The 56,852-nt window shown below is 60.7% G+C and carries 52 protein-coding genes (1 of these 52 running past the window's edge); 32 read left to right on the forward strand and 20 right to left on the reverse strand.

What is annotated here, in order from left to right:
• The coding region (locus ACSBQV_RS16215) for an amino acid adenylation domain-containing protein (RefSeq protein WP_434991467.1) at positions 1 to 6,418 on the forward strand (6,418 nt) is incomplete at its 5' end.
• An 87-nt stretch (positions 6,419 to 6,505) separates the two neighbouring features.
• Here ACSBQV_RS16215 and ACSBQV_RS16220 read toward each other — a convergent pair.
• From ACSBQV_RS16220 to lpxO, 3 genes are all read right to left on the reverse strand, one after another.
• Positions 6,506 to 7,204, reverse strand: a complete 699-nt coding sequence (locus tag ACSBQV_RS16220) for a CTP synthase C-terminal region-related (seleno)protein (RefSeq protein WP_422125193.1) — start codon at positions 7,202 to 7,204, stop codon at positions 6,506 to 6,508.
• Between the two features lie 115 nt (positions 7,205 to 7,319).
• Positions 7,320 to 8,240 (reverse strand): kdo(2)-lipid IV(A) palmitoleoyltransferase, encoded by a 921-nt coding sequence (lpxP, locus tag ACSBQV_RS16225; protein ID WP_033651230.1) that lies wholly within the window; start codon positions 8,238 to 8,240, stop codon positions 7,320 to 7,322.
• Between the two features lie 300 nt (positions 8,241 to 8,540).
• Positions 8,541 to 9,446, reverse strand: a complete 906-nt coding sequence (lpxO, locus tag ACSBQV_RS16230) for a lipid A hydroxylase LpxO (protein WP_099784388.1) — start codon at positions 9,444 to 9,446, stop codon at positions 8,541 to 8,543.
• A 248-nt stretch (positions 9,447 to 9,694) separates the two neighbouring features.
• Here lpxO and ACSBQV_RS16235 point away from each other — a divergent pair, with 248 nt between their 5' ends.
• The gene (locus tag ACSBQV_RS16235) at positions 9,695 to 10,036 is read left to right on the forward strand and encodes a hypothetical protein (RefSeq protein ID WP_016930249.1); all 342 of its coding nucleotides are present in this window, start codon (positions 9,695 to 9,697) and stop codon (positions 10,034 to 10,036) included.
• 129 nt (positions 10,037 to 10,165) lie between these two features.
• Here the strand turns inward: ACSBQV_RS16235 and fis are convergent, their stop codons facing one another.
• From fis to acuI, 11 genes are all read right to left on the reverse strand, one after another.
• Positions 10,166 to 10,462: a DNA-binding transcriptional regulator Fis gene (fis, locus tag ACSBQV_RS16240; protein WP_000462905.1), complete on the reverse strand. Its 297-nt coding sequence runs from the start codon at positions 10,460 to 10,462 to the stop codon at positions 10,166 to 10,168.
• Positions 10,444 to 11,448, reverse strand: a complete 1,005-nt coding sequence (gene dusB, locus ACSBQV_RS16245; RefSeq protein WP_033644443.1) for a tRNA dihydrouridine synthase DusB — start codon at positions 11,446 to 11,448, stop codon at positions 10,444 to 10,446. The genes fis and dusB overlap by 19 nt, the downstream gene beginning before the upstream one ends.
• A gap of 393 nt (positions 11,449 to 11,841) precedes the next feature.
• Complete coding sequence (gene prmA / locus ACSBQV_RS16250) at positions 11,842 to 12,723, reverse strand: 50S ribosomal protein L11 methyltransferase (protein WP_033644444.1); 882 nt, start codon at positions 12,721 to 12,723, stop codon at positions 11,842 to 11,844.
• 11 nt (positions 12,724 to 12,734) lie between these two features.
• Entirely contained in the window at positions 12,735 to 14,180 is a 1,446-nt protein-coding gene (gene panF, locus ACSBQV_RS16255; protein WP_099784386.1) for a sodium/pantothenate symporter, read from the reverse strand.
• Entirely contained in the window at positions 14,170 to 14,412 is a 243-nt protein-coding gene (locus ACSBQV_RS16260) for a YhdT family protein (RefSeq protein WP_033644445.1), read from the reverse strand. Before ACSBQV_RS16260 ends, panF begins: the two co-directional genes overlap by 11 nt.
• A gap of 151 nt (positions 14,413 to 14,563) precedes the next feature.
• Positions 14,564 to 15,913, reverse strand: a complete 1,350-nt coding sequence (gene accC, locus ACSBQV_RS16265; RefSeq protein WP_033651233.1) for an acetyl-CoA carboxylase biotin carboxylase subunit — start codon at positions 15,911 to 15,913, stop codon at positions 14,564 to 14,566.
• A gap of 12 nt (positions 15,914 to 15,925) precedes the next feature.
• Positions 15,926 to 16,393, reverse strand: coding sequence for an acetyl-CoA carboxylase biotin carboxyl carrier protein (accB, locus tag ACSBQV_RS16270; RefSeq protein WP_033636178.1), 468 nt, complete (start codon positions 16,391 to 16,393; stop codon positions 15,926 to 15,928).
• Between the two features lie 32 nt (positions 16,394 to 16,425).
• Positions 16,426 to 16,878 carry a type II 3-dehydroquinate dehydratase gene (gene aroQ, locus ACSBQV_RS16275; protein ID WP_004936891.1) on the reverse strand — a complete coding sequence of 151 codons (453 nt, stop codon included), beginning with the start codon at positions 16,876 to 16,878 and terminating at the stop codon, positions 16,426 to 16,428.
• A gap of 287 nt (positions 16,879 to 17,165) precedes the next feature.
• Entirely contained in the window at positions 17,166 to 17,765 is a 600-nt protein-coding gene (gene msrQ / locus ACSBQV_RS16280; RefSeq protein WP_099784384.1) for a protein-methionine-sulfoxide reductase heme-binding subunit MsrQ, read from the reverse strand.
• Positions 17,766 to 18,767, reverse strand: coding sequence for a protein-methionine-sulfoxide reductase catalytic subunit MsrP (gene msrP, locus ACSBQV_RS16285; protein ID WP_099784382.1), 1,002 nt, complete (start codon positions 18,765 to 18,767; stop codon positions 17,766 to 17,768).
• Positions 18,768 to 18,923: 156 nt separating this feature from the next.
• Entirely contained in the window at positions 18,924 to 19,901 is a 978-nt protein-coding gene (gene acuI / locus ACSBQV_RS16290) for an acrylyl-CoA reductase (NADPH) (RefSeq protein WP_033644448.1), read from the reverse strand.
• 204 nt (positions 19,902 to 20,105) lie between these two features.
• Between acuI and csrD the strand changes: the two genes are divergently transcribed.
• The 10 genes from csrD (at position 20,106) to ACSBQV_RS16340 (ending at position 34,325) form a co-directional block, all read left to right on the forward strand.
• Entirely contained in the window at positions 20,106 to 22,040 is a 1,935-nt protein-coding gene (gene csrD / locus ACSBQV_RS16295; protein WP_033644450.1) for an RNase E specificity factor CsrD, read from the forward strand.
• A gap of 412 nt (positions 22,041 to 22,452) precedes the next feature.
• Positions 22,453 to 23,496, forward strand: coding sequence for a rod shape-determining protein MreB (gene mreB, locus ACSBQV_RS16300; protein WP_003855260.1), 1,044 nt, complete (start codon positions 22,453 to 22,455; stop codon positions 23,494 to 23,496).
• Positions 23,497 to 23,590: 94 nt separating this feature from the next.
• The gene (gene mreC, locus ACSBQV_RS16305; protein ID WP_033644451.1) at positions 23,591 to 24,616 is read left to right on the forward strand and encodes a rod shape-determining protein MreC; all 1,026 of its coding nucleotides are present in this window, start codon (positions 23,591 to 23,593) and stop codon (positions 24,614 to 24,616) included.
• A complete protein-coding gene (gene mreD / locus ACSBQV_RS16310) occupies positions 24,613 to 25,101 on the forward strand; it encodes a rod shape-determining protein MreD (RefSeq protein ID WP_004936918.1) in 489 nt (162 codons plus the stop codon). Before mreC ends, mreD begins: the two co-directional genes overlap by 4 nt.
• Before the next feature lie 10 nt (positions 25,102 to 25,111).
• The gene (locus ACSBQV_RS16315) at positions 25,112 to 25,696 is read left to right on the forward strand and encodes a Maf family protein (RefSeq protein WP_033644452.1); all 585 of its coding nucleotides are present in this window, start codon (positions 25,112 to 25,114) and stop codon (positions 25,694 to 25,696) included.
• Positions 25,697 to 25,734: 38 nt separating this feature from the next.
• A complete protein-coding gene (gene rng, locus ACSBQV_RS16320) occupies positions 25,735 to 27,204 on the forward strand; it encodes a ribonuclease G (protein ID WP_019453170.1) in 1,470 nt (489 codons plus the stop codon).
• A gap of 88 nt (positions 27,205 to 27,292) precedes the next feature.
• Positions 27,293 to 31,099 (forward strand): AsmA2 domain-containing protein YhdP, encoded by a 3,807-nt coding sequence (gene yhdP, locus ACSBQV_RS16325; RefSeq protein ID WP_434991468.1) that lies wholly within the window; start codon positions 27,293 to 27,295, stop codon positions 31,097 to 31,099.
• Positions 31,096 to 31,956 (forward strand): deaminated glutathione amidase, encoded by an 861-nt coding sequence (gene nit1 / locus ACSBQV_RS16330; RefSeq protein ID WP_033644455.1) that lies wholly within the window; start codon positions 31,096 to 31,098, stop codon positions 31,954 to 31,956. The genes yhdP and nit1 overlap by 4 nt, the downstream gene beginning before the upstream one ends.
• A gap of 7 nt (positions 31,957 to 31,963) precedes the next feature.
• Positions 31,964 to 33,409, forward strand: coding sequence for a metalloprotease TldD (gene tldD, locus ACSBQV_RS16335; protein WP_033651236.1), 1,446 nt, complete (start codon positions 31,964 to 31,966; stop codon positions 33,407 to 33,409).
• 151 nt (positions 33,410 to 33,560) lie between these two features.
• Complete coding sequence (locus ACSBQV_RS16340; RefSeq protein ID WP_099784429.1) at positions 33,561 to 34,325, forward strand: CDP-diacylglycerol diphosphatase; 765 nt, start codon at positions 33,561 to 33,563, stop codon at positions 34,323 to 34,325.
• Between the two features lie 60 nt (positions 34,326 to 34,385).
• Here ACSBQV_RS16340 and ACSBQV_RS16345 read toward each other — a convergent pair whose 3' ends face one another.
• Complete coding sequence (locus tag ACSBQV_RS16345; protein ID WP_099784378.1) at positions 34,386 to 36,068, reverse strand: PglL family O-oligosaccharyltransferase; 1,683 nt, start codon at positions 36,066 to 36,068, stop codon at positions 34,386 to 34,388.
• A gap of 695 nt (positions 36,069 to 36,763) precedes the next feature.
• Positions 36,764 to 37,705, reverse strand: coding sequence for a nucleoside hydrolase (locus tag ACSBQV_RS16350; protein ID WP_047026566.1), 942 nt, complete (start codon positions 37,703 to 37,705; stop codon positions 36,764 to 36,766).
• Between the two features lie 207 nt (positions 37,706 to 37,912).
• On the opposite strand from ACSBQV_RS16350, the gene ACSBQV_RS16355 reads away from it, so the two are divergent.
• Positions 37,913 to 38,188 carry a zinc ribbon domain-containing protein gene (locus ACSBQV_RS16355; RefSeq protein ID WP_042785447.1) on the forward strand — a complete coding sequence of 92 codons (276 nt, stop codon included), beginning with the start codon at positions 37,913 to 37,915 and terminating at the stop codon, positions 38,186 to 38,188.
• Positions 38,185 to 38,529 (forward strand): hypothetical protein, encoded by a 345-nt coding sequence (locus ACSBQV_RS16360; RefSeq protein ID WP_099817987.1) that lies wholly within the window; start codon positions 38,185 to 38,187, stop codon positions 38,527 to 38,529. Before ACSBQV_RS16355 ends, ACSBQV_RS16360 begins: the two co-directional genes overlap by 4 nt.
• Here the strand turns inward: ACSBQV_RS16360 and aaeR are convergent.
• Positions 38,520 to 39,431: an HTH-type transcriptional activator AaeR gene (aaeR, locus tag ACSBQV_RS16365; RefSeq protein WP_004936950.1), complete on the reverse strand. Its 912-nt coding sequence runs from the start codon at positions 39,429 to 39,431 to the stop codon at positions 38,520 to 38,522. The two genes, ACSBQV_RS16360 and aaeR, sit on opposite strands and share 10 nt — an antisense overlap.
• 314 nt (positions 39,432 to 39,745) lie before the next feature.
• On the opposite strand from aaeR, the gene aaeX reads away from it, so the two are divergent.
• The 5 genes from aaeX (at position 39,746) to ACSBQV_RS16390 (ending at position 43,911) form a co-directional block, all read left to right on the forward strand.
• Positions 39,746 to 39,949: a p-hydroxybenzoic acid efflux pump operon protein AaeX gene (gene aaeX / locus ACSBQV_RS16370; protein ID WP_004936952.1), complete on the forward strand. Its 204-nt coding sequence runs from the start codon at positions 39,746 to 39,748 to the stop codon at positions 39,947 to 39,949.
• Positions 39,950 to 39,956: 7 nt separating this feature from the next.
• A complete protein-coding gene (gene aaeA, locus ACSBQV_RS16375; RefSeq protein ID WP_033644462.1) occupies positions 39,957 to 40,892 on the forward strand; it encodes a p-hydroxybenzoic acid efflux pump subunit AaeA in 936 nt (311 codons plus the stop codon).
• Complete coding sequence (gene aaeB / locus ACSBQV_RS16380) at positions 40,892 to 42,859, forward strand: p-hydroxybenzoic acid efflux pump subunit AaeB (protein WP_099783905.1); 1,968 nt, start codon at positions 40,892 to 40,894, stop codon at positions 42,857 to 42,859. The genes aaeA and aaeB overlap by 1 nt, the downstream gene beginning before the upstream one ends.
• A 279-nt stretch (positions 42,860 to 43,138) precedes the next feature.
• Positions 43,139 to 43,606: a ribonuclease gene (locus ACSBQV_RS16385; RefSeq protein ID WP_099783907.1), complete on the forward strand. Its 468-nt coding sequence runs from the start codon at positions 43,139 to 43,141 to the stop codon at positions 43,604 to 43,606.
• A 5-nt stretch (positions 43,607 to 43,611) separates the two neighbouring features.
• Positions 43,612 to 43,911: a barstar family protein gene (locus ACSBQV_RS16390; protein WP_033644909.1), complete on the forward strand. Its 300-nt coding sequence runs from the start codon at positions 43,612 to 43,614 to the stop codon at positions 43,909 to 43,911.
• Between the two features lie 30 nt (positions 43,912 to 43,941).
• On the opposite strand, the gene yjgA is transcribed toward ACSBQV_RS16390, so the two are convergent.
• Complete coding sequence (gene yjgA / locus ACSBQV_RS16395) at positions 43,942 to 44,490, reverse strand: ribosome biogenesis factor YjgA (RefSeq protein WP_004936968.1); 549 nt, start codon at positions 44,488 to 44,490, stop codon at positions 43,942 to 43,944.
• A 179-nt stretch (positions 44,491 to 44,669) separates the two neighbouring features.
• Here yjgA and pmbA point away from each other — a divergent pair, with 179 nt between their 5' ends.
• Together pmbA and cybC are read left to right on the forward strand one after the other, a co-directional pair.
• Positions 44,670 to 46,010, forward strand: coding sequence for a metalloprotease PmbA (gene pmbA, locus ACSBQV_RS16400; RefSeq protein WP_042785444.1), 1,341 nt, complete (start codon positions 44,670 to 44,672; stop codon positions 46,008 to 46,010).
• Positions 46,011 to 46,148: 138 nt separating this feature from the next.
• Positions 46,149 to 46,535: a cytochrome b562 gene (cybC, locus tag ACSBQV_RS16405; RefSeq protein ID WP_033644470.1), complete on the forward strand. Its 387-nt coding sequence runs from the start codon at positions 46,149 to 46,151 to the stop codon at positions 46,533 to 46,535.
• A gap of 4 nt (positions 46,536 to 46,539) precedes the next feature.
• On the opposite strand, the gene ACSBQV_RS16410 is transcribed toward cybC, so the two are convergent.
• The gene (locus ACSBQV_RS16410) at positions 46,540 to 47,322 is read right to left on the reverse strand and encodes an AraC family transcriptional regulator (RefSeq protein ID WP_099783909.1); all 783 of its coding nucleotides are present in this window, start codon (positions 47,320 to 47,322) and stop codon (positions 46,540 to 46,542) included.
• Between the two features lie 282 nt (positions 47,323 to 47,604).
• On the opposite strand from ACSBQV_RS16410, the gene ACSBQV_RS16415 reads away from it, so the two are divergent.
• From ACSBQV_RS16415 to ACSBQV_RS16425, 3 genes are read left to right on the forward strand one after another with little or no spacing between them, the layout of a single operon-like run.
• On the forward strand, positions 47,605 to 49,059 hold the full coding sequence (locus ACSBQV_RS16415) for an FAD/NAD(P)-binding protein (protein ID WP_099783911.1): 1,455 nt from the start codon (positions 47,605 to 47,607) through the stop codon (positions 49,057 to 49,059).
• Positions 49,056 to 49,937: a formyltransferase family protein gene (locus ACSBQV_RS16420; RefSeq protein ID WP_099783913.1), complete on the forward strand. Its 882-nt coding sequence runs from the start codon at positions 49,056 to 49,058 to the stop codon at positions 49,935 to 49,937. The genes ACSBQV_RS16415 and ACSBQV_RS16420 overlap by 4 nt, the downstream gene beginning before the upstream one ends.
• Positions 49,930 to 50,718: a sulfite exporter TauE/SafE family protein gene (locus ACSBQV_RS16425; protein WP_099783915.1), complete on the forward strand. Its 789-nt coding sequence runs from the start codon at positions 49,930 to 49,932 to the stop codon at positions 50,716 to 50,718. The genes ACSBQV_RS16420 and ACSBQV_RS16425 overlap by 8 nt, the downstream gene beginning before the upstream one ends.
• Positions 50,719 to 50,755: 37 nt before the next feature.
• Here ACSBQV_RS16425 and rnk read toward each other — a convergent pair whose 3' ends face one another.
• Complete coding sequence (rnk, locus tag ACSBQV_RS16430; RefSeq protein ID WP_004936993.1) at positions 50,756 to 51,166, reverse strand: nucleoside diphosphate kinase regulator; 411 nt, start codon at positions 51,164 to 51,166, stop codon at positions 50,756 to 50,758.
• A gap of 444 nt (positions 51,167 to 51,610) precedes the next feature.
• Here rnk and ACSBQV_RS16435 point away from each other — a divergent pair, with 444 nt between their 5' ends.
• The 8 genes from ACSBQV_RS16435 to dagF all read left to right on the forward strand — a co-directional run.
• Positions 51,611 to 51,937, forward strand: coding sequence for a glycine dehydrogenase (locus tag ACSBQV_RS16435; protein WP_089192640.1), 327 nt, complete (start codon positions 51,611 to 51,613; stop codon positions 51,935 to 51,937).
• Positions 51,938 to 51,973: 36 nt separating this feature from the next.
• Positions 51,974 to 52,339: a glycine-rich SFCGS family protein gene (locus ACSBQV_RS16440; RefSeq protein ID WP_004937000.1), complete on the forward strand. Its 366-nt coding sequence runs from the start codon at positions 51,974 to 51,976 to the stop codon at positions 52,337 to 52,339.
• Entirely contained in the window at positions 52,339 to 52,635 is a 297-nt protein-coding gene (locus ACSBQV_RS16445) for a DUF4312 family protein (protein WP_004937003.1), read from the forward strand. The genes ACSBQV_RS16440 and ACSBQV_RS16445 overlap by 1 nt, the downstream gene beginning before the upstream one ends.
• A gap of 30 nt (positions 52,636 to 52,665) precedes the next feature.
• A complete protein-coding gene (locus ACSBQV_RS16450; protein WP_004937006.1) occupies positions 52,666 to 53,442 on the forward strand; it encodes a DUF4311 domain-containing protein in 777 nt (258 codons plus the stop codon).
• A gap of 11 nt (positions 53,443 to 53,453) precedes the next feature.
• Positions 53,454 to 54,104: a DUF4310 family protein gene (locus ACSBQV_RS16455; RefSeq protein WP_004937013.1), complete on the forward strand. Its 651-nt coding sequence runs from the start codon at positions 53,454 to 53,456 to the stop codon at positions 54,102 to 54,104.
• A gap of 63 nt (positions 54,105 to 54,167) precedes the next feature.
• Positions 54,168 to 55,307 carry an amidohydrolase/deacetylase family metallohydrolase gene (locus ACSBQV_RS16460; protein ID WP_099783917.1) on the forward strand — a complete coding sequence of 380 codons (1,140 nt, stop codon included), beginning with the start codon at positions 54,168 to 54,170 and terminating at the stop codon, positions 55,305 to 55,307.
• Entirely contained in the window at positions 55,291 to 56,409 is a 1,119-nt protein-coding gene (locus ACSBQV_RS16465; protein WP_042785440.1) for a DgaE family pyridoxal phosphate-dependent ammonia lyase, read from the forward strand. Before ACSBQV_RS16460 ends, ACSBQV_RS16465 begins: the two co-directional genes overlap by 17 nt.
• Positions 56,406 to 56,852 carry the 5' portion of a 2-dehydro-3-deoxy-phosphogluconate aldolase gene (gene dagF / locus ACSBQV_RS16470; RefSeq protein WP_099783919.1) on the forward strand. 294 nt of this gene lie beyond the right edge of the window, so the window shows 447 of its 741 coding nt (coding positions 1-447); the start codon lies at positions 56,406 to 56,408; its stop codon lies off the right edge, out of view. Before ACSBQV_RS16465 ends, dagF begins: the two co-directional genes overlap by 4 nt.

Here is a 56,852-nt window from a genome sequence, read left to right on the forward strand (position 1 = left end):
GGTGCTGGCGGCCTGGAGCCTGGTGCTGGCGCGCATGGCCGGACAGCAGGAGCTGGTGATCGGCACGCCGGAGGCCAACCGCGGCCGGCTGGAAACCGAATCGCTGGTCGGTTTCTTCGTCAGCACGCTGGCGCTGCGCATCGATCTTCGCGACGATCCGGATCTGCCGACGCTGCTCGAACGGGTCCGCCACACGGTGCTGGCGGCGCAGGAAAACCGCGATCTGCCGTTTGAGCAGGTGGTGGAGCTGGTCAACCCGCCGCGCCATCTGGGCTATACCCCGCTGTTCCAGGTGATGCTGGCCTGGCAGGACGGCTCGGTGCGCAATATTCCGCTGCCTGGACTGCAGGCCGAGAGCGCCGAGTTGGGCTATCGGATCGCCAAGTATGATTTGACGCTCGATCTGGCCGATACCGGCGAAGGCATCAGCGGCACGCTGAACTTCGCCACGGCGTTGTTCGATCGCGCCACCGCCGAGCGTTACGGCGCCTATCTGGTGCAGGTGCTGCGGGCGATGGCGACAAACGCTTCGCAGTCTGCTTCGCATATCGATCTGCTGCCGGCCGCTGAGCGCGAACTGCTGTTGTATGGCTGGAACCGAACCGCGGAAGCTTATCCGGCGCAGAACCCTGTTCACGTCCAGTTTGAACAGTGGGCGCGGCGCACGCCGGATGCCATCGCGTTGGTAAACGAGGCGGACAGCCTTAGCTACGCGCAATTAAACACCCGCGCTAACCAACTGGCGCACCAACTTATCGGACAGGGCGTACGCCCCGGCGACCGCGTGGCCACGTCGCTCGAACGCAGTTTCTCTCTGGTCATCGCCCAGTTGGCGATCCTCAAGGCGGGCGCCGCTTATGTGCCGCTCGATCCGCACCTGCCTGTTGCGCGGCAGGCGTGGATCATCGGCGACAGCGGAACGACGTTGATCCTGTGCGATCGCGATCTCGATCGCGAGATAGCCGGCGAGATCGAATGCCTGCGTATCGATCGTCTGCGGCAGGATCCGACCCACGATCCGGCGGTGGCTCGCGCCGGCGACGCACCGGCTTACATCATGTATACCTCGGGCTCGACAGGCACGCCTAAAGGCGTGATGGTGACGCATCAAGGCATCCTCCGACTGGCGATTAACAATCGGTTTGCGGCGTTCGAACGCGGCGATCGCTTTGCTTTCGCCGCTAACCCGGCATTCGACGCCAGCACGTTGGAAATGTGGGGCGCGTTGCTCAATGGCGCCAGTCTGGCGATCATTGCGCCGGAGGTATTGACGGATGCCGATGCGTTGGCGGCGGCGCTGGTGCGGCAAGAGATTAACGTCTTGTTCCTGACCACGTCGTTGTTTAACCAATATGTCCATAGCATCGCCGCGACGTTGGCGCAGTTGAAATATCTGATCAGCGGCGGTGAAGCCGCGGATCCGCACGCCTTTGCTCGTATGCTGAAAGAGGCGGGGCCGGTGCGTCTGGTCAATGCCTATGGGCCGACGGAAGGCACCGTTATCGCCACTGCGGCGATAGTTGAACAAGTGGGGCCATGGCAACGCCTGCCGATCGGCAGGCCGATCGGCAATACGCACATTTATCTGCTGGATGAGCATTTGCAGCCGGTGCCGCTCGGGGCCACCGGTGAGCTCTATATCGGCGGTGCCGGCGTGGCATTGGGTTATCTCAATCGCGCCGAACTGACGGCAGAACGGTTCCTGGCGGATCCCTTCAATCCCGGAGATCGGATCTATCGTACCGGCGACCTGGCGCGCTACCTGGCGGACGGCAATATCGACTATCAAGGCCGTAACGATCGGCAGGTGAAAATTCGCGGCTTCCGCATCGAATGCGGTGAAATCGAGGCGCGAGTGGCTGGTCATCCGGCGGTGCGCGAAGCGGTGGTGGATGTCCTAGGCGAAGCGAACAATAAACGGCTGGTGGCGTGGGTGGTGCCGGAGGCTGAAGCGGACCGCCAGACGTTGGCGGTGACGCTGCGGCAGTATCTGGCGGGCATGTTGCCGGAGTTTATGCTGCCGACGGCCTGGGTTGCGCTGGATACGCTGCCGCTGACGCCGAACGGCAAGTTGGATCGGCGCGCGCTGCCTGAGCCGCAAGAGGACGCCTACGTGCGTGAGGTTTACGCCGAACCGGAAGGCGAGCTGGAAACGCTGCTGGCGGGGATCTGGCGCGAGTTGCTGGGCATTGAGCGTGTAGGACGTCACGATAACTTCTTCGAACTGGGTGGCCATTCGTTGCTGGCGGTCAAACTGATGGCGCAGCTGCGCCGTGTGGGGTTGAGCGCTGGGGTGCAAACGCTGTTCACCGCGCCGACGCTGTCGACGTTGGCGCAGACATTGGTCACGCAGCAAGAGGTGAGCGTGCCGGCCAACGGTATCCAACCGGGCTGCGCTTCCATTACGCCGGAGATGTTGCCGCTGGCGGCGCTGAGCCAGCCGGAGATCGACGCGGTGGTGGCGCAGGTGCCGGGCGGTGTGGCCAATGTACAGGACATCTACGCTTTGTCGCCGCTGCAGGAGGGGATTTTGTTCCACCATCTGCTGGCGGAACAGGGCGATCCGTACCAGCTGTCCGCGGTGCTGCGTTTCGACAGCCGTGCGCGCCTGGATGCCTGGCTGGCGGCAATGCAGCAGGTGATCGACCGCCATGACATTCTGCGCACCGCGTTCATCACCCAGGGCGTGTCTTCGCCGGTGCAGGTGGTGTGGCGCAAGGCCGAGTTGTCGCTGCAAGAACTGCGGCTCGATCCGGCGCAGGGCGATATCGGTTCGCGGCTGACGGCGTTGTTTGATCCGCGCCGCGTACGGCCAGACCTGACGCGCGCTCCGTTACTGAGCTTTGTCGCTGCACGGGAAGAGGAGGACAGTTGGTGTGTGCTCCAGCAGTGGCATCACCTGATCGGCGACCACTCGACCCTGGCGGTGATGCAGGAGGAAATCAATCTGATCCTGGCCGGACGCGGAGACGAATTGGCCAAGGCGCCGCCGTTCCGCAACGCGGTGGCGCAGGCGCGGCTCGGCGTCAGCAACGCTGAACACGAGCAGTTCTTCCGCACTCTGCTGGCGGATATCGATGAACCGTCGCTGCCGTTCGGCCTGAGCGATGTGCATGGCGAAGGGCGAGATATCTCGACGGCGCACCTGGCATTGCCGCATGCGCTCAATCAGCAGCTGCGGCGGCAGGCGCGACGGATGGGCGTCAGCCTGGCCAGTCTGTGCCATCTGGCCTGGGCGCAGGTGCTGGCGCGCGCCACCGGCCGCGATGAGGTGGTGTTCGGCACCGTGTTGCTGGGCCGCATGCAGGCCGGAGACGGGGCGGAACGGGCGCTCGGACTGTTTATCAACACCTTGCCGCTACGGCTGGATGTCAATGAGGTTGGCGCAGAATCGGCGGCGTTGCAGGCGCATATCCTGCTGAGCGGACTGCTGGCCCATGAGCATGCGCCGCTGGCCTTGGCGCAGCGCTGCAGCGGCGTCGCCGCGGGCACGCCGCTGTTCAGCGCCCTGCTGAACTATCGGCATAACAGCGGCGAGGAGACCGCCTTGCCGGCCGGCGTGACGCTGTTGGATAGCCAGGAACGCACCAACTATCCGTTCGTGTTGTCGGTCGAGGACGGCGGCGATTCGTTGGGCCTGACGGCGCAGGTCAGACAGCCGATTGAAGCGCTGCGCGTGTGCGGTTACATGGCGCAGGCGTTGAGCGCCTTGGCGCAGGCGCTGGAAGAGGCGCCGCAGACACCGATCTGCGAACTGGACGTGATGCCGGATGAGGAGTATGCGCTGCAGCTGTGCAGCTGGAATCATACGACGGAACCTTACCCGGCGGATACCTGCGTGCACGAACTGTTTGAACAACAGGCACAGTTGACGCCACAGGCCGTCGCCGTGATCCAGGGGGAGCGGAAGCTCAGTTACGCGCAGTTGAATGCGCGCGCTAACCGGTTGGCGCACCGGCTGATTGAGCGCGGCGTACAACCGGGAGATCGGGTCGCGGTGCGGCTGACGCGCAGCATCGAACTGGTTTGCGCCCAACTGGCGATCGTCAAGGCCGGTGCGGCGTATGTGCCCCTCGATCCGCAACTGCCGACCGCGCGTCAGGCGTGGATCGTCAATGACAGCGGCGCGTGTCTGATGCTGGCAGAGACCGCCGGCAATGAGGGCATTACGCAGCTGCCGGTCGAGGATTGCGAAGGCAATGACGGTAATCCGGCGTTGCGATTGTCGAGCGGCACGACGGCCTACATCATGTATACCTCCGGTTCGACCGGTACGCCGAAAGGGGTCATGACGCCGCACCAGGGCATTACTCGTTTGGTGCGCAACAATCGCTACGCCGCCTTTGACGCTGAAGACCGGGTTGCCTTTGCCGCCAACCCGGCGTTTGACGCCAGCACGATGGAGGTGTGGGCGGCCCTGCTGAACGGCGGTGCGCTGGTGGTGATAGCGCCGGAGGTCATGATGGAAGCCGAACGTCTGGCGGCCGAACTGCAGCGTCATCGCATCACCACGCTGTTCTTGACCACCGCGTTGTTCAATCAGTATGTGCACAGCATCAGCGGCGCGCTGGCGCAGCTGAAATATCTGATCAGCGGGGGGGAGAAAGAGGATCCGGGCGCTTATGCGCGGTTGCTGCAAGAACAAGGGCCGGTGCAACTGATCCATGCCTATGGGCCGACGGAGACCACGACCTTTGCGACCACGGCGCGTATCGAGCGGGCCGAAGGGGAGGCGCGTTTGCCGATTGGTAAACCGATCGGCAATACCCGCGCGTACTTGTTGGACGCCCGTGGGCGCCCGGTGCCGATGGGGGCGATAGGAGAACTGCACATCGGCGGCGTGGGGGTGGCGTTGGGATACCTGAACCGGCCGGAACTGACGGCGCAGCGTTTCCTGAGCGATCCGTTCAACCCGGTCGGCGGCGGCCGCATGTATCGTACCGGCGATCTGGCGCGTTATCTGCCGGACGGCTGTCTTGAATACCAAGGGCGGTGCGACCAGCAGGTCAAGTTGCGCGGGTTCCGCATCGAACCGGGCGAGATCGAGGTGCAGCTGGCAGCGAGCCCGTGGGTGCGGGAAGCGGTGGTGCAGGTTTGTTCGACGGAGCACCACCCGCGCCTGGTCGCCTGGATCGTACCGGCGGCCGAGGGGGAACGCAGCGCGCTGCAAGGGCAGTTGCGGGCCTATTTGAGCGAACGGTTGCCGGAGTACATGGTGCCGTCGGCTTATGTCTGGCTGGATGCGCTGCCGTTGACCGCCAACGGTAAGTTGGATCGGCGCGCCTTGCCGGAGCCGGAGTGTGCGGCAGTCGGCGCTCGGGAGTATGCGGCGCCTCAGGGTGAGACCGAAACGACGCTGGCGCGGGCATGGTGCGAGCTGCTCGAGATTGGCCAGATAGGACGCCACGACAATTTCTTCGAGCTCGGCGGCCATTCACTGCTGGCGGTGCGTCTCTCCAGCCAACTGCGTCAGCAAGGCATCACCTTGCCGGTACAGGCGATCTTCAACCATCCGATCTTGGCCGAATTGGCCGAACGGATCGATCGTCGCACCGCCGAGGCTCCGCTGTGCAAAGCGGTGCCGGCTCGCAGCAGCGGCAGCCGACCGCCGCTGTTCTTCGTCCCGACCGGCTTTGGCGATCACTCTTATGTATTTGAATTGGCCAAGGAGATCGATGAAAGCTTCCCTGTTTACGCTGTGCCGTGGCCGGCGGTGGAGGAGAAGCCGGCGACCATGAGCGACATGGCCGCCAGCGCCGTGGCGTTGATTCGCGAAGTGCAGCCGCAGGGACCCTACCATCTGGCGGGGTACTCTTCCGGCGGGGTGTTGGCCTATGCCATCGCCGAGCAACTGCAATCGAGCGGGGAAGCGGTCGCTTTCCTGGGGCTGATTGACACGTTGCGGCCGGTGGAGGCGATGCACAGCCCGGTCCAGCTGTTGCTGAACTGGGTGGAATCCACGCAGGAGAGGCCGGATCCGCAGTTCTGTCAGCAGTTGGCCGAGCTGCCGTTACCGGAGGCGATAGCGGCCGTGCAACGCGCCGGGATCAAGACTCAGCGTGCGGAAGTGGCCGACGAGGCGGCCCTCTGGCAACAGCGACACCATTACGCCAAGCTGGTGGAAGCGACTCAGGTGCAGCCTGCATCGCTCAAGATCCATCTGTTCAAGGCGAAGCAGGAGCAGGTTTCCGCCAATTCGCAGAACGAGCAGTTCCAGGCGTACTGGCAGAAGATCAAGCAGGCGGGATATTGCCGCGAAGACGCTTCCGCGCTGGGATGGGATAGGCTGTTGCCGCCGGCGACCGTCCGCGTCAGCCAGGTCAACGGCGACCATGTGTCGATGATGGAGCATCCGGTTCACCGGCGTGAGCTGGGCCAGCACTTCAATCTGGCGTTGCGCGATCTCGGACAGGCGTAAGTCGGCGGGATAGACGATCAGAAAGCCCTCGCAAGAGGGCTTTTTTTATCCGGTGACAACGCCCCGATGGCGCCGATGAACCTTTGTTTACCCGTTGGCGGCGGCTTTGACGAGTTCCACCACCAGCGGTGAAAGCTCGCCGCGCAGCGCGGCGCGTTCCGACTGGAAAAGCGTGGCGGCGTAAAAACGCCGGCCCGGCAGTTCGATGGCGCGTACGTCGCCTTCGGTGTCGTGGCCGCTGATGATCAGCGGGAAACGCTGCAGATCGGCGACGAAGTCCGGATTCACGCCGAAGTTGCAGTGGTAGCCTTCATGGGCGTTCAGGCTGCCGTAGGCCTGCGCGACGCGGGTGTCAGGCTGAAAAACGATGTCGCCGGTTTTTTCCACCAGCGAGCAGCTCAATGGGGCGATCACCAGCCGGCCACCGCTGTCGGTTTCCGCATGACCGGCGTCGTGCCAGCCCATCACATTGCGGGCGTATTCGACGATGGCGTATTGAAAACCGCCGCAGGAGCCGAGGAACGGCACGTCGTTTTCCCGCGCATGACGGATCGCCATAAACGCGCCGTCGTCGTGACGATACGGGCTGCCCGGCACCACCCAGATGGCGTCGAAATCTTGCAGCGCGTCGGGGGAGGTCAGGGTTTCGGTCGGGAGCCACTGGGGCTGAACGTCGATGTCGAGGTGGGCGGCGGTGAGCTGGAGTGCCACGGGGATAGCCTGGTGGGCCACGGCTTGCGGGTTGTAATCACCGACCAGAGCAATGCGGACTTGAGCTTTCATCATTTCCTTTCCTGTGCGGGTAAAAAAGGAGATTACAGGAAAGCGGGAGCCCGAGCCGCAGATTTTTTAAACGCGGCGCACAAAAAAGCCCGGCGTTGGCCGGGCTGAAAAAAGAGGGTCAGTACAGCGAGGGCGCGCCAGCCGGTCGGGTTTTGAAACGGCGGTGCAGCCACATGTATTGCTCCGGCGCCCGCATGATCTCTTTCTCGATCACTTTGTTCATGTAAGCCGCCGCCGCCTGTTCGTCGCTCAGCGGATAGTCTTCCAGGGCCGGTTGGATCAGCAGGTCGTAGCCGCGGCCGCCTTCGCGGCGGATCAGCACCACCGGCACCAGCGCCGGGTTGGCCATGCGCGCCAGCATGAAGGTGCCGCTGGTGGTGGCGGCCTTATCGACGGCGAACAGCGGCGCGAATACGCTGCCGCGCGGGCCATAGTCCTGATCCGGCGCGAACCACACCGCCTCGCCGCGCTTGAGCGCATGCACCATGCCGCGCAAATCCTTGCGATCGATCATCGCCTTGTTGGAACGCATGCGGCCTTTGGTCTGCGCCCATTCCATCGCCTTGTTGTTATGCGGACGGTACATCGCCATCATCGGCTGACACAGGCCCATCGCCCGGCCGCCCAGCTCCAGCGACATAAAATGCACGCCGATCACCAGCACGCCGCGATCGTCGCGCTGCGCCATTTTGAGGTGGTTGATGCCGGAGACGTTGAACCAGCGCTTGACGCGTTTATCTGACCAGAACCAGGCCATGCCGGTTTCCAGCAGGCCCATGCCGAGGGATTCGAAATTGCCCACCACTTTGCGCTCGCGCTGCGCTTCGTCCATCTCGGGGAAGCACAGCTCGAGGTTGCGACGGGTGATGGTGACGCGGCGCTTGAGAAAACGCATCGAGGTGCGTCCCATCCACACCCCCAGACGGTAGAGCAGCGGATAGGGGAGCTGTACCAGCAGGAACAGCAGAGCGAGGCCGAACCAGGTTAGCCAGTAGCGCGGGTGCAGCAAGGCCAGTTGAAATGCTTTGGCTGATTTCATAGAAACTCGTTTTATACGTTAAAAGGGGCAGCAAGCTGTAACGCATAAAGGTTCCACTCGATAGCGATACGACTACTCAGACACCCGGGTACGGCCAGGGTTTAGTCGGAATTCCATAATTGACTAAACATTTACATTCGAAGGGCGGTTTGCGCTGCTATCAGGCTTCGGAGGGATAGCTGTTGGCCAGCGGAGGCGGCTCTAGGAATGCTTATGCTAACACAGGGTACGGGGTGCGGCGGAAGAGGGGCATGCGAATATTCTCATTCGCGTTGCCCCTGAGTTGAGGATTGGCGCGTTTTACAGGCTGGGAATGATAATCGCGGCGAAGATCGCGGCGATCACCAGCCATTTCAGCAGGTAGTAACCGCGGCGGTTGCGCGCTTTCAGGCGTTGGCCGGCATCGCGCACCGCGTTGACGTATTTGAAGATGCGGTTGATGCCGCCGGTGCGGTCCTGATCGTCGTTCGGCGAACTGGCCGCCGACATCAGCGTAGCGCCGACCCAGTGGTTGACCGCCTGCGCCCAGCGCCATTTCATTGGCCGCTCGACGTCGCAAAACAGAATGATGCGCGTCTGATCGGTGGCGTTCTGCGCCCAGTGCACGTAGGTCTCGTCGAAGATCACCGCCTCGCCGTCGCGCCAGCTGTGCTGCTCGCCGTCTACTTCGATGAAGCAGCGATCGTCGTTGGGCGTCATCAGCCCCAGGTGATAGCGCACCGAGCCGGCGTAAGGATCGCGGTGTTTACCCAGGTGGCTGCCGGGCGGCAGCTCGGCGAACATCGCCGCCTTGACTGACGGGATGCGGTTGAGCAGCTCGACGGTTTTTGGACACAGCGTCTGCGCCGAAGGGTGACTGTCGCTGTACCATTTCAGATAGAAACGTTTCCAGCCGCGTTTGAAGAAGGTGTTGAAGCCGGCATCGTTGTGCGACTGCGCCTTTTTGATGTGATCCTGCAGGCGCACCGCTTCTTCGCGGATCGTCTGCCAGTTGTCGGTCAGCGTCTGCAGCTCCGGGAAGCCTTTTTCGTCGAAATAGGGCTGTTTGGCGGGCAAACGGGAGAAACCGGTCATAAACATGTTGATCGGCCCCATAAACGTGGAGTGATCGAACAGCTGACGGATAAGCTTTTGTTTCTCTTTGCCGCGGGAGTGTGCGTAGAGGAAGCTGATGATAAAAATGCCGATAATGATCGCGGCAACCATAGAATCCATCCCTGTTAGTGCTTGTTAAAAATTCGTACAAATTATAGTTTTGTGACAGGAAAAATTTAACTTTTTCGTGCGCTTTCCCCGCTCATGCTGCTTAGTGGCATAAAAAATCAATAAAACTGTTTGTAATAAAATTTTATATCGATTTTTTTGGTTTTAGTCCTATTCTTAAATCGTTCAAGGGGCGTTTCATGCCATCTTGTTTCATGACGAATGGCACGTATCTGAGAAAAGAGGGACTTATGAAGAAATCAATCATTGCCTTGTCTGCACTGCTGCTCGCTTCCCCGGTGTTCGCTGCTGAAACCGCGACCGACACCGCCGCTCACGCCAGCAACGAGGTTGTCGCTGAGGCGCACAAAGGGGCGGATACCGCCAAAGAAAAGCTGCACCAGTCTCAGGACAAGGGTGAAGAGCTGAAGCTGAAAGCCAAGCACGCCGCCGAAGGCAAGAGCGATAGCGTTGGCAGTAAAGTGAGCGAAGGCTCGCAAAAAGCCTGGCACTCCACCAAACAGGGTACGGAGAAGGCTTGGGACAAGACCAAGCAAGGGGCGGAAAGCCTCAAAAACAAAGCGACCGAGTAAGGTCTCCGCTTTTTACCCCAAGGGCCGCGTTGCGGCCTTTTTTATTGCCTGCAGATCGGGCGTGCCCCAAAGAAAAAGGCGCTTATCAAATGAGATAAAGCGCCTTTTCAACACGTTAACTGACTAGTATCAGTTCATGCCGTATTTTTTCAGCTTCTTACGCAGCGTGCCGCGGTTGATGCCCATCATCAGGGCTGCGCGGGTTTGGTTGCCACGGGTGTATTGCATCACCATGTCCAACAGTGGCTGTTCAACTTCAGCCAGTACCAGCTCATACAGGTCATTTACGTCTTGACCGTTCAGTTGAGCAAAATAGTTCTTCAGTGCTTGTTTAACCGAGTCACGCAGAGGCTTTTGAGTCACCTGATCTTGTGAGTTAACGGTAGAAACGGTCAGTACGTCAGAATTTACGCGTTGTTCGAACATAGTTCTGTCAGCTCTTTTTTTACGCTAAGATTTTCGAAATATGCCTCCAACGCCTCCAGCTGTTCGCTGGCATCCTCTATGGCGTTGAATGTGCGCCGAAACTGGTCATTCGGAGCGTGTTCCTGGAGATACCAGGACACGTGCTTACGAGCAATCCGGAATCCCTTGCCTTGGCCATAGAAGCCGTGCAATTCCCGAATGTGCCCAATCAACAAGCGCTTCACCTCGCCAAGCGGCATCGGCGGCAGCAACTCCCCAGTGTCCAGATAATGCTGGATTTCCCGGAAGATCCAGGGTCTCCCCTGAGCAGCGCGGCCTATCATCAGGGCGTCGGCCCCGGTGTAGTCGAGCACTGCTCTGGCTTTATGCGGGTCAGTAATATCCCCATTCGCGATAATCGGAATGGAAACACTCTGCTTAACTGCCCGAATGCTGTCGTATTCCGCGTTGCCGTTAAACAGACAGGCGCGGGTTCGGCCGTGAATCGTCAGGGCCTGAATACCACAGTCTTCGGCCAGTTGGGCAATCTCTACACAGTTACGGTGCTCTGGCGCCCAGCCGGTGCGAATCTTCAGCGTTACCGGCACATCCACCGCGTCGACCACCGCGTGGAGGATCCGTTTAACCAGATCCGGGTACTGCAACAAAGCGGACCCGGCAAGCTTCCGGTTCACTTTTTTGGCCGGGCATCCCATGTTGATGTCGATGATCTGCGCGCCGCTGGCCACGTTGATACGCGCGGCGGCGGCCATATCATCAGGATCGCATCCGGCAATTTGCACGGAGCGGATCCCAGGTTCATCGCTATGCACCATACGCAGACGCGACTTATCCGTCCGCCACACCTCCGGGTTGGAGGAGAGCATTTCGGATACAGCCATCCCAGCACCCATTGCATGACAGAGGGTTCTGAACGGGCGATCTGTAATACCGGCCATCGGGGCCGCAATCAGGCAATTAGTAAGCTGGTGGTGTCCAATGCGCATAGACAAAGAGTGACCATACTGTGTCCGCAAGGGCGCGTATATTACGCATTTTTGCGTCGAGATGAAAGGCCAAACTTTAACCAATTGGCCCGATATTAGGACGAAAAATACGCTACGCGGCGATTCATAAAAATATTATATATATTTTACAATAAGTTGACGAAAAGTGCTTATTTTGTGTGCGGCAAAATATTCGCCTTTGCGCAGGATATTATCTGCATTCGCCCGCTATTTTTGCCGGGATAGCCTGCCTGGAAGGCGCATTCTCAGGGCGATCCGTCGTTGAGCGGCGAAAAATTGCATAAAATTTTGTGCCGCCCGAGGGCCGATCGCCGGACAAAAAAATCCACCGGCGCAGGGCCGGTGGACGAGAGGGACACTATACCGTGACGCTTACTTGCGGCGGCCGGTAATGCGGCACCACTCTTCGCGCTCGGCGACCGGGTCGAGCGTGAACTTCTCTGCGTAGGCTTCCGCTACGCTGCTCGCCTGGCTGGCCAGCACGCCGGACAGCCCCAGATGGCCACCGGCCTTCGGCAGACAGCCGATCAGCGGCGCCAGCTCGCGCAGCGGGCCGGCGAGGATGTTGGCGACCACCACGTCCGCCAGCAGGTCGGCAGGCTGGTCTTTCGGCAGATACAGCTCCAGACGCTCTGAAACGCCGTTACGCTGCGCGTTGTCGCGGCTGGCCTGAATGGCCTGGGGATCGATGTCGATGCCGATAGCGCGCGCCGCACCCAGCTTCAGCGCGGCGATCGCCAGGATGCCGGAGCCGCAACCGAAGTCGATAACGGTTTTGCCGGCCAGATCGAGGCCGTCCAGCCACTGCAGGCACAGCGCGGTGGTCGGGTGGGTGCCGGTGCCAAACGCCAGGCCCGGATCGAGCATCACGTTGACCGCGTCGGGATCGGGCACGTCACGCCAGCTCGGGCAGATCCACAAGCGCTCGCCGAAGCGCATCGGGTGGAAGTTGTCCATCCACTCGCGCTCCCAGTCCTTGTCTTCCAGCTGTTCTATCTTGTGGCGGAAACCGGCGCCCAGCAGCGGGTGCTGTTCCAGCATCGCCACCACCTCGGCCATATCGGTTTCGGCGTCGTACAGGCCGATCACATCGGTATCGCCCCACAGCAGGGTTTCACCCGGCAAGGGTTCGAACACCGGATTGTCGTGGGTGTCCTGGAAGGTCACCGACACGGCGCCGCTTTCCACCAGCGCGTCGCTCAGGTCTTCCGCCTGGCTGCCGGTGGTGTTCAGTTTGAGTTGGATCCAAGGCATAGCAATTCTCTTCAAGAGGGTAATGATGACGCCGCCCGGCGCTTTTCGCCGACGACGTTACCGAGATAAAACGCCAACAGGCTGAGCAACAGCGAAGGCACGATAGGGTGCAGCCCCGCCGGTTGCAGGTTGAAGCTGGCCAATAGCGTATAGCATACCGCACCCGACACCATTGAGCTAAGCGCTCCCTGTGCATTGGCGCGTTGCCAATACAGACCCAGCACCAGCGGCCACAGGAAGACCGCCTCCAGCCCGCCGAAAGCCAGCAGATTGAGCCAGATGATCATCTCAGGCGGCCGCCAGGCCGCCAGCAGCACCAGCAGACCGAGGATCAGCGTGGTCAGGCTGGAGAAGCGCTTGATCAATCGCTCGTTGTGGATCTGCTGCGGCCGCACGCCCAGGTAGAGATCCTTGATGATGGTGGCGGAGGATTGCAGCAGTTGGGCGTTGATGGTCGACATGATCGCCGCCATCGGCGCCGCCAAAAAGATCCCGGCGGCGTACGGCGGCAGCACGGTGATCATCAGCGTTGGGATCACCTGATCGGGGATCTTGAGATCGGGCAATACCGCGCGGCCGAGCGCGCCGGCCAGGTGCATGCCGAACATCAGCACCGCCACCACTACGGTGCCGAGCAGAATGCCGCGATGCACCGCCTTGCTGTCCTTGTAGGAGATGCAGCGCACGGCGGTGTGGGGCAGGCCGATCACCCCAAAGCACACCAGGATCCAGAATGACGCCATAAACGGCAGGCTGAGGATCTGATCGCCGCCCTGCGGCGACACCAGCGCCGGATCGATCTGCTGCAGTTTGCTTACTGCGCTGTCCAGTCCGCCGGCGGCATGGATCACCGCCACCAGCAGCAGCACGGTGCCAAGCAGCATCACCAGCCCCTGCATGGCGTCGTTCAGCACGCTGGCGCGGAAGCCGCCGAAGGCGGTGTACAGCGCGATGCTGATGCCGAAGATCAGCAGGCCGGTGTCATAAGGAATGCCGGCGGCGGTCTCCAACAGGCGGGCGCCGCCGATGAACTGCACCGTCATGGCGCCGAGAAACGCCACCAGCAGGCTGAGGCTGGCCAGCCACACCAACAGGCGGCTTTGGTAGCGGCCATACAGCATGTCATTGAGGGTAATGGCGTTGTAGCGCCGCGCCAGGATGGCGAATTTCTTGCCCAGCACGCCGAGCGACAGCCACACCGCCGGCAGTTGGATCATCGCCAGCAGTACCCAGCCCAGGCCGTATTTGTAGGCGGCGCCGGGCCCGCCGATAAACGAACTGGCGCTGATGTAGGTGGCGGTCAGGGTCATCGCCAGCACAAAGCCACCCATCGAGCGGTTGCCGAGGAAGTATTCGCTGAGGAAATTTCCGTTCTGACGGCGGCGATAGGCATACACCGACAGGCCGAACACCAGCAACAGGTAGGCGACCAGCGGCAGGATCACTTCAGTTTGCATCGCTGTCCTCCAGCGAAATGTCGCGGAACACCGTGCGCACCATCAGCCAGCACAGGCCGATGAACAGCAGCGGTACCAGCAGGCAGGCCATTTCGAACCAGTGCGGCAGGCCGGTGACGCCGATGGCGCTGTCCGGCAGGTAGGCCGCCAGCCCCCAGGCCAGCAGGTAGAGCAGCGTCAGCCCCAGCGCCCAGCGCGCTTCGCGGTGCGCCTGAATAAAGCGTTTGTCCATCCGTGTCTCCCATAGGTTTACGGTGATGGATTCATCAAAGGTAGGGAATTTTACGGCATGACGGCGTTTTGCCAAGCCGTTACTGGCGTCAACGCCAAAGAAAAAGGCCGGTGATTAACCGGCCTTTCGTCAGACGATGCTGCGTGCCTGCTTAGGTTTCCTGCAGACCCAGCTTCTTCTCCAGATAGTGGATGTTGGTGCCACCGTGCTGGAAGTTTTCGTCGTTCATGATCTTCTGCTGCAGCTCAACGTTGGTTTTGATGCCGTCGATGATCAGTTCAGCCAGGGCGTTTTTCATGCGGGCAATCGCCACGTCACGGTTTTCGCCGTAGGTGATCAGTTTGCCGATCATGGAGTCATAGTACGGCGGTACGGTATAACCGGCGTAGATATGAGATTCCCAACGCACGCCGAAACCGCCTGGCGCGTGGAAGCGGGTGATCTTGCCCGGGCTCGGCAGGAAGGTGTTCGGATCTTCGGCGTTGATGCGGCATTCTACCGCATGGCCGTGGATCTTCACTTCTTCCTGTTTGATCGACAGCGGCTGACCGGCAGCGATGCGCAGCTGCTCTTTGATCAGATCCACGCCGGTGATCATTTCGGTAACCGGGTGCTCTACCTGAATACGGGTGTTCATTTCGATGAAATAGAACTCGCCGTTTTCATACAGGAACTCGAAGGTGCCCGCACCGCGATAGCCGATTTCCACACAGGCTTTCGAGCAGCGCTCGCCGATGTAACGGCGCATTTCGCTGGTGATGCCCGGCGCCGGCGCTTCTTCGACCACTTTCTGGTGGCGACGCTGCATGGAGCAGTCGCGCTCGGCCAGATAGATGGCGTTGCCCTGGCCGTCGGCCAATACCTGAATCTCGATGTGACGCGGATTCTCCAGGTATTTTTCCATGTACACCATGTCGTTGTTGAAAGCCGCTTTGGCTTCCGCTTTCGTCATGTTGATGGACTGCTCAAGGTCTTTGTCGCTGCGCACGACGCGCATGCCGCGACCGCCGCCGCCGCCGGAGGCCTTGATGATCACCGGATAACCGATGCGCTTGGCGAAGGCACGGTTTTTATCCATGTCGTCGGTCAGCGGGCCGTCGGAGCCCGGCACGCATGGCACGCCGGCTTTTTTCATGGCGTTGATCGCGGAAACCTTGTCGCCCATCAGGCGGATGGTTTCGGCTTTCGGGCCGATGAAGATGAAACCGGAGCGCTCAACCTGCTCGGCGAAGTCGGCGTTCTCGGACAGGAAGCCGTAGCCCGGGTGGATCGCCACCGCGCCGGTGATTTCCGCCGCCGAGATGATGGCCGGGATGTTCAGATAGCTTTTTACCGATGGCGCAGGGCCGATGCAAACGGTCTCGTCGGCCAGCAGAACGTGTTTCAGATCGCGGTCGGCCGCGGAGTGAACCGCAACGGTCTTGATGCCCAGTTCTTTACAGGCACGCAGGATGCGAAGCGCGATCTCGCCGCGGTTGGCGATAACAATTTTATCAAGCATGGGGGCGCCTCGTTATTCGATGACGACCAGCGGCTCGTCATATTCGACCGGCTGGCCGTTTTCCACCAGGATGGCTTTCACGACGCCGGACTTGTCCGCTTCGATCTGGTTCATCATTTTCATGGCTTCAACGATGCACAGGGTATCGCCGGCGTTCACTTTCTGGCCCACTTCCACGAAGGCTTTCGCGTCCGGGCTTGGGGTGCGGTAGAAGGTGCCTACCATTGGAGAACGAACGACGTGGCCACTCACGGCCGCCGGTGCTGCAGGGGTTTCTGCCGCAGGCGCGGTGGCAACGGCGTTAGCCAGGGCTGGCTGCTGCTGTGCCGGCATCGCGTAGGCCTGCTGCATGACGGGATAAGCCTGCGCCGGTGCGGCACGGCTGATGCGAACCGATTCTTCGCCTTCAGAGATTTCCAGTTCAGAAATGCCTGATTCTTCAACCAGTTCGATCAGTTTCTTGATTTTACGAATATCCATGAGTGTGATTCCGTACTCTTTTTGTGGAGCAATTAGTGGGTTTTCGACAGACGGTTAACCGCTGCCTGTAAAGCGAAAGCGTAGCCATCCGCGCCGAGGCCGCAAATCACGCCTACCGCTACGTCTGAGAGATAAGAGTGATGGCGGAAAGGTTCGCGGGCGTGCACGTTGGACAGGTGGATCTCGATGAACGGGATCTGCACCGCCAGCAACGCATCGCGCAGCGCCACGCTGGTATGCGTGAACGCCGCCGGATTTATCAGAATGAAATCGGTATTGCCGCGCGCCTGATGGATGCGATCGATCAGTTGATGCTCGGCGTTGGACTGCAGATGGCTCAGGGTAATATCCAATGCGGATGCCTGGTTTTCCAATCCGTTAACAATCTCTGTCAGCGTCGTGCTGCCGTACTTCTCCGGCTCACGCGTCCCCAGCAGATTGAGATTGGGGCCGTTCAGAAGCAAAATGTGAAACTTATCCGCCATTGTGCTGGTATCTCCGGCAATAAAACCATCATCGTAGAAAATAACCCGATGTTACCGATTTGTCACCTGTTAAGGGGCAAATTCACCCTGAGAACAGAAACAAGGTCGGGCATTATAACGATATCGTAGCAATTCGCAGCTAAATACTGGTCTTATCAGCGAAGATATTCAACCCCAAATCGACGAACTCGGGAAGCCGTGACAGGAATATGAGCGCTGGAACACAAAAAAAGTTCCCGCCGGCGGCGCGCGTTTTTCAGCGGCAATCCCGCGCGCCGCCGCGCGGTTCAGCGCCACCAGGCGCGGAATTTCTTGTAACGCAGACCCAACAGCGCCACCGCCAACAGCGCGTAAATGAACGGCTGGGGTGAAAACGTTTTGACCGACCACAGATAGTGAATGGGCGCGAAGATCGCCGCCAGATAGACGAAGTTGTGCAACGTTTGCCATTTGGCGCCCAGTTTGCGCATCGCCCACAGCGTCGAGGTGGCCGCCAGCGCCAGCAGGATCAGCCAGGTGAGGATGCCGAGCGTCAGATACGGGCGGTTCACCAGCTCGCTGCCCAGCAGGCCGAGATTGCTCAGCCCCAGTTCCAGCGTAGAGTAGCTTATCAGGTGCAACGTGCCCCAGGCAAAGCACCACAGCCCGACCAGGCGGCGGCAGCGGATCAGCAGCGGCTGCCGGGCGTAGCGCGCCAGCGGGGCGATAGCCAGCGTGGCCAGCAGCAGTTTCAGCGTCATCCTGCCGGTAAAATGCTGAATGTCCTTGGACGGATCGGCGCTGAACCAGCCCTGATCCACCGCCAACACCAGCCAGAGAAAGGGCAAAAACGCCGCCAGATGCAGGGCGGCTTTCAGCCATTTGATATGAACAGGCGTCAGGCGCACCTAGAAATTCTCCCGCAGGTCCATGCCGCGATACAGCGACGCCACCTGATCGGCATAGCCGTTAAACAGCAGAGTCGGTTGGCGTTTGACGTCGAGTATGCCGCCGGTGCCGATGAAACGCTCGGTGGCCTGCGACCAACGCGGATGATCGACGTGCGGATTCACGTTGGCGTAAAAACCGTACTCGTTCGGCGCAGATTGGTTCCAGGTGGTCGGCGGCTGATCGCGCACCAAACGGATATGCACGATCGACTTGATGCCTTTGAAGCCGTATTTCCACGGCGTAATCAACCGCAGCGGCGCGCCGTTTTGCGGCGGCAGGGTTTTGCCGTACACGCCGACGGTCAGCAGCGCCAGCGGATGCATCGCCTCGTCCAGCCGCAGCCCTTCGACGTAGGGATATTTCAGGCCGCCGCCGATAAAGCGATCTTTCTGGCCGGGCATCTGTTCCGGATCGTACAGCGTCTGGAAGGCCACGTAGCGCGCGTTGCCGTTCGGCTCGGCCAGCTTGAGAAGCTTGCCCAGTTCGAAACCGATCCACGGCACCACCATCGACCAGGCCTCGACGCAGCGCATGCGATAAATGCGCTGCTCCAGCGGGAAACGTTTCATCAGATCGTCGATATCCAGCGTTATCGGCTTCGCCACTTCGCCGTCGATGCGCACTTTCCAGCCTTCGGTCTTCAGCCCGCCGGCGTTGGCGGCCGGATCGGCCTTGTCGAGGCCGAACTCATAGAAGTTGTTGTAGCCGGTGACCTTGTCTTCCGGCGTCATCGCCAGCTGCGCCTGCCAGGCGGCCGGTTTGCTGAATTCCAGCGCTTTGCCCGGCGGCGCCTTGGGACGATCGTTGCCTTTGAACCACGACAGCAGGTCCGCCTGTGCGCCGGTAGGCAGCGCCAGCGTGGCGGCGGTGATGCCGAGCGCCTGCAGCACTTTGCGCCGCTGGTGGAATACGCTCTCCGGCGTGACGTCGGCCTCGGTCAATTTGGGGTGTTTGTTCATGCTTATGTTCTCCGCGACTGATGCCCGCCGCCCGCGAGCGGTTAACGGGGCTCCATGAAATAAGCATGGCGCTAAAGCCGGCCGGAAGCGAGGGGACGCGGGAAAATATGAAATTTCGCAGACGCCGGTGAGCCCCCCGTCGCCGGGGGGAGTCCGTCAGCGGATTTTCACCAGAGTGCGGCCGGTGATTTGGTTGTTCAGCAGCGCGGCGGCGGTGGCCGGCGCCTGTTCGAGGGTGATTTCGTGCGTGGCTTGCTGATAGAAACTGTCCGGCAGAATGCCGGCCAGCCGTTCCCAGGCGGTTTGGCGGCGATGCAGCGGCGTATGCACCGAGTCCACCCCTTGCAGGCGCACATTGCGCAGAATGAACGGCATCACGGTGGTCGGCAACTGATAGCCGCCGGCCAGGCCGCAGGCGGCGACGGTGCCGTTATAGTTCATCTGCGCCAGCACCCGGGCCAGCAGTTTGTCGCCGACGGTGTCCACCGCGCCGGCCCACAGCTGTTTCTCCAGCGGACGCGGCGTGTCGATATAGCCATCGCGCGACATCACCTCTTTGGCGCCGAGCGCTTTCAGGTAGTCGGTATTGCTGTCGCGGCCGCTGATGGCGGTCACCCGGTACCCCAGCGCCGCCAGCAGGGCGATGGCGGTGCTGCCCACGCCGCCGCTGGCGCCGGTAACCAGGATATCGCCGTCGTCCGGGTGTACCCCGCCTTCCTCCAGCGCCATCACGCACAGCATGGCGGTAAAGCCGGCGGTGCCGATGATCATCGCCTTGCGCTCATCCAGGCCGTTCGGCAGCGGCACCAGCCACTCGCCGGAGACGCGAGCCTGCTCGGCCAGGCCGCCCCAGTGGTGTTCACCCACGCCCCAGCCGGTGAGCACCACGCTTTGCCCCTCTTTAAAGCGAGCGTCACCGCTGTGGCGCACGGTGCCGGCGAAGTCGATGCCCGGCACCATCGGGAAATGACGCACGATCTTGCCTTTCCCGGTGATCGCCAGCGCATCCTTGTAGTTCAGGCTGGACCAGTTGATGTCGACGGTAACATCGCCTTCCGGCAACCGATCGCTGCCGATATCTTTGATATGAGCCAGAGTTTGGTCGTCTTGTTGTTCCAATAACAGTGCACGCATGTCACTCTTCCTCTCGTTTACACTTTTCTATCAATGGCTGAATCACATTTATTTGACTATATGCATAATAAGCGGCCCAAGTCCTGATAAAGGACAAAAACGGCGCTTGCAGGTTTAATTCCTCAGCAAGGCTTGTTAGGGTTGGACGGCCCCTTTTAGCTAAAGGGTGAACACTCACTTAACCATAGCGGACAAGGCACAGGGATGCGATTTACCACCAAACTCTCTGCATTGATCACTCTGTTGGTCGCGCTGGCGATGTTTTTGATGCTGATGGGATGCTCATACAGCTTCTTTTACGTTACCCAGGATCGCCAGGAGCGTCGCTTTGATTCGCTGGTCACGTCTCTCGATCAAGCCATGTTGCGCGAGTCGCCGCGCGATCAGGAGAAATGGTTGCCGATTGTCATGCGCCCGCTCGGCATTGTGTCGATCCGCGTAGAGGCCGGCGCCAGCAAGCTCCTCGACTATAAATTGCCGACGGCGAAAAAAGAGCCCTGGGATGCGCTGAACGGCTATCGTCAGGTCTCGCGGCCGCTGTTGCAGCACCCGGGCAGTACGCTGCAAATCACCTACCTCGATCCCTTCGCCAGCGATGTGCGCACGTTGCAATCCACGGCCGCCGTCACGCTGTCGATCGTCGTTATGGTGGTGATTTTGCTGTTCAGCCTGCGCTGGCTGCGTGAACAGGCCGACGGCGAGGATCGTCTGGAGCGCCGCGCGCGGCGCATTCTGAACGGCGAGCGCGAAAACGTCATGCAGGGCGACGTGCGCGAATGGCCGGCCAACGTCAGCGGGGCGCTCGACCGCCTGCTGGCCGATCTGGCGGAAGCCCGGGAGGAGCGCAGCCGGGTCGATACGCTGATCCGCGCCTTCGCCGCGCAGGACGCCAAAACCGGGCTGAACAATCGCCTGTTCTTCGATAACCAATTGACCACTCAGCTGGAAGAGGAAGGCTCGCACGGCATCGTGATGATGGTGCGGCTGCCCGATTTCGAGACCCTGCGCGACACGCACGGCAGCGTAGCGGTGCAGGAGCTGATGTATTCGCTGGTCAATCTGCTGTCTACCTTCGTGATGCGCTATCCGTCGGCGCTGCTGGCGCGCTATTTTCACAGCGATTTTACCGTCTTGCTGCCGCATCGCACGCTGAAGGAGGCCGACGGCATCGCCTCACAGCTGGTCAACGCCATCGATGCCTTGCCTTCCACGGCGATGATCGACCGTGAGGCCTTCCTGCACATCGGCATCGTGGCGTACCGCAGCGGCCAGACCACGGAGCAGGTGATCGATTACGCGGAGCAGGCGACGCGGCACGCCACGCTGCAGGGCGAAAACGGTTGGTACGTGTACGACAGCCAGGTGCCGGAAAAGGGGCGCGGCAGCGTCAAGTGGCGCACGCTGCTGGAACAGGTGCTGGCGCGCGGCGGCCCGCGGCTGTATCAGAAACCGGCGGTGACCGTGGAAGGCGAGGTGCACCACCGCGAGATCATGAGCCGAATTTATGACGGCGCCCAGGAATTGCTGCCGGCGGAATATATGCCGCTGGTGGAGCAATTGGGGTTGGCGGAGAGTTACGATCGCCAACAGGTGAGCCGCATCATCCCGTTGCTGGCGCAGTGGCCTGAAGAAACGCTGGCGTTCCCGCTGTGCGTGGACTCGATTTTGCAGCGCTCTTTCCAACGCTGGCTGCGCGATACGCTGTTGCAGTGCGAAAAAAGTCAGCGTCGACGAATTCTGATTGAACTTGCGGAGGCAGATGTGTGTCAACATATCGACCGTTTGCGTCCGGTGCTGAGGTTGCTGTCAGGGCTGGGTTGCCGCCTGGCGGTGTCCAAAGCGGGGTTAACCGTGGTCAGTACGTCCTATATCAAGTCGTTGCAGGTGGAGATCGTCAAGCTCCATCCGGGGTTGGTGCGGAGTATCGATAAGCGGGACGAAAACCAGCTGTTCGTGCAGAGCCTGACCGGCGCCTGCGCGGGCACGCGCGCTCAGGTGTTCGCTGCCAGCGTTCGTACGCGCAACGAATGGCAGACGCTGAAAGAGCGTGGGATCCATGGCGGGCAGGGCGACTTTTTCGCGTCGCCGGAACCGATCGACGTGGGGCGTAAAAAATATTCACGTCGTTATCGTGTTTAAGCTGATTGACGGACAAAAATTGACGTAGAATGAGGACCGGATCCATCTGGGCCTCGTTACCGTCTTTTTGGAGTTTTTTCCAAACTGCCTGCGACAACAACGCCTATTTGAGATAGGCTCTTGTCTGCCTTTATCTGGTTGACGTTGGTAGGTGCTTACCACCGGCGGCAATCAGGGAATATGTTAGATTTTATGAGCTGTGTTACGCCGTTTCGTGCGTTGACAGGGTGGTAAACTGAGCCTTTGTTCAGGGAATTCAGGCCTCATCCAATTTCCGTGCATTCGAGCAGAAACAATACAGACTATTTTTCACCGAAGTAGAACGTTTTTGCGCCTTGTCGCTGCTTCGTGTGGTTGGTAAAGTAGGCGGATTTTATTTTCCGCCCCCAGCTTGCAGGATTATCCTTTCGTTATGTTTAAGAAATTTCGTGGCATGTTTTCCAACGACTTGTCCATCGACTTGGGTACCGCCAATACCCTGATTTATGTTAAAGGGCAAGGCATCGTACTGAATGAACCTTCGGTGGTTGCCATTCGCCAGGATCGTGCCGGCTCCCCAAAGAGCGTAGCGGCCGTCGGTCATGACGCCAAACAGATGCTGGGCCGCACCCCCGGCAACATCGCGGCTATTCGCCCGATGAAAGACGGCGTGATCGCCGACTTCTTCGTGACCGAAAAAATGCTGCAGCACTTTATCAAACAGGTTCACAGCAACAGCTTTATGCGCCCAAGCCCGCGCGTGCTGGTCTGTGTGCCGGTCGGCGCAACCCAGGTTGAACGCCGCGCTATCCGCGAGTCCGCCCAAGGGGCCGGCGCGCGTGAAGTGTTCCTGATTGAAGAGCCGATGGCGGCGGCGATCGGCGCAGGCTTGCCGGTTTCCGAAGCGACCGGCTCCATGGTGGTGGATATCGGTGGCGGTACCACTGAAGTGGCGGTGATCTCGCTGAACGGCGTGGTGTACTCCTCTTCCGTGCGCATCGGCGGTGACCGTTTCGATGAAGCCATCATCAATTATGTGCGCCGCAACTATGGCTCGCTGATCGGCGAAGCCACCGCAGAGCGCATCAAGCACGAAATCGGTTCTGCCTATCCGGGCGACGAAGTGCGCGAAATCGAAGTGCGCGGCCGTAACCTGGCTGAAGGCGTACCGCGCGGCTTTACCCTGAACTCCAATGAAATCCTCGAAGCCCTGCAAGAGCCGCTGACCGGCATCGTCAGCGCGGTGATGGTTGCGCTGGAGCAGTGCCCGCCAGAATTGGCCTCCGACATTTCCGAACGCGGCATGGTCTTGACCGGCGGCGGCGCGTTGCTGCGCAACCTCGATCGCCTGCTGATGGAAGAAACCGGCATCCCGGTCGTGGTGGCGGAAGATCCGCTGACCTGCGTGGCGCGCGGCGGCGGCAAGGCGTTGGAAATGATCGACATGCACGGCGGCGATTTGTTCAGCGAAGAATAGTCAGCCCCTGGAAGGAGGAATCGTATCGGATGAATGCGCACAGCGAAAATCGGGTACGGTTCCTCTTTCTGTTGTCGAGGAACTCGCATAATTTATGAAGCCGATTTTTAGCAGGGGGCCTTCCCTGCAACTGCGACTTTTTTTGGCGGTGATCGCGGCCATTGGCCTGATCGTTGCCGACAGCCGGCTCGGCACGTTCGTGAAGATACGTAACTACATGGACACCGCGGTCAGCCCTTTCTATTTTCTGGCCAACGGGCCGCGTAAAGTTTTGGACAGCGTGTCGGAAACGCTGGCCACCCGCCAACAGCTGGAGCTGGAAAACCGAGCTCTGCGGCAGGAACTGCTGCTGAAAAACAGCGATATTCTTCTTCTTGGCCAATTCAAGCAGGAAAACGCCCGCTTGCGCGAGCTGCTGGGTTCCCCGCTGCGCCAGGACGAACACAAGATGGTCACCCAGGTGATCTCCACCGGTTCCGATCCGTACAGCGACCAGGTCGTTATCGACAAAGGGTCGGACAACGGCGTCTATGAAGGCCAGCCGGTGATCAGCGACAAGGGCGTGGTTGGCCAGGTCGTGGCGGTGGCGAAGGTGACCAGCCGCGTGCTGCTGATCTGCGATGCCTCGCACGCGTTGCCGATTCAGGTGCTGCGCAACGATATTCGGGTGATCGCCGCAGGCAGCGGCTGCGCCGACGATCTGCAGCTGGAACACCTGCCGAACAATACCGATATCCGCGTTGGCGACGTGCTGGTGACCTCCGGCCTCGGCGGCCGTTTCCCGGAAGGTTATCCGGTGGCGGTAGTCTCTTCGGTCAAGGTCGACAATCAACGCGCTTACACCGTCATTCAGGCGCGGCCGACCGCCGGTCTGCAGCGCTTGCGCTACCTGCTGCTGCTGTGGGGCGCCGATCGCAACGGCGACATGCCGTTGCCGCCGGACGAAGTTCACCGCGTGGCCAATGAGCGCCTGATGCAGATGATGCCGCAGGTGCTGCCGCCTGCCGGTTCGGTCGGGCCGCAGCTGCCGGCGCCGGCCACCGGCGTGGCGCCGCAAACCGTCGCTCCGGCGTCTGCCCAGCCTCCAGCCCAGCCTGCCGCGGCGGGAGTGGTGCAATGAACAGTTACCGCAGCCACGGGCGCTGGATCATCTGGCTGTCGTTCCTGGTGGCGTTGGTGCTGCAAATCATGCCGTGGCCGGAACAGATCTACATGTTCCGGCCTTCGTGGCTGGTGCTGATCCTCATCTACTGGGTGATGGCCTTGCCGCACCGCGTCAACGTCGGCACCGGTTTCGTGCTGGGGTTGATCATGGATCTGATCCTCGGTTCCACGCTGGGCGTGCGCGCGCTGGCGCTGGGCATCATCGCCTACCTGGTGGCGTTCAAATTCCAACTGTTCCGCAATATGGCGCTGTGGCAACAGGCGCTGATCGTCGTGCTGCTGTCGCTGTCGATGGACGTGGTGGTGTTCTGGGCTGAGTTTTTAGTGATCAACGTCTCTTTCCGCCCAGAGGTGTTCTGGAGTAGTGTGGTAAACGGCATTTTGTGGCCGTGGTTATTCCTGTTGATGCGCAAAATCCGCCGTCAGTTCGCCGTACAGTAAGGGTATCTCAATGACTTCGCTTTATCTGGCCTCCGGCTCCCCACGTCGACGTGAACTGCTGACCCTGCTGGGCGTATCGTTCGACATCCTGTTGACGCATACCGAAGAGCAGCGCCGGGAAGGCGAAGCCGCAGAAGCCTATGTGCGCCGCCTGGCGCAGGACAAGGCCAAAGCGGGCGTGGCGCTGGCGCAGGAAGATCGGCCGGTGCTGGGCGCCGACACCATCGTGGTGCTCAACGGCCGGGTGCTGGAGAAGCCGCGCGACGAAGCCCATGCGGCACAGATGCTGGCGGCCCTGTCGGGCAAACAGCATCAGGTGATGACGGCGGTGGCGATCGCCGATCGCCAAGACGTGCGTTGCCAGCTGGTGGTGACCGACGTGACGTTCCGCAGCCTGTCGCAACAGGATATCCGCGACTATATTGCTACGGGCGAACCGATGGATAAAGCGGGCGCCTACGGCATTCAAGGAAAGGGTGGTTGTTTCGTCAGAACGATAACCGGGAGTTATCACGCGGTGGTCGGTCTGCCACTGGTCGAAACACATGAGCTGCTCAGTAATTTTGTCGCATTACGTGATGTAAGAACCGGTTGATGGGCGCTGCCATTATCGACCGGCTCTGAGGAGAAGGCATGACAGCTGAGCTACTGGTTAATATCACACCGTCTGAAACGCGGGTCGCCTATATCGATGGCGGCATTCTGCAAGAGATTCATATCGAACGCGAATCCAAACGCGGCATCGTCGGCAATATCTATAAAGGGCGCGTCAGCCGCGTCCTGCCGGGGATGCAGGCGGCGTTCGTCGACATCGGCCTGGACAAGGCCGCCTTCCTGCACGCCTCCGACATCATGCCGCATACCGAATGCGTCGCCGGCGACGAGCGGAAAAACTTCCACGTGCGCGACATCGCCGAGCTGGTGCGCCAGGGGCAAGACCTGATGGTGCAGGTGGTGAAAGATCCGCTCGGCACCAAGGGCGCGCGTCTGACTACCGACATTACGCTGCCTTCGCGCTATCTGGTCTTCATGCCGGGCGCGGCGCACGTCGGCGTGTCGCAGCGCATTGAAAGCGAAGCCGAGCGCGAACGCCTGAAGTCCATCGTTGCGCCGCACTGCGACGAGCTGGGCGGTTTTATCATCCGCACCGCGGCGGAGGGCATCGGCGAGGAGGAGCTGGCGCAGGACGCGGCGTTCCTCAAACGCCTGTGGACCAAGGTGATGGAGCGCAAGAAGCGCAACCAGACCAAATACAAGCTGTACGGCGAGCTGGCGCTGGCGCAGCGCATCCTGCGCGACTTCGCCGGCGCGGCGCTGGATCGCATTCGCGTCGATTCGCGGTTGACGCACGATCTGCTGGTGGAGTTTACCGGCGAGTATATCCCGGACATCACCCGCAAGCTGGAGCTGTACACCGGCAGCCAACCGATTTTCGATCTGTACGATGTGGAAAACGAGATCCAGCGCGCGCTGGAGCGCAAGGTAGAGCTGAAGTCCGGCGGCTATCTGATCATCGATCAGACCGAGGCGATGACCACCGTCGACATCAACACCGGCGCCTTCGTCGGCCACCGCAACCTCGATGAAACCATCTTCAATACCAACATCGAGGCGACGCAGGCCATTGCCCGCCAGCTGCGGCTGCGCAACCTGGGCGGCATCATCATTATCGACTTCATCGATATGAACAACGAAGAGCATCGCCGCCGGGTGCTGCACTCGCTGGAGCAGGCGTTGAGTAAAGATCGGGTAAAAACCACGATCAACGGCTTCTCTCAGCTAGGCTTAGTTGAAATGACGCGTAAACGAACGCGTGAAAGCATTGAACATGTGCTCTGTCACGATTGTCCTACTTGCAATGGGCGCGGCACCGTGAAAACGGTGGAAACCGTGTGCTACGAGATCCTGCGCGAAATTGTGCGCGTGCATCACGCCTACGATTCCGATCGCTTCCTGGTGTACGCCTCCGCGGCGGTCGGCGAAGCGCTGAAGAGCGAAGAGTCGCACGCGCTGGCCGAAGTGGAGATCTTCGTCGGCAAACAGGTGAAGGTGCAGATCGAACCGTTGTACAGCCAGGAGCAGTTCGACGTCGTCATGATGTAGCCCGCCCGACATCGGTAGGGGCCCGGTACGCCGGGCCCGTCAGTGCATAGATATTCCCGTTGCCAGGCAGCGGAGCAAGGAGAACTGCGTGAGGCGACTGCCTGGGATTCTGTTAGCAACAGGCGCCACCCTAATTGTGATTGTGGCGCTGCTGATCAGCGGGCTGCGCCTGATGCTGCCGAAGCTGAACGACTACCGCCCCCAACTGCTGGCACAGGTGGAGAAGCTGTCCGGCGTGCCCGTGCGGATGGATTTCGTGCAGGGCAGCTGGGAAACGTTCGGCCCGCAGCTTGAAATGCGCAACCTGAGCGCTACGCTGCCCAAAAGCGATGTGCATATCGAGCGCGTGACGCTGGCGTTGGACGTGTGGCAGTCGCTGCTGCACTGGCGCTGGCAGTTCCGCGATCTGACCTTCTACCAATTCCGCCTCGATTTGAACGCCACGCTGGGCGGCGACCAGCAGGGCGAAGGCCTTGAGCCGGGCAAGATCAGCGATCTGATGCTGCGCCAGCTCGATCACTTCGATTTGCGCGACAGCCGTATCTCGTTCCTGACGCCCGCCGGCGCGCGCGCCGAATTTGACATTCCCCAACTGACCTGGCTCAACGGCCGCGATCGTCACCGCGCCGAGGGGCAGATCAGCCTGTCGACGCTGAACGGCCAACACGGCGTGGTGCAGCTGCGCATGGACCTGCGCGATAATCAGGGCCTGCTGGATACCGGCACGGTCTACCTGCAGGCCGATAACATCGATATGAAACCCTGGTTTACCCGCTGGCTGCGCGCCAACACCGGGCTGGAAAGCGCAGACTTCAGCCTGGCGGCTTGGCTGCAGGTGCAGAACGGCCAGATCGCCGGCGGCAATGCGTTGCTCAAGCAGGGGGCGGCCAACTGGGACACCGGCGCCGCGCAGCACCGGCTGGACGTGGATAATCTGGCGCTGTCGCTGCGCCGCCAGGGCACCGGTTGGCAGCTCGACGTGCCGCAACTGCGGTTGAGCACCGACGGCCAGGCCTGGCCGCAGGGCGGGCTTTCCGCGCTGTGGCTGCCGGAAAACACCGAATTCATGGGGCCGGCGCAGAATGAAGAACTGCGTGTGCGCGCGACTGATATTCAGCTGGAGCGTCTGTCGGCGCTGTTGCCGACCTTCTCGTTCCTCAGCCCGGACGTGCTCGACCGCTGGAACGATCTGCAGCCGCAGGGGCAATTGGAAGCGCTGGCGCTGGACATTCCGCTCAAGCAGCCGGAAAAGAGCCGTTTCCAGGCGCTGTGGCGCGATGTCAGCTGGCAGCGTTGGGAACTGTTGCCGGGCGTTAACCACTTCTCCGGGGCGTTGAGCGGCGGGGTGGAGAACGGCCGCCTGACGCTGGGGCTCACCGACAGCACTCTGCCTTACGGCGACATGTTCCGCGCGCCGCTTGAAATCAGCCGCGCGCGTGGCGCGCTGACCTGGCGTTACAACGATCAGGGCTGGGAACTGGCGAGCCAGGGGCTGGACGTCAAGGCGAAGTCGCTGTGGGCCAACGGCGATTTCCGTTATCAGCAGCCGGCCAAGGGCGATCCGTGGCTGAACATCCTGGCGGGCATCCGCCTGTATGACGGCGCCGACGCCTGGCGCTATTTCCCGGAACCGTTGATGGGCAAGCATCTGGTGGACTATCTGAGCGGCGCCATTCAGGGCGGCCAGGTGGATAACGCCACGCTGATTTATTCCGGCGATCCGCAGCACTTCCCGTATCGCAAAAACGAAGGACAGTTCGAAGTCTTCGTACCGCTGCGCCATGCCACCTTCCAGTTCCAACCGGGCTGGCCGGCGCTGACCGATTTGGCGATCGATCTCGATTTCGCCAACGAGGGGCTGTGGATGCATGCGCCGCAAACCCGGTTGGGCAAGGTGGCGGGTAAAAATATCAGTGCGGTGATCCCGGATTACCTGAAAGAGCGGCTGCTGATTGACGCCGACGTGGCCGGCGCGGGCAGCGATGTGCATGACTACTTTATGCAGACGCCGTTGCACGATTCGCTGGGGGCGGCGCTGGAGCAGCTGCAGATCGGCGGCGATGTCAGTGGGCGCTTACATCTGGATATCCCGCTGGACGGCGAGCAGGTCAAAGCCACTGGTGAAGTGGCGCTGAACAATAATTCGTTGCTGATAAAACCGCTGGAAAGCGAGCTGCAGAAGCTCAGCGGCAAATTCCGTTTCAACAACGGCAATCTGGAGAGCGACACCCTGTCGGCCAACTGGTTCGGGCAACCGGTGGCGGTCAACTTCACTACGCAGGAAGGCGAGCGTGACTACAAAGTCAACGTTGGTCTGAAAGGAGACTGGCAGCCGGGCAAGTTCCCCGGCCTGCCGAAAGAGGCCGCCGATGCGCTCAGCGGCAGCGCGCCCTGGCAGAGCCAGGTGGCCATCACGCTGCCGCACCAAGGTTCGGCCAGCTACGATATCGGTCTCGACGCGGATTTGAAGAAAGTGAGCAGTCACTTACCTTCGCCGCTGGACAAGGCGCCGGGAGAGGCGCTGCCGGTGAACGTCAAGGTCAAAGGTGGTCTGAACGGCTTCATGTTGACCGGCAGCGCGGGCAAACAGAACCGTTTCAACAGTGAATGGAACTTCGATAAAAAACAGGTGAATCTGGCGCGCGCCGCCTGGCAAACCAACGGGGGCGGTACGCCGCCGCTGCCGGCCGGCAAGTCGATGACGCTGAATCTGCCGGCGTTGGACGGTGAGCAGTGGCTGGCGCTGCTCGCGCCGGCGCTGAAACAGGGCGGCGGCATTCAGGGCGGCCAGGTGGGCGGTTTCAGCTTCCCCACCACCGTGGCGCTGACCACGCCGCAGCTGCTGTTGGGCGGCCAGGCCTGGCATAAGCTGACGCTGTCGGCCGAGAAACAGCTTGGCGCTACCCTCGTGAGCGCCAAGAGCGACGAAGTGGACGGCAGCCTGCGGGTGGCCGATCGCGGGCCGTGGCGCGCCGATATCAATTATCTGTATTACAACCCGCAGTTCGCAGAGACGAAAAACACGGCGGGCACGCCGCCGTCGACCGAAAAAGTTTCCTTCCGCGACTGGCCTTCGTTGATGTTGCGCTGCAAGTCGTGCTGGGTACTGGGGCAGAACCTCGGCAAGGTCGAGGCGGATCTGACTAATCGGGGCGATACTCTGACGCTGGATCACGGCCTGGTCGATACCGGCCAAGGGCGCATGACCGCCACCGGCCTGTGGAAACAAAACGCGCAGGAAGAGCGCAGCTCGCTGAAAGGCAAGCTGCTCGGCGGCAAGATTGATGAAACCGCCGCCTTCTTTGGCATCACCATTCCGCTCAAGGGAGCGCCTTACGACGTGGATTTCGATCTGTACTGGCATGGCACGCCGTGGCAGCCGCGGGTCGATACGCTGAGCGGCGCGTTGCAGGTCAAAATGGGCAAGGGCGAGATCGACAGCATGGGCGGCGGCCGCGCCGGTCAGCTGCTGCGGCTGGTCAGCTTCGACGCCTTGCTGCGCAAGCTGCAGTTCGACTTCAGCGATACCTTCGGTAAAGGCTTCTACTTTGATTCCATCCGCAGTACCGCCTGGCTGAAAGATGGCATAATGCATACTGATAATCTATTAATCGACGGCTTGGCGGCGGATATTGCTATGAGCGGCCAGATCGATTTGGCGCGCCGCCGCATCGATATGGAAGCGGTGGTGGCGCCGGCGATTTCAGCGACCGTCGGCGTGGCCACGGCGTTTGTCGTTAACCCGATCGTCGGCGCGGCGGTGTTCGCCGCCTCGCAGGTGCTGGGGCCGCTGTGGAGCAAGATTTCGCTGATTCGCTACCATATCGGCGGCGATCTCGACCAGCCGAAGATCAATGAGGTACAGCGTAAGTCAAAGGAGGATAAGGCGTCATGAGGAATGCTAACGTTGCGTTGTTGCAGTTGTGCAGTGGCGATCAGGTGCGCGATAACCTGGCCCAGATTGAACAGCAGATTAAGCAGCTCAATGCCGGGGTAAAACTGGTCATGACGCCGGAGAACGCGCTGCTGTTCGCCAACTCCGCAGCCTACCGCCAACAGGCGGAAAAACAGGGCGATGGCCCGCTGCAGAATGCGGTGCGCGAACTGGCGCGCCGCTATGGCGTGTGGTTGCTGGTGGGCTCGATGCCGCTCGTCAGCCGTGAGAACCCGGAGCTTATCACCACCAGCAGCCTGTTGTTCGACGAGCAGGGCGAGATCCGCGCCCGTTACGACAAGCTGCACATGTTCGATGTGGACATCAACGACGCGCACGGCCATTACCGCGAGTCGGATACCTACCAGCATGGGCAGCACCTGACGGTGGTGGATACGCCGGTCGGGCGTTTGGGCATGACCATATGCTACGATCTGCGCTTCCCCGCGCTGTTCCAGGCGCTGCGGGCGCAGGGCGCCGAACTGATTTCGGTGCCGGCGGCCTTTACGCGGGTAACCGGCGAGGCGCATTGGGAAATCCTGCTGCGCGCCCGAGCGATCGAGAACCAGTGCATGATCCTGGCGCCGGCGCAGGTCGGGCGCCACGGGCCGACCCGTCGCACCTGGGGCCACACGCTGGCCGTCGACGGCTGGGGCAAGGTACTGGCCGAGAACCCGGACGCCGTGGCGGCACTGAAGGTGCGCGTGGACGCCGCAAGCCTGAAAAATATTCGTGCGCAGATGCCGGTGCTGCAGCACAACCGATTCCAGACGTCGCTGACGGCGCCGTCTGACAAGTTATCCTCCAATCAAGAGTGAAACCATTATGAGTCTGACGTTTGTCAGTGAGCAGTTACTCGCTACCAACAAGCTGAGTCATCAAGACCTGTACTCGGTACTGGGTCAACTGGCAGAACGCCGTATCGACTACGCCGATCTCTATTTTCAGTCCAGCTATCACGAAGCCTGGGTGATCGAGGACGGTATCATCAAGGATGGCTCTTACAATATCGATCAGGGCGTCGGCGTGCGCGCCGTCAGCGGTGAGAAGACCGGGTTCGCCTATGCCGATCAGATCACTCTGAATGCGCTGCAGCAGAGCGCCCAGGCGGCGCGCAGCATCGTGCGCGAGCAGGGCGACGGGCGGGCGCATACCCTGGGCGAAATCGGTTATCGAGCGCTGTACCCGCTGCTCGATCCGCTGCAAAGCCTGCCGCGCGAAGAGAAAATCGCCCTGTTGCACCGCGTCGACAAGGTGGCGCGCGCCGCCGATGCGCGGGTGCAGGAAGTGAACGCCAGCATCACCGGCGTTTACGAGCAGGTGTTGGTGGCCGCCACCGACGGCACGCTGGCGGCGGACGTTCGCCCGCTGGTGCGCCTTTCCGTCAGCGTGCTGGTGGAGCAGGACGGCAAGCGTGAGCGCGGCTCCAGCGGCGGCGGCGGCCGTTTCGGCTATGACTACTTCCTGGAAACCGTCGACGGCGACGTGCGCGCCGACGCTTACGCTAAAGAAGCGGTGCGCATGGCGCTGGTCAACCTCGGCGCGGTAGCGGCGCCGGCCGGCAATATGCCGGTGGTGTTGGGTGCCGGCTGGCCGGGCGTGCTGCTGCACGAAGCGGTGGGCCATGGCCTGGAAGGCGACTTCAACCGGCGCGGCACCTCGGTGTTCAGCGGCCATATGGGCGAGCGGGTGGCGTCTGAGCTGTGTACCGTGGTGGACGACGGCACCCTGCAAGGGCGCCGCGGTTCGCTGGCGATCGACGACGAAGGCGTGCCGGGCCAATACAACGTGCTGATCGAAAACGGCGTGCTGAAAGGCTACATGCAGGACAAGCTCAACGCGCGCCTGATGGGCGTCGCGCCGACCGGCAACGGCCGCCGCGAGTCCTACGCGCATCTGCCGATGCCGCGCATGACCAATACCTACATGCTGGCGGGTAAATCGACGCCGGAAGAGATCATCGCCAGCGTTGAGTACGGCCTGTACGCGCCGAACTTTGGCGGCGGCCAGGTGGATATCACCTCCGGCAAGTTCGTGTTCTCCACCACCGAAGCCTATCTGATCGAGAAGGGCCGCATCACTAAACCGGTGAAGGGGGCGACGCTGATCGGCTCCGGCATCGAGGCTATGCAGCAGATCTCGATGGTCGGCAACGATCTGGCGCTCGATAAAGGCGTGGGCGTGTGCGGCAAAGAAGGCCAGAGCGTGCCGGTGGGCGTCGGCCAACCGACGCTGAAACTGGACACGCTCACCGTCGGCGGCACGGCGTAATTTTTCCTCCAGGGGCCACGCGTTGGCCCCTCAATCATGCTCCATTTTGCGGCCTTTCTCGCATTCGTAACGCTAAGCGCGGCAGGACGCCGTAGCCTGCACGATATAATGGAATAAAATTGACGTGGCGAAAAAACAGAGCAATACGATGATGACGCGTCTGGCTATACCCGCCCGGCGTTGGCTGCTGGCGCTGGGCGTCCTGTCCCTGACGGGCTGCGCCCGCTCCGATGCGCTGTGGGGCGTGGTCGAGAAGCTTTGCATGGCCAATTATCAGCAAAAGCGCGATCCGGCGCCCTGTGAGCAGATTTATATGCCGCAGGGGAAGGCCCAGGGCTTCAGCGTGCTGCAAAACCCGCGTTACCCCTATCATTTTATTCTGGTTCCGACGGCGCCGCTCTCCGGCATTGAAAGCCCGCAGCTGCTGGCCGGGGAACGGACGGACTATTTTGGCTATGCCTGGCTGATGCGTTATCGGCTGGCCGCCGAATATGGCGGGCCGGTGCCGGATGATATGTTGGGCATGGCGATCAACTCCGCTTATGGCCGTAGCCAAAACCAATTGCATATTCACCTGACCTGTCTGCGTGAGGACGTGCGGCGTCAATTGCAGGCGGAACGTCCCTACATACAGGAACAATGGCGGCCCTTGCCGGATAAGCTGTTGCGCCACACCTACTACGCGCGCCGCGTGATGCAGCCAACCGCGATGGGCGTTTACCCGATTAAGGATCTGGCGGATTATTTCCATCTATCGCCGCCGCAGATGGCGGAATATGGCGTGGCGTTAGTGCCCACTACGTTTGGCGGCCAACAGGGGTTTATTTTGCTGGCCTCGAAGCGCGGCTGGGACGTCGGCAACCGCGCTTCGGTAGAATCGCTGCTGGATAAAGAGTGCGCGATTTTGCCGCGTTAATTTTGCGACATAAAATGACGCAGGTGAGAGGGGCGAGGCATCGCTCTCACCTCGTTGTCCCTACCTGAACCGCGCATCCCGCGCAAACAGAAAAGCGGCTTCCCGCTGGCGAGCATCGGCTTGTGCCTGCTCCCCCTGATAGCGCAAGATCATGATCAGCGTGGCGTAGACGTTGGCGTCGATGCGGCGCTGCAGATAGGCATTGGCCCACTGCCGATAGCCGGTCAACAGGGCATCATCGCGCGTTTGGTTATAGACCAGCAGCGCGTGAGATTGCTCGTCGAAGGTTTTGCGCTCCCGGTAGATCCAGGCGGCCGGCGGCGGCATCTGCTCGATGCTGTCGATGTTGGCCAGCATAGTGCGCTCCGACTGAGTGAGCGCCATGCGCCCTTGCCAGGCGAAGGCCGCCATCACCAGCACGCCGAGCGCCGCCATCGCCACCGGCAGGCTCAGGGCTTTGGCGACCGGCAGCGGGCGGGGCTCGCCGGTTTGGCCGTCCAGCAGCGCCAGCAGCAGCAGAAACGCCAGCCAGTGCGGCGCAGACAGATAGAAAGGGTATTCCAGCTGAGTGTGTATCAGCATCGGCAGCAGCACCAGGAACAGGCCGACGCGCGCACCGTTCGGCTGTTCTCGATCCCGTTGCCAGGCGCTTTTCAGCAGCCGTACGCCGGCGGCAAGGACGATAGCGATACCCGCCAGCGCCGTCAGGCCGCCCTCGACCCACCACAGCAGGATTTCATTGTGCGGATGCCCGGCGACTTCCAGCACTTCGCGCCAGGGCATTGTCTGCAGGCGGAAGTGCGCGAAGCTGTATTCAAAGCCGCCGTAGCCCCAGCCCAGCAGCGGCTTGGCCAGGATCATGGCGCCGACGTCGTGCAGCATGGTCAGGCGCGCGCTGTTGGAAAGCTCCCGTCCGAGCAGGCCAGCGCGGCCATCCAGACCAAAACCGGTGAACAGCACCGTCAGACCGATCGCGGTGCCCAGCAGCAGCGCGCCGCCGGCCCAGCGGCTTGCGGCCGGGCGTTGGCGGGCAAAGCGCCACAGCAGCAGCGCCGCCGCCAATGCGGCCCCCAACCAGGCGGCGCGCGACTGGATCAGCACCAGCAGGGCGGAGAAAGCGGCCAGCAGCGCGAGCAGCGGGATTTGCCGCCGCCGCGTCGGCGCAGAGAAGGGAGCCAGCAGCAGCCAGAGCGCCAAAGCCAGCCCGGTGGCGATAAAGCTGCCCAGCACGTTCGGCTGCTGAAAGACGCCGTAGACCCGGCCGCCGTTAGGGGATACCCAGGCCAGCGCGGGGGCGAACAGCTGTAAAGCCGCCAACAACGCCTGAATGCCGACGGCAAACAACAGGCCGAACAGCAGCAGCTCGCGCTGCCGGGCGGTGACGCGCAGCTGCAGGCAGGCGACATAGAACAACCAACCGCCGAGCAAACCGGCGCAGCGCCACAGGGCGTCTTCGCGCCATTCGGGGCGGGTATACAGCAACGGCAGCGCCAGCACGGCGATGCCGAGCAGCAACAGGCGCGCGGTGGGCGTGAGCGAAAGGTGGATGCGACCCAGGCAAACGGTAAACGTCACGATCAGCGTAGTGAGCGCCATGACGCCCCAGGCCAGAATGTTTTGCGGCAGCGCCAGACCGTCGCCGCCCATGTTGGGGTAATAAATCGGCAGGACCGCCGCCATCCAGATCAGCAGCAGGGGCAGCACGGCGATGGTCGCTGCGTTAGCGGGAGATTTATCGGCCATGGTTAACCTGCCAAGGCCTGATAGCGTTTATTAAATGCATGTTTTGATTATTCCCTATCCTTTATCCTGGTGTTGAAATGCGTGTAATGTTGAAATCGAAAATGTCTCACGGGAAATTTAAACCGTCTTTATGGTAAAGCGATAAATAATGTTTGCCCTGAGAATGCGCGAGGCTGTTTGCCCAAAGAAAGGTTAAGCCGTATTTTTCACTCGCAAAAGGCATTTTTGTTGTTTGCAAAAACAGACGCGCTATTTTCTCAAATCTATTGTTATTCAGTCAATTTTTAATCTTAATATTATTTTTATTAATTAAAATCAATGTCTTGTCTGTGGTTCTCGCGTGTGTGGATATCGAGGGGTATCCCGGCAATGGTCTATATTGGCAGGCAGTGTGAAGAATAAAAGAGGTATCTGCTTGTTTAATTGATGCCGTCAGTGGCGGCGTGAGGGCGGAGATTTACTTCATCGTTTCCCATTGCTGGTTTTTAAATTCAATGTGATTTTCATGATTTTATTTTTATTAAGATTCTTCTTGTCATTATCTGTTTTTTTTTAATTTTTATGAAATGATTTATTATTAGGATTGTTCTGCTGCATTGGAAATAAAAGCGGTTATGACTTGAGCCTCCCCGTTGCTGCGGCAGAATAGAGACTAACGCGCCTGCCCAAGCGCGTTAATCTCGTCTCTTGTGCGCTTACTCCACGTCGCCGATCCGCTCCAGCGCATCCACCACCAGATCCCAGAATTTATCCTGATCCAGTTTGACCGCCACCTGGGTGTGGCAATCCGGCGGCGGCGGCGCGCGGAAGTCCGCGACCGTCATGCCTAAGGTGAGGGTGCCGGTCAGCTCGATATCCACCGGCACTTTGCGCACCGACATAACGCTCGGATCGATCACATAGGCCACTGCGCAAGGATCGTGCACCGGCGGGGCGCTGAAGCCCTGCGCCTGTTGGTACATACGGCCAAAGAATGCCAGCAGTTCGCCGACGAAGGTGGCCGGCCGGGTGCCGAGGGCGGCGATACGTTCGCAGACTGCCGGCGTGGCCAGCGCCTGGTGGGTGAGATCCAGCCCGACCATGGTCAGCGGCCATTTTTCATTGAACACGATGTGCGCCGCCTCGGGATCGATTTTGATATTGAACTCCGCCACCGCGCTCCAGTTGCCCACATGATAGCCGCCGCCCATCAGCACCACTTCCTTGACCCGCTCGGCAATGCGCGGCTCTTTACGCACTGCCATGGCGATATTGGTCAGGCCGCCGGTCGGCACCAGCGTCACGCTGCCGGGCGGGTGGGCCATCACGGTCTCAATGATCAGGTCAACCGCGTGGCGCGAGTCCAGCTGCAGGTGAGGTTCCGGCAGCACCGGGCCATCGAGGCCGGAGTCGCCGTGAATGTCGGGTGCCACTTCGATATCGCGCACCAGCGGGCGCGGGCAGCCGGCGGCGAAGGGCACGCCAGTGATGTTGGCGATGCGCGCCACCGCCAGGGCGTTGCGCGTCACTTTGTCCAGCGTCTGGTTACCCACCACGGTGGTGACCGCCAGCAGGTCGATCTGCGGATTGCCCCAGGCCAGCAGCAGGGCGATGGCGTCGTCATGCCCCGGGTCACAGTCCAGTATGATTTTTTTCATGGTTATTCCTGATGCAGGGAGAGGTGCCCGCAGCATAACGCAGCGCGGCGGCGTGGGATAATGCCGATGATGCTTTTGTTAACGGCATCAAAGCCTTGCCATTATTACGATGTAATGAAACGTAAATCCTCATCGCCGGGCTTTACCCTGGAGTTTACTCCAGGGTTTACAGTGAGCTTCAGCGTTAATGCACAGAGGAGAGGCGGGATGAGCTTACTGAAAAGGTTGTTGGGGCAAGGCGGTATTAACGGCGGTCATCGGCGCGCGGGCCACGGCGGTGGCCACCATGGCAACCGCTATAGCCAGCATGGCGAACAGGGGCCGCAGTGCCAGGAATGCCAGGCCGTGAATAAGCCGGGCGCGCGTTATTGTCACCGCTGCGGCCAGCCGTTTGCTGCGGTGAGCGCCACCTGCGGACAGTGCGCCGCGCCGCTGCCGCCGGGCAGCCGCTTTTGTCCGCAGTGCGGCGGCGGTGTGCCGTGAATCGGGGCGGCTGGACGGTCGCGCTGCTGCTCGGCGCCATGGCGCTGTGGACGTTGCTGGCCTGGGGCGTATCCGGCCTGCTGACCTGGCTGCCGGCGTTGGCGGAGGCGACCGGAAACGCAACGTTGCCGGTGAACGGTACGCTGAGCCTGGTGCCGCAGACGGTGTTGGACGCCTGGCTGCCGTGGCTGAAACAGCTGGGCAACGGGCTGGCGAGCTATTTTCCTCTGCTGCTGGCCTGGGCGGGCTACGCCGTCTGGCTGCTGTGGGGCATCGGCATGTTGGCGCTGATGCTGCTGGCCGCGCTGGCGCGCCGCTATTTAAGCGTTGCTCAGCGATAACCCTGATAGACCGCCGCTACGCGTTCGAAATAGTCGGTTAAATAGTTGATGCACACCTGTACCTTCAGCGGCAGTTTGTCCTTCTCGGTATAGAGCGCGTAGATCGGCCGCGGATCCGAATGGTAGCTTTTGAACAGGATCTCGATCTCGCCGCGTTTGATCTCTTCGATCACCCACATCAGCGGGGCGTAGGCGATGCCGGCGCCGTTTTTCAGCCAACGGATCATGGTGGAGGAGTCGTTGGTGACGAAGCGCCCCTGCGGGGAAATGCGCGTGGTGATGCCTTCCGGCGACATCAGTTCGAATTCGCTGTCGGGCCGCACGCTGTACTCCAGCCAGGAAAAGTTGACCATGTCGCTCGGCTTCTGCGGCGTGCCGTGCTGGCTCAGGTAGCTTTTGGCGGCGCACACCACCATCGGCATCTGCCCCAGGCGGCGCGAGAACAGACTCGAGTCTTGCAGCGCGCCGGTGCGGATCACCAGATCCAGCCCGTCGGTGATCAGATCCGGCGCCGGTATACCGGTCACCAGGTTGACCGTCAGACCCGGGTACTCTTTCATCATCTCGGCGGTCATGTTCGCCAGCACGTTTTGCGCCATGGTGGACGAGCTGCCGATGCGCAGCGTGCCGGCGGGCGTATTGTTAAACGCGTACAGCTGCTCATGCACTTCGCTGACTTCCTGCAGCATGCGTCGGCAGCCCTGATAGTAAATCTTGCCGGCCTCGGTCAGGCCGATGCTGCGCGTGCTGCGGTTCAACAGCTTGACCTGCAGCTCATTTTCCAGTTTCGAGACGGTTTGGCTGATCGATGAAACGCTCATGTCGAGTTGACGCGCGGCCGCGGTAAACGACCCGAACTCAACCACTTTGGCGAATACCGACATGCGTTTTAATCTTTCCATTATTCACTCTGGCTTAAAAGTGATTTAGATCACAGATTGTTGATGCCTTGATAGTAAGCAGGCTAATATAACGTGGTCGGGTGAATAGACCTCACCAACGTGCGAGAGCGAGCGGCGACGTCATCCTGCCGCTCCTCCGGCACCCTCGCAATCCCTGTCGTGGATGTCTGCCCCAAAGTTTAACCTTTTTTCGGGTTCGTGACCTGGACAAGCTGCCTGGTCAAGATTTGTGGCGCGCGCACGCTAAAATGTAAAGAGAATGTGAATGGCGAGACCTGTCTTTCCCCGGCGCAGTGAACAATAAGGAAAAAGTGATGAGTTTGCTTCCGGTTATGGTCATCTTTGGACTGTCGTTTCCGCCGGTGTTTTTCGAGCTGCTGGTGTCGCTGGCGCTGTTTTTTCTCTTGCGCCGCCTGCTGCAGCCGACGGGGATTTACGATTTTGTCTGGCATCCGGCGCTGTTTAATACCGCGCTGTATTGCTGCTTGTTTTATCTGATTTCGTGTCTTTTTGTTTGAGGTCGCTGTGAAAAATTTTTCGATAAAAATAACCCGAATCGCGATCACTTTGATTCTTGTGCTGCTGGGCATTGCCGCGGTATTCAAGGCCTGGGTGTTCTACACCGAGTCGCCGTGGACGCGTGACGCCAAGTTCACCGCCGACGTGGTGGCGATCGCGCCGGACGTCAGCGGCCTGCTGACCGACGTGCCGGTGGTGGACAACCAACTGGTCAAGAAAGGCCAGGTGCTGTTCGTGGTCGATCGGCCGCGTTATGAGCAGGCCTTGGCGGAAGCCGGCGCCGACGTCGCCTACTATCAGACGCTGGCGGCGGAAAAACGGCGTGAGGCCGGCCGCCGCGTGAAGTTGGGCGTGCAGGCGATGTCGCAGGAAGAGATTGACCAGTCGAACAACTCGCTGCAGACCGTGCAGCACCAGCTGGCGAAGGCCATTGCGGCGCGCGAGCTGGCGCAGTTGGATCTGGAGCGCACCACGGTGCGCGCCCCGGCCGATGGCTGGATCACCAACCTCAACGTACACGCCGGTGAATACATCACCCGCGGGTCGGTCGCGGTGGCGCTGGTGAAGAAAGATTCCTTCTACATCCTGGCGTACCTGGAAGAGACCAAGCTGAACGGCCTGAATAAGGGCGATCGCGCAGAGATTACCCCGCTCGGCAGCAACCGCATCATGCATGGCACCGTCGACAGCGTGGCGGCGGCGGTGAACAACAGCAGCAGCACGGTGAACAACAAAGGGTTGGCCTCGATCGACAGCAACCTGGAGTGGGTGCGCCTGGCGCAGCGCGTGCCGGTGAAGATCCTGCTGGACGCCAAGGACCAACAGCATCCGTACCCGGCCGGCACCACCGCCACCGTGGTGATCGTCGGTAAGAACGATCGCAATGCCGACAGCGGCTCGCCTTTTGTGCGCCTGATGCACCGGCTGCGTGAGTTCGGCTAATGAGCAGCCCAACCTTTATCCGGCTGAGATTTGCCTTCAAACTCAGCTTCGCGATTGTGTTTGCGCTGTTCGTCGGCTTCCATCTCAATCTGGAAACCCCGCGCTGGTCGGCGATGACCGCCGCCATCGTCGCCGCCGGCCCGGCCTTTGCCGCCGGCGGTGAACCCTTCTCCGGCGCCATTCGCCATCGCGGCTGGCTGCGCATCATCGGCACCTTTATCGGCTGCTTCGTCGGCCTGCTCATCATCATCACCACCGCCCGCGCGCCGGTAGTGATGCTGATGCTGTGCTGCATGTGGGCCGGTTTCTGCACCTGGCTCTCTTCGCTTATCAAGGTGGAGAACTCCTACGCCTGGGGGCTGGCCGGCTATACCGCGCTGATCATCATCGTGACGGTCGCCACCAGCGAGGCCCACCTGCTGGAAGCGCCGCAGTTCGCCATCGAGCGTTGCAGCGAGATCGTGCTGGGGATCGTCAGCGCCGTGTTGGCCGATCTGCTGTTTTCGCCGCGTTCGATCAAGCAGGACATCGATCGGGCGGTGGATAAGCTGCTGGTGGATCAATACCGCCTGATGCAGATGTGCATCAGCCATGCCGATAAAGAGGACATCGACCGCGCCTGGAGCAATCTGGTGAAGAGCACCACGGCGCTGGACGGCATGCGCAACAACCTGATGATGGAATCCTCGCGCTGGCAGAAGGTCAACCGACGGGTGAAAGCGCTGCATACCCTGTCGCTGACGCTGATCACCCAGGCCTGTGAAACCTATCTGATCTTGTTGAATCACCCGGAGGCGCTGAAAGAAAGTTTGCGGGAACAGCTGATGGTTCCGGCGGAGACCCCGCAGGAGATCCACAAGCGCATGAAGCTGTTGCGTCAGGTGCTGACCACGCATCGCTCCGAGGAAACGCTGCCGACCATCACCGGCTGGGTCGGCGCGGCGACGCGCTACCTGCTGCTGTCGAAAGGCGTGCACACCAACTGCAGCATCAGCGCGGTGGAAGAGGGCGTCTTGAGCAACGAAACAGTGGTCAAGCCGACCTCGGCGGAAGGGCATCACGCGATGATCAACGGCCTGCGCACCTTTGTGGCGACGGCCTTCGGCTGCCTGCTGTGGCTGTGGACCGGCTGGACGTCCGGCAGCGGTTTTATGGTGATCATTGCGGTGATCACCTCGCTGGCGATGCGCACCCCGGCGCCGCGCATGGTGGCGATGGATTTCGTGCTGGGTATGCTGGCGGCAATCCCGGTCGGTTCTCTGTTCTTCATGGTGATCCTGCCGGCGACCCAGCAGAGCATTTTGCTGCTGTGTCTCAGCCTTGGCCTGCTGGCGTTTTTCATCGGCATCGAGGTGCAGAAGCGGCGGCTCGGTTCGCTGGGGCTGTTGGCGGGGACCATCAACATTCTGGTGCTGAGCAACCCGATGGAGTTCAACGTGACCCAGTTTCTTGACGGGGCGCTGGGCCAGTTCCTCGGCAGCTGCGTCGGGCTGATGGTGCTGCTGCTGATCCGCGATAATTCGCGCGAACGCACCGGCCGCACGTTGCTCAACCAGTTCGTCAGCAGCGCGGTGTCGGCGCTGACCACCAAGGCGGCGCGCCGTCGGCAAAACCACCTGCCTGCGCTGTATCAGCAGCTTAATCAGCTGCTGATGATGTTCCCGAACGACATCGCCAAGTATCGTCTGGCGCTGAACCTGATCATCGCCCACCAGCGCATGCAGCGAGCGGAAATTCCGGCCAGCGAAGAGCTGTCGGCCTTCCACCGCCAGATCCGCAGCACCGCCGATCGGGTGGTCTCCGCCAAGAACGACGTCAAGCGCGCCTATTACTACGATCGCTTGCTGGGCGAAATGAACGAGTACCAGCAGAAGCTGGTCGACAATCAGGCGCCGCTCAGCGTCACCGGGCCGGTGAAACGCCTGGCCGACATGCTGCACCGCTATCGCCACGCCTTGATCGATTGATGCGTTCCCTCCTGTTGCGCCGCGCTGTGCGGCGCCTTCCCTGACTATACTGTAAGCAGTCGTTGTTCGGCGGGCCGTCTCAGAGCAGGCGGCTCGTTTTCAGAGAGACTCCGAGTGCCAGAACGGCTGGAAAGTGGCATCATTGACATGAATGGATGAAACCCTCACCGCCGCGAAAACGCAACGTGTCGGTCATCTTAGTTTCATCCAGCTCGACTATATACCTAACTAGCCTGGGGGAGCTGCGGCGCCTCCGGCGGCATAATTTCAGGGAATGTCATGAACAAGCGGATTCTGTTGGCGATTGTCATCGCCGTGGTCATCGCCGTCTTCAGCGCGTTGCGCGGCAACGAGCACCGTGCGATTGGCGGCAATGCGGCGGTGGTGCAAGCGCCGGCGGGGCAGCAACAGAGCATCGATCGGCTCACGCAGCAGCAAACGGTGGTGAGTTACCTGCAGCAGCATCAGCGGCTGCCGGGTTATTACATCACCAAGAAGCAGGCGCGCGAGCAGGGCTGGGACCCGCGTTCAGGCAACCTCTGTTCGGTATTGCCGGGCAAGGCGATTGGCGGCGATCGATTTTCTAACCGTGAAGGGCAACTGCCGAGCGCCGGCGGCCGGGTCTGGCGTGAAGCGGACATCAATTACCAGTGTGGCCGGCGCGGCGCCGATCGCCTGCTGTATTCGAGCGACGGTCTGATCTTCGTCTCGCGTGACCATTACAAAAACTTCATTCGTGTGGAGTGAGTTTGATGGCAAAAGTAGAGTTTGATTTTGAGCAGATCCAGGATGTGCCGGCCTTCTACCGCGATTTCGCGCATAAGTTTGCGCTGGACGAGGGGTTTGGTGCCAACCTCGACGCGCTGTGGGACGTGGTGACCGGCGATATCGGTCTGCCGGTGGAAATCGAGTTCACCCACCTCAATGCCCGCAGCAAACGTCGTTTTGGCGCGATCATTCTGCTGTTTGAAGAAGCGGAAGAAGAGCTGGAAGGCAGCCTGCGTTTCAATATCCGCGAAAGCAGCGGCGAACCGGCGCATCACCGGGGATGAAACGGGTTCATCCCGGGATAGCGGCGGCGCTTAGTCAGCCGCTTCGGCCAGCTCGCGCAGGTATTGGAAGATCTGGCGGTAAGCCTTAGGCGGCTTGTTGGCGGCCTTCTCTTTCTGCGCATTGCGCACCAGTGAACGCAGCTGTTGACGATCGGCGGCCGGATACAGATCCAGGATCGACGGAATGACGTCATCGCCTTCTTCCACCAGGCGGTCGCGCAGCGCTTCCAGCTTATGGAACAGCGAAACCTGCTGGTTGTGGCGGTTTTTCAGCTTGTCGAGCGCGGTCTGGATCGGCTCGATATCGCGGGCGCGCAGCATCTTGCCGATCAGCTGCAGCTGACGGCGACGGCCTTCTTTCTTGATCTTCTGCGCCAGCTCGATGGCGGCGCGCAAATCTTCGTCCAACGGAATGCGATCCAGCGCGTTTTTGCCCAGATCGACCATTTCGGCCCCCAGGTCTTTCAGCGCTTCGGCATCACGTTTAATTTCACTTTTACTGACCCAGATAATCTCGTCATCGTCCTCGTTTTCATTCTCCGGGACATCGTCGAGCCAGTCTTCAGGCTGTTTGTTCATGGTAGGCTCCGTTAAAAAGAGGCTAATCCTAACAGGTTGCCGGCTTTATGCGAAATTCAACGCGGTTCCTGTTAGACTCAACGGCAGAGATCTCAGGATTTTTGCGCGCCGCCCCGCGTGCACAACTACGCCGCTCCGGCACTTTTCTCAACGATTTTCTGATTAATTATGGCAGATTGATGAAAGTAGTCACTCAAGTTGCAGAACAGCGCAAGGCGCTGGAACAGGCCGTTTCTCAGGCTCTGGAGCTGGCACGCGCCGGTTCCGACGCGGCGGAAGTCGCGGTCACCAAATCGACCGGTATCAGCGTCAGCACCCGCTTCGGCGAGGTGGAAAACGTCGAGTTCAACAGCGATGGCGCGCTGGGCATCACCGTGTATCACCGTCAGCGTAAAGGCAGCGCCTCTTCCACCGATCTCAGCCCGGATGCCATCGCCCGCACCGTACAGGCGGCGCTGGACATCGCGCGTTACACCTCTGAAGATCCCTGCGCCGGCCCGGCGGAGAAAGATTTGTTGGCGTTTGAGGCGCCGGATCTCGATCTGTTCCACCCGACCGAGCTGGACGCCGAGCGCGGCATCGAGCTGGCGGCGCGCGCCGAGCAGGCTTCGCTGGCGGCGGACAAACGCATTACCAACACCGAAGGCGGCAGCTTCAACAGCCACTACGGCATCAAGGTGTTCGGCAACAGCCACGGCATGCTGCAAAGCTACTGTTCCAGCCGTCATTCGCTGTCCAGCTGCGTCATTGCGGAGCAGGACGGCGACATGGAGCGGGATTACGCTTACACCATCGGCCGTGCGATGGGCGATCTGCACAGCCCCGAGTGGGTGGGGCAGGAGTGCGCCCGCCGCACGCTGGCGCGTCTCGCGCCGCGTAAGCTGTCGACCATGAAGGCGCCGGTGCTGTTCGCCTCCGAAGTGGCCACCGGGCTGTTCGGCCATCTGGTGGGCGCCATCAGCGGCAGCAGCGTCTACCGCAAATCCACTTTCCTGCTGGACGCGCTCGGTAAGCAGATCCTGCCGTCGTGGCTGACCGTCGAGGAACACCCGCATCTGCTGAAAGGGCTGGCGTCAACGCCGTTCGACAGCGAGGGCGTGCGCACCCAACGGCGCGATATCGTCAAGGATGGCGTGCTGCAAACCTGGCTGATGACCAGCTACTCGGCGCGCAAGCTGGGCCTGCACAGCACCGGCCATGCCGGCGGCATCCATAACTGGCGCATTGCCGGGCAGGGCGCAGACTTCGCCGGCATGCTGAAACAGCTTGGTACCGGCCTGGTGGTCACCGAATTGATGGGCCAGGGCGTCAGCGGCGTCACCGGCGATTATTCTCGCGGCGCCGCCGGTTTTTGGGTGGAAAATGGCGAGATCCAGTACCCGGTCAGCGAGATCACCATCGCCGGCAACCTGAAAGACATGCTGCGCAACATCGTCAGCGTCGGCAGCGATATCGAAACCCGCAGCAATATCCAGTGCGGTTCGGTGCTGCTGCCGGAAATGAAGATCGCCGGCCAGTGATCCTCTGTGCGGTCGGCGCCCGCCGGCCGCGCGTTATCCCGCCTCAACCTTGCTTACAAATCTCCGGTTTCGATTTTGCCCGGCCTTGCCTATGGTAGCGGTGGGTTAACTAAAACAATAACTGGAAGGTGAGCAAACATGCAGAATACCCTGAAAGCGCTGGCGGCGTTGACGCTGCTGGCGGCCAGTTCGCTGGCGGCCGCCGCCGATCTGGGCGACGATATGGACACCCTGGCGGAAAACTACAAAACGGTGCTGAATACCGACTCCGCCGCCACCCTCAAACAGAGCCTGCAGAACATGCGCGCCGCCGCGCAGGATGCCAAGCAGGGCACTCCGCCGAAACTGGAGAGCAAAGCCGCCGACAGCCCGGAGATGAAAGATTTCCGCAGCGGGTTGGATACCCTGATCGGCCAGATCGATCAGGCGCTGGCGCTGGCCAATCAGGGCAAAGTCGCCGAAGCCAAGCAGCTGGCGCAGGGCTTCAAGCAGACCCGCGACGCCAACCACAAGAAATTCCGCTAACCCGTCAACCGTCGCGCCCGTCTTCCGTCAGATAGGAGGAGGGCGCCTGCCCCAGCACGCGGCGAAACATGGTTGAAAACGCCGCGCTGCTGTCATATCCCATCTCCATGGCCACCTGCGTCACGCTGCGCCCTTCGGCCAGCAGCGCCAACGCCAGCACCACGCAGGCGCGCTGACGCCATTGCGAAAAAGGCAGGCCGGTCTGCGCGCGAAAGAAGCGACTGAAGGTGCGAATGCTCATGTACAGACGAGGGGCCCATTGCTGCGCGGAGTCGTGGGCGTCGGGGTGCTGCAAAAAGGCGCGGCACAGCTCGCCCAGCCGAGGATCGGCGGGCAGCGGGATGTGCAACGGCAAGGGTTGCAGCCGGGCCAGCTCGTGCAGCAGCAACGTCGCCAGCGCCCCGTCGCGTCCCTCCCGCTCATACTCCAGCGGCATGTCCACCGCCGCCATCAACAGTTGGCGCATCAGCGGGGTGACGCTGACCACCTGGCAAGCCTGAGGCTGTTCGGCGGGCAACGCGCCCGGTTCGAGGTACAGACTGCGGGTAGTGACGCCGACCATCCTCACCGCGTGCGGCATCTGCGGCGGCAGCCACACCGCGTGTTGCGGCGGGACGATCCAATTGCCTTGCTGCGTGAAAACGTGCATGACGCCGGTGGCGCCGTACAGCAACTGCGCGCGCCGGTGGCTGTGCATCGGCAGCAAATGCCCCGGCGGATAATCGGTGCCGATGGCGATCACCGCGCGTGCTACGTGGTCGATGTCATCAATGCGGACGTTGCGCATGTGTCCCCTTTGGCGGCAGGTTGGCCGAAACGCAATGATAGTTGGCCTTTCATATAAAGCAAGCCAGCGGCGGTCGCCCTACTATCGGGGTAGAAAAATAACGCTTGTCTGGGGCGCCGTTATTTTATCGGCCATAAAGCCCGCGCAAGTTTTCACACCGGGGTGAGAAGAAGGTTTTCGTTCTCGCAATACAAGAAGTTAATAAGGAATAAAGCGTCATTTTATTCCAACACCTGAAGCAATAGTTCTTAGTGCAGTTCAATGACTATAAGGTGATATTTCATGTATAAGTTCGGTGTGATTGGCGGCGGAGCCGCCGGCATCTCTTTTGCGTATAACTTTATAAAAAATAAGTCGGTTAATCATTGCAAAAGGCCGCTTTCCCTGACGGTGTTCGACAAGCAGGGCTTCAAGGGCGGTATGGCATACAGCAGCGATTTTGACAGCCATATATTAAATATGACGCCGGAAAATATGTCGGCGGATATTTTCGACGACGCGCACTTCGTCGATTGGATCGCCATGCATTTCCCGCAGTTTTGCCAGGATCGTTATCCACCGCGTTGGCTGTATCGGGAATATCTCGATTTTATTCGCGACATGACGATGTATATGGCGGCGGACAGCAACGTGGCGCTGAATTTCGTGACCGCCGAAGTGAATGCCATTGCGCCGCACGAGGCAGGCTATCGGCTGACCACCGCCTGCGGCTCCGCCGAACAGATGAACGCGCTGGTGTTGTGTTCGGGGCATAACCCGCCGGAATGTCTCTATCCGGTGGACGGGGTGATCGCTTATCAGGCCCACCGGGATCTGCCGCCGATCAATCCTTACTCAACCATCGGCGTGATCGGCTGCAGCCTGACGGCGATCGACGCCATCGTTGAACTGATGGAGCGCCTGGGGGCCACCGATATCTGCGCCCTGTCGCGTTCGGGCCTGTTCCCCAGCGTACAACCGGCGTTGATGCGTCCGCCGCCGGAGGCGTTTGTTGAGGGGCTGCGGCGCTTTGTCGCCGGTAACGATTTTATTGATGCGCATCAGCTGGTGCATGCGATCAACGCCGCGCTGGCGCGTCACTATCCGGGGCCGGAACGATTGACGGTGCTCTCGGCGCTGGGGGAAAGGCGCGATTGTTACCGCGATCTGGCGGACAGCCTCGACCGGGCGCGCTTTGCCCGGGAGCACATTTGCAGCTACCTGGCGGCGATCCATCCGACGGTGTGCGCCGCCTGGGTCAAAATGGATGCCAACAACCGGCAGATCTTCATGCGCTTTTACAACTCCTCCTGGATGCGCAATCGGCACGCCATGCCGATCAAGAACGCCTACAAGATCGTGGCGGCGTTGGAGAGCCAACGCCTGCGCGCCTGTGGTGGCCTGGCGGATATCAGCAAGGGGGAGGACGGATTTATCCTTCGTTGCCATGAGACGCGGGTGCATGCGCAGTATCTGTTCAACTGCACCACGCCTTCTTATCAACTGCCGCCCAACCGCCTGAGCCATCAACTGCTGCAAGACGGGGTGGTGCAGGAGAACCTGTTCGGCGGCGTGAAGTGCAACCCGCACACGCTGAAAATCGCCGATCGCCGCGGCCGCGAGCAGCATCTCTACTCGCTCGGCGCGCCCGCCAAGGGCGACCTTTTTTACACCTCGGCGATGGAATCCATCACGCGAGATATCAGCAAAATCGTGTTTAACAACCCTATTTTCAACGCAAAGAAGGCTGAAGCATGAAAAACGTAGCGCTCTTTGTCGGCAACGACATTTTCTCCTGGCTGGTATGTCAGGATCTGATCGCCGCCCTGAAAGGCGAGTGTGCTTTTACGGTGTATTTCCCCCTGGCGAAAAGCGGCGGCCGCGCCCAGGAGCCGGCGGTTCGCCGCCTGGGGCTGTATGAGCGCGAGGTGCTGAACGATTTCGTGTTCCCGTTCGTTGGCCGCAACGCCGCCGCCTGTGAGGGCGCCTATCAGCCGCCGGCTCTGTTCCTGGCCGCCGCCGGAGTCAAAGCGCATCGCGTTCTCGACATCAATGACGCCGCGTTTATCAGCAGCCTGGGTCATATGGACGGGGTGATTTCTTTGCGCTGTTATCAGAAATTTTCCGCCGACTATGTGCGCGCCTTCAGCCGGCGCGGCAAGCTGCTGTGGAACCTGCATCCGGGCGACTTGCCGCGCTATCGCGGGGTGATGACGCTGTTCCGCGCGATGATGAACGGTGACAAGGGCTGTGCGGTGACGCTGCATGAAATGGACGAACATTGGGATGCCGGCCCGGTGCTCGCCCGGCTGCCCGCCGAGCTGCGCCACGACCTGTCGTTCCTGGAAAACATGATGTTGCTGGGCGTGCAGAGCGGCACCTTCCTGGCGCGCCAGCTGATGCGGGCGGAACGGAGCGAAGCGATAGCGGCGGAAAAGCAGGGCGATTCGCGCTATTGGGGCTTCCCGGATGCGCAGACGCTGGCGCAGGCGGAACAGGCGGGCATTGAGCTGGTGGATCACGACGCCGTGCGCGAGCAGTATCTGGGGCTGTTCGTCGGCGATCGTTTCCACCCGCTGGCGGGGCAGTTCTGCGCCGGGTTCGACGACTTCGTGCGGGCGCACGGCCATGATTGAAATGTTAATCGTTCTGGGTGCCGGTTTTCTGACCGGCATCACCACCATTCTGTTCGGCTTCGGCGGCGGCTTTGTGGTGGTGCCTTTCGTTTACCATTTGATCTCCGCCTCAGGCGAGCAGCCCGGCCAGGCGATGCATATTGCGGTGGCGACCTCGACGGCGGTGATGATCCTCAACGCGGGGTACGCCACCCTGACCAACTGGCGCAGCGGCAACCTGCTGCGGGAAACCATCGTGCCGCTGATCTTTTTCATCGGCATCGGCGCGGCGCTGGGCGCGTTTGCCTCCTCGCTGCTGGCGGACGGCGTGATCCGCGTGCTGTTCGTGGCCTATATGGCGGTGACCATCGCCGACTGTCTGTTCCGCCGGGGGTTCCTGACCAAACCGGCACGCGCTGAACTTTCCCCTGCCACGCTGTGGGGCGGCGGGCCGCTGATCGGCGGCATCGCCACGCTGCTGGGGGTGGGCGGCAGCGTGATGACCGTGCCGCTGCTGCGCCGCCATGGCTATGACATGAAGTATTGCGTCAGCGCCGCCAACCCGCTGTCGATCCCGGTGGCGGTGATCGGGGCGCTGATGTATATCGTGTTGGGGTGGCGCGAGATGAACGGGCCGCAGTATCTGGGCTACGTCAATCTGAACATTCTGGGGCTGCTGGTGGTGGCGGGGATTGCGGGGATCGTGTTTGCCAGGCGCTGTTTGCCGAAGGTGAGCGATGCGCTGCATGCCAAAATCTACGTGCTGCTGCTGATCGCCGTGCTGATCGCTATCTGCCTCTGAAACAGAAAGGGCGGCCGGATGCCGCCCTGAGAACCGCTTAACGGTGGTATTCGCCCGCCGCTTCCGGCTGGTACAGCAATTCCAGCACTTCAATCCGCGCTTCTTCACCGTTCGGCAATTGCCAGGAGATCTGCTTGCCGACGTGCATGCCGAGCAGCGCTGCGCCCAGCGGCGCCATCACCGACAGCTGATCGTGGCTGTCTTTCAGCGAGGCCGGGTAAACCAGCGTGCGCACGTGCTCTTCATCGGTGTGCAGATCGCGAAAACGCACGCGGCTGTTCATGGTCACCACGTTGGCCGGCATTTTCTCCGGCGGCAGGATTTCCGCGCGATCCAACTCGTCGTTCAGCGCGGCGGCGACGTCGGTGTTGGCAAAGGCCGGTTGTTCCAATAGCGCATCCAGGCGTTCCGCATCCAGCTCATTAATAGTAATGATGGGTTTGGTCATTCCACTCTCCAGTCAAATCAAAGGGCGCCAGTCTGTGCACCCATAAATTCGGAAAAACAACACAAAGCAACACCCCCGCGCCAGAGGAGCGGGGGTGTGGGTAATGTCGATTTGTCCCATTGATAGTAGGCGGTTGGGGCGAGAAAAGAAAGAGATCCCGATCACGAAGGCTTTTATCGTCAATCGAGGCAAAAAAAACCGTTAGCCGGGTTATGTAATTGTTATCTCATTTACTTTTTCGCCTTAGCGCCGTTTTGCGAAATGGATCTCCGCGCGTCATTCGATTTCCACTTCGAACTGGAAAAAACCGGTCTCCACAGAAAATCTTACCGGGGGTAGGGTAAAGACATCACAGAAAGCGGGTTATTCAGGTGATGCGCTTTACGGCTTACTGATTAATGTGGGATCTAGGGGTACTGAAAAGTGAATGATGGATCTGCTTCGATAAAAGAAATTGAACAATCCGATATCAGCGAAGCCGGTGAGATCACCGCTCGGGTGCTGGCGGATATTACCGCGATGCTGAATGCTGAGAATATTTATACCAATGCGGTGCAGCAACAGATGCTGGAATCGCATATTCGCGCCATGGTGCTGCGCTCAATAACCGGTGAGCCGTTGCCGGAGGTGGATAAATCACTGTTCGACGAAATTTCCGCCGAGTCCATGCAAATGGCGGAGCGCGTGGTGGATCAGTTTGGCACATTGCCTATCGAAGAAGCCTATTTGCTTTCAGTGCACTTCGAAGTGGCGAAAGATAATAACGCATAGCGGTTAACGCATCGATTTCAATCAGGAGAATATACCATGGGTCAAATTACCGTAGTGATCGGCGATCGTTTGGGAAAAGGGCAAAAAGTCGGCCAGGGCGTTGAAAACGCAGGCGGAAAAGCGGTGGTTATCCCCGGCGTGGCGGCGGATATGAAGCTGGGCGACGTCATGAAAGCGGAAAACGCGCAGCTGGGCATCTCTTTTTGCGGCAGCGGCGGCGCCGGCGCGATTACCGCGCAAACCAAATACGGCTACAAAGCCAAATACGGCATGCGTTCGGTGGAAGAGGGCGTGACGGCAATTAACGAAGGCTGCAACGTGCTGGGGTTCGGCTTTATGGATAAAGAAGAGCTGGGCCAGAAACTGGTGGAAGCCTACGTCAAAAAACATGGCAACCCATAATGAAAGAGCAATATACCACATCGGTAAAGGTGGAGGGTAAAGGCGACAGCAAAGCGAAAGCTTTTGCTTCCGCCTTGGCTAATGTGCAGGGCGCGGTATTAAAGTCCACCAACAATATTCTGCTGCGCATCGAGCCGCAGGACGTCAGCGTGGTGAAAGCGGAAGAGAAAATAACAAAAGAGAAATTTCTTTTCTTCTTTTTGCCGCGTGAAAGAAAGAGCTATGCCGTTTCTCTGGAAATAACCGTGAACGTAACCATTATCAATACCGAGAAGGTTGTCTTCGTCACGAAATAAAAACGTTAGCATAAATGAAAGGGTATACTGATGTTTTTAATCATCTTATTTAAATCGATTATTATCGGTGGGCTGGTGGGGGTCGGCGTAGGGGCCGGCGCCGCACGCATGTTCCACGCGCCGACAACACAGGGCATGGGGGCGTTTCGTACCCTGGGCGAGCTGAACTCCTGCGAGGGCGATCCGGCTTCCCACTTCTCATTCGGTCTGGGCTTCTTCTTCAACGCCTGGGCGTCTTCCGTGGCGGCGGGCTCCTTCACGCAGGACGTCGATCACCGCATCATCCCGCACTGGGGCGCGGCGGCCCTGATGGTCAAGAACCGCAATCTGGCGCAAACGCTGCACGATCCGAAAAAAATGGCCATCGCCTGCGGCATCATCGGCATGCTGGTGGTGGCCTTCCTCAATACCACCGCTTCCGCCGTGCCTGCCGCGCTGCAGGTCACCGCGATCAAGGTGCTGGTGCCGGCGGCCAACCTGCTGGTGAACACCGTGATGCCGGTGATCTTCTGGCTGGCGGCGATCGACGCCGGGCGCCGTTCTGGCTTCTGGGGCACCATTTTCGGCGGCCTGGCGCAGCTGATCATGGGCAACGCCGTACCGGGCCTGGTGCTGGGCATTCTGATCGGCAAAGGCGTGGAAGAGAGCGGCTGGAACAAAATCACCAAGATCATGATGGCGGTGATCGTGCTGCTGTTCGTGCTGAGCGGCTTCTTCCGCGGCTTCGACATGAAAGTTCTCGAGTCCTTCAGCCTCGGTGTGCCGGGCTGGCTGGACGCCATTCACAACACCCTGAGCGGTAAATAAGGAGCGGGATGATGGAAGAGCAAACCCAAAAAGGCTTCTGGTACGCCGACTGGTCATTCCCGATTTTTGTTGGCCTGCTGTCCTCCGGCGTGTTCGCCGGGACGCACATGTACTACCTGTACGGCATCGGCGCCTTTAACGAAGTGGCCTTCGTCTCCATGCTGCGGGCGGGGATGGATACCGGCGTGTACGGCGCGGTGGCGGCGTTCGGCGCCAGCTTCCTGTTCGCGCGCATCATCGAAGGTTCACTGGTGGGCATCCTCGACATCGGCGGCGCGATCCAGACCGGCGTCGGGCTGGGCGTACCGGCGCTGCTTTTGGGGGCCGGCATCGTGTTCCCGGTCGCCAACTTCGCCGCTTCGCTGGCCACCGGCCTGATCATCGGCCTGGCGATCGGTTATGTGATCATTCTGGCGCGCAAATTCACCATCAATCAGAGCAACTCCACCTACGGGGCTGACGTGATGATGGGCGCGGGCAACTCCTCGGGCCGCTTCCTCGGGCCGTTGATCATCCTGTCGGCAATGACCGCCTCGATCCCGATCGGCATCGGTTCGCTGCTCGGCGCGCTGCTGTTCTATATCTGGGGCAAACCGATCACCGGCGGAGCGATCCTCGGCGCGATGATCCTGGGGGCGATCTTCCCGGTAGCCATTTCTTAAGAGGCCTGCGCCAGGCGCCGCCCGAGGCTGCTGCGGCGCCCGGGCTAACAGGAGCAATGCGGTATGTATGACTTAGTAATCAGAGGCGCCAGACTGGCGGACGATACGCTGATCGATCTGGCGGTGAAAGACGGCAAAATAGCCTCGGTGGGGCGATTGGCGGCGGATGTCAGCGCCGTTCGCCAGCTGGATCTGGCGGGCAACTGCCGCCTGAGCGCCGGTTGGATCGATGCGCACGTGCACTGCTATCCCGAATCGCCGATCTACCATGACGAGCCGGATCGGGTCGGCATCGCCAGCGGCGTCACCAGCGTGGTCGATGCCGGCAGCGCCGGTGCCGACGATATCGACGCCTTTTATCAGCTGACGCGCAGCGCCAAAACCAACGTTTTCGCCTTCCTCAATATCTCGCGCATTGGCCTGCTGCGGCAGAACGAGCTGGCGGAGTTGACGGACATCGACAAGCGCGAGGCCGGCCAGGCCATCGGCAACCATCCCGGTTTCATCATCGGCATCAAGGCGCGCATGAGCAGCAGCGTGGTGGGCAAGAACGGCACTCGCCCGCTGGTGTTGGCCAAAGAGATCCAGCAGGAAAACCGCCAGTTGCCGCTGATGGTGCATATCGGCAACAACCCGCCGGATCTGGACGACATCGCCGATCTGCTGACCCGTGGCGACATCATCACCCACTGCTACAACGGCAAACCGAACCGCATTCTGACGCCGGCGGGCACGCTGCGCGAGTCTATCCAGCGCGCGCTGCGGCGCGGCGTATTGCTCGACGTAGGGCACGGCACCGCCAGCTTCAGCTTCGAGGTGGCGCGCCAGGCGATCAAACTGGGCATTTTGCCGCACACCATCAGCTCCGATATTTACTGCCGCAACCGCATGAACGGGCCGGTGCACAGCCTGGCGACGGTGATGTCCAAATTCTTCAGCGTCGGCCTGACGCTGCCGCAGGTGATCGCCTGCGTGACGGAGAACGCCGCGTCGGCGCTGCAGCTGAGCGGCAAAGGGCGGCTGGAGCCGGGCTATGACGCCGATTTCACGCTGTTTGAGCTGCGCCGCGAACCGCAGGTGTTCGCCGACGCCGAAGGGCAAACCGCCGAGGGCGAACGGCTGCTGGTGCCGCTGGCCGCGGTGGTGGCCGGGGAAATCCTATTAACCGAACAAGGGGAGGCAAGCCATGTCTTCGATTTATGAAAAATACGGTTTGAAGCAGGTGATCAACACCTCCGGCCGTATGACCATTCTCGGCGTTTCCACGCCGCGCCAGGACGTGATCGACGCCGTTGATTACGGCCTGAACCACTATTTCGAAATCAAGGATCTGGTCAACAAGACCGGTGCCTACATCGCCGATCTGCTCAACGTGGAAGATGCGGTGATCGTCTCCTGCGCCTCGGCGGGCATCGCCCAGTCGGTGGCGGCGGTGATCGTTAAAGATAACGCCAATCTGCTGGTGAACCTGCATTCGGCGCCGATCGCCGTGCCGCGCGAGATCGTGCTGCCGCGCGGTCACAACGTCAACTTCGGCGCGCCGGTGGACACCATGGTGGCGCTGGGCGGCGGCAAGGTGGTGGAGGCGGGGTACGCCAACGAATGTTCGCCGGAGCAGATTGAAGCCTGCATCACGCCGCAGACTGCGGCGATCCTGTACGTCAAATCGCACCACTGCGTGCAGAAAAGCATTCTGTCCGTCGAACAGGCGGCGGTGGTGGCGCGCAAGCATAACCTGCCGCTGATCGTCGACGCCGCGGCGGAAGAAGATTTGATGTGTTACTACCAGATGGGGGCCGATCTGGTGATCTACAGCGGCGCCAAAGCCATCGAGGGGCCGACCAGCGGTCTCGTTATCGGCAAGAAACAGTACGTCGAGTGGGTGAAGTTGCAATCCGGCGGCATCGGCCGGGCGATGAAGGTCGGCAAAGAGGGCATCCTCGGCCTGACCCAGGCGATTGAAAGCTATCTGACGCTTGAGAAAACCACCGGGCAACAGATGGTGGAGCGGATGACGCCGTTCCTCGACAGCCTCAACACCCTGACCGGCGTCAGCGCCAGGACCGTCTGGGACAGCGCCGGCCGCGATATCGCCCGCGCCGAGATCGCCTTTGATGAGGCGGTGCTGGGGCGGTCGACCTATGACATCGTCCAGGCGTTGAAAACCGGCGATATCGCCATCTACTTCCGCGGCTACAAGGCCAACGAAGGCAAGATTGAGGTCGACGTGCGCAGCGTCGACGAGCGGCAACTGATGACCGTCTTTACCTGTATCAAAAACCTGTTTACGGAGAAACAAGCATGAAGCTGCAGCCTAACTACTATCGCGACCGCGTCTGCCTGAACGTGCTGGCCGGCTCCAAAGCCAACGCGCAGGACATCTACGCTGCGGCGGAAGGCCATGTGCTGGTGGGCGTGCTCTCCAAGAACTACCCGGACGTCGACAGCGCGGTGACCGACATGCTGCGCTATGCGCGCCTGATTGAAAACGCGCTCTCGGTCGGCCTGGGCGCCGGCGATCCGAAGCAGTCGGCGATGGTCAGCCTGATCGCTCAGCAGGTGCAGCCGCAGCACGTTAACCAGGTGTTCACCGGCGTCGGCGCCAGCCGCGCGCTGCTGGGCCAGAACGACAGCGTGGTCAACGGCCTGGTGTCGCCGACCGGCCGCGTCGGTTGGGTGAAGATCTCTACCGGCCCATTAAGCGCCGCGACGCCGGACGGCATCGTGCCGGTGGAAACCGCCATCGCC

Origin of the sequence: Serratia sp. B501, from assembly GCF_051172315.1 — a bacterium.
Classification (GTDB): Bacteria; Pseudomonadota; Gammaproteobacteria; order Enterobacterales; family Enterobacteriaceae; genus Serratia; species Serratia ureilytica.

Bases quoted from the DNA above. Each gene is read 5' to 3' on its own strand.
- ACSBQV_RS16220 (WP_422125193.1), bottom strand. From the start codon at position 7,204: ATGATGAAAGCTCAAGTCCGCATTGCTCTGGTCGGTGATTACAACCCG.
- lpxP (WP_033651230.1), bottom strand. From the start codon at position 8,240: ATGAAATCAGCCAAAGCATTTCAACTGGCCTTGCTGCACCCGCGCTAC.
- lpxO (WP_099784388.1), bottom strand. From the start codon at position 9,446: ATGGTTGCCGCGATCATTATCGGCATTTTTATCATCAGCTTCCTCTAC.
- ACSBQV_RS16235 (WP_016930249.1), top strand. From the start codon at position 9,695: ATGAAGAAATCAATCATTGCCTTGTCTGCACTGCTGCTCGCTTCCCCG.
- fis (WP_000462905.1), bottom strand. From the start codon at position 10,462: ATGTTCGAACAACGCGTAAATTCTGACGTACTGACCGTTTCTACCGTT.
- dusB (WP_033644443.1), bottom strand. From the start codon at position 11,448: ATGCGCATTGGACACCACCAGCTTACTAATTGCCTGATTGCGGCCCCG.
- prmA (WP_033644444.1), bottom strand. From the start codon at position 12,723: ATGCCTTGGATCCAACTCAAACTGAACACCACCGGCAGCCAGGCGGAA.
- panF (WP_099784386.1), bottom strand. From the start codon at position 14,180: ATGCAAACTGAAGTGATCCTGCCGCTGGTCGCCTACCTGTTGCTGGTG.
- ACSBQV_RS16260 (WP_033644445.1), bottom strand. From the start codon at position 14,412: ATGGACAAACGCTTTATTCAGGCGCACCGCGAAGCGCGCTGGGCGCTG.
- accC (WP_033651233.1), bottom strand. From the start codon at position 15,913: ATGCTTGATAAAATTGTTATCGCCAACCGCGGCGAGATCGCGCTTCGC.
- accB (WP_033636178.1), bottom strand. From the start codon at position 16,393: ATGGATATTCGTAAAATCAAGAAACTGATCGAACTGGTTGAAGAATCA.
- aroQ (WP_004936891.1), bottom strand. From the start codon at position 16,878: ATGGCGGATAAGTTTCACATTTTGCTTCTGAACGGCCCCAATCTCAAT.
- msrP (WP_099784382.1), bottom strand. From the start codon at position 18,767: ATGAACAAACACCCCAAATTGACCGAGGCCGACGTCACGCCGGAGAGC.
- acuI (WP_033644448.1), bottom strand. From the start codon at position 19,901: ATGCGTGCACTGTTATTGGAACAACAAGACGACCAAACTCTGGCTCAT.
- csrD (WP_033644450.1), top strand. From the start codon at position 20,106: ATGCGATTTACCACCAAACTCTCTGCATTGATCACTCTGTTGGTCGCG.
- mreB (WP_003855260.1), top strand. From the start codon at position 22,453: ATGTTTAAGAAATTTCGTGGCATGTTTTCCAACGACTTGTCCATCGAC.
- mreC (WP_033644451.1), top strand. From the start codon at position 23,591: ATGAAGCCGATTTTTAGCAGGGGGCCTTCCCTGCAACTGCGACTTTTT.
- mreD (WP_004936918.1), top strand. From the start codon at position 24,613: ATGAACAGTTACCGCAGCCACGGGCGCTGGATCATCTGGCTGTCGTTC.
- ACSBQV_RS16315 (WP_033644452.1), top strand. From the start codon at position 25,112: ATGACTTCGCTTTATCTGGCCTCCGGCTCCCCACGTCGACGTGAACTG.
- rng (WP_019453170.1), top strand. From the start codon at position 25,735: ATGACAGCTGAGCTACTGGTTAATATCACACCGTCTGAAACGCGGGTC.
- nit1 (WP_033644455.1), top strand. From the start codon at position 31,096: ATGAGGAATGCTAACGTTGCGTTGTTGCAGTTGTGCAGTGGCGATCAG.
- tldD (WP_033651236.1), top strand. From the start codon at position 31,964: ATGAGTCTGACGTTTGTCAGTGAGCAGTTACTCGCTACCAACAAGCTG.
- ACSBQV_RS16340 (WP_099784429.1), top strand. From the start codon at position 33,561: ATGACGCGTCTGGCTATACCCGCCCGGCGTTGGCTGCTGGCGCTGGGC.
- ACSBQV_RS16345 (WP_099784378.1), bottom strand. From the start codon at position 36,068: ATGGCCGATAAATCTCCCGCTAACGCAGCGACCATCGCCGTGCTGCCC.
- ACSBQV_RS16350 (WP_047026566.1), bottom strand. From the start codon at position 37,705: ATGAAAAAAATCATACTGGACTGTGACCCGGGGCATGACGACGCCATC.
- ACSBQV_RS16355 (WP_042785447.1), top strand. From the start codon at position 37,913: ATGAGCTTACTGAAAAGGTTGTTGGGGCAAGGCGGTATTAACGGCGGT.
- aaeR (WP_004936950.1), bottom strand. From the start codon at position 39,431: ATGGAAAGATTAAAACGCATGTCGGTATTCGCCAAAGTGGTTGAGTTC.
- aaeX (WP_004936952.1), top strand. From the start codon at position 39,746: ATGAGTTTGCTTCCGGTTATGGTCATCTTTGGACTGTCGTTTCCGCCG.
- aaeB (WP_099783905.1), top strand. From the start codon at position 40,892: ATGAGCAGCCCAACCTTTATCCGGCTGAGATTTGCCTTCAAACTCAGC.
- ACSBQV_RS16385 (WP_099783907.1), top strand. From the start codon at position 43,139: ATGAACAAGCGGATTCTGTTGGCGATTGTCATCGCCGTGGTCATCGCC.
- ACSBQV_RS16390 (WP_033644909.1), top strand. From the start codon at position 43,612: ATGGCAAAAGTAGAGTTTGATTTTGAGCAGATCCAGGATGTGCCGGCC.
- yjgA (WP_004936968.1), bottom strand. From the start codon at position 44,490: ATGAACAAACAGCCTGAAGACTGGCTCGACGATGTCCCGGAGAATGAA.
- pmbA (WP_042785444.1), top strand. From the start codon at position 44,670: ATGAAAGTAGTCACTCAAGTTGCAGAACAGCGCAAGGCGCTGGAACAG.
- cybC (WP_033644470.1), top strand. From the start codon at position 46,149: ATGCAGAATACCCTGAAAGCGCTGGCGGCGTTGACGCTGCTGGCGGCC.
- ACSBQV_RS16410 (WP_099783909.1), bottom strand. From the start codon at position 47,322: ATGCGCAACGTCCGCATTGATGACATCGACCACGTAGCACGCGCGGTG.
- ACSBQV_RS16415 (WP_099783911.1), top strand. From the start codon at position 47,605: ATGTATAAGTTCGGTGTGATTGGCGGCGGAGCCGCCGGCATCTCTTTT.
- ACSBQV_RS16420 (WP_099783913.1), top strand. From the start codon at position 49,056: ATGAAAAACGTAGCGCTCTTTGTCGGCAACGACATTTTCTCCTGGCTG.
- ACSBQV_RS16425 (WP_099783915.1), top strand. From the start codon at position 49,930: ATGATTGAAATGTTAATCGTTCTGGGTGCCGGTTTTCTGACCGGCATC.
- rnk (WP_004936993.1), bottom strand. From the start codon at position 51,166: ATGACCAAACCCATCATTACTATTAATGAGCTGGATGCGGAACGCCTG.
- ACSBQV_RS16440 (WP_004937000.1), top strand. From the start codon at position 51,974: ATGGGTCAAATTACCGTAGTGATCGGCGATCGTTTGGGAAAAGGGCAA.
- ACSBQV_RS16445 (WP_004937003.1), top strand. From the start codon at position 52,339: ATGAAAGAGCAATATACCACATCGGTAAAGGTGGAGGGTAAAGGCGAC.
- ACSBQV_RS16450 (WP_004937006.1), top strand. From the start codon at position 52,666: ATGTTTTTAATCATCTTATTTAAATCGATTATTATCGGTGGGCTGGTG.
- ACSBQV_RS16455 (WP_004937013.1), top strand. From the start codon at position 53,454: ATGGAAGAGCAAACCCAAAAAGGCTTCTGGTACGCCGACTGGTCATTC.
- ACSBQV_RS16460 (WP_099783917.1), top strand. From the start codon at position 54,168: ATGTATGACTTAGTAATCAGAGGCGCCAGACTGGCGGACGATACGCTG.
- ACSBQV_RS16465 (WP_042785440.1), top strand. From the start codon at position 55,291: ATGTCTTCGATTTATGAAAAATACGGTTTGAAGCAGGTGATCAACACC.